Here is a 56,134-nt window from a genome sequence, read left to right on the forward strand (position 1 = left end):
GCTCAAAGGCGCATCAACAGCTTCAGGTGCAGAGCAGCTCGCGCTCGCAAGGATTAGGGCTGGCAGCATGGCGAGGCTGGCGATAGAGGTGCGCGACCGTTTGAATTGCATGCGCGCTTCCTTGCGCAAGGACACAGGATTGGCAATGGCGAAAAGTTCCAAACAGTCGCAACGGGCGTCAAGCAAGCGCGGCTGGTGGACCTTGCTCGCCATCCTCGCAGCCCTTGCCGCAATTGGCTGGTACTATCGCGCGCCTATCGGCGGCTATACTGATGTTGCGACAGCCTATTCCGCGCGGGTTGCTTGCTCATGCCATTATGTTGCCGGGCGCAGCATGGATGACTGCGCGAAGGACAAGCTAGCCGGAATGGAGCTTGTGACGCTGAGAGCAAATGGCGACGCCAAGAGCGTGACTGCGCGCTTCCCGCTTATCGCAGCGAATACCGCTTATTATCGCGAAGGATATGGCTGCGTTCTGGAAAAGTGGGAAGACTGACCCAGCTGGAAAGGCTTTAGGCCGCGCTGGCTGTCTCTTCGATCCAGCCGCCACCGATCACGCGCTCGCCAGCATAGATCACCGCCGCCTGACCGGGAGCAACGCCATATTCAGGCTCGGCAAAATGCACCCGCGTTTCCGCTCCATCACCGAGCGAGCCTTCAAGCGTGACAGGCACAGGCTTCGCCAGACTGCGCACTTTTGCGGTTAGCGGGCTATCGGGCAGCGGGCCGATACGGTTGGTTTCTGTAATGAGCGCCGCTGACGTTGCGAGCATGCGCTTGGGGCCAACACGCACTTCGCGCGCCTCAGCATCGACGCCGACCACATAAAGCGGCTCTGGCTGGCCGCCGATCTGAAGACCTTTGCGCTGACCGACCGTGAAGTGGATGATGCCCTGATGCTCGCCCAGCGTCTCGCCGGTCTGTGCGTGAACAATCGCACCCGGCACGCCGCCTTCTGGACGTAGCTTCTTAACAATGCCTGCATAATTGCCATCAGGCACGAAGCAGATGTCCTGGCTGTCAGGCTTGGCCGCATTGCGCAGCCCAGCCTGCTCAGCAAGCTCGCGCACTTGCGATTTGGGCAGGCCGCCAAGCGGAAAGCGCAGATAATCCAGCTGATCGTCTGTCGTTCCGTAAAGAAAATAGGACTGATCGCGCGCTGGATCGAGTGCACGATGAAGCTCAGGGCCTGCTGCACCCATGACGCGCTGCACATAATGGCCGGTAGCAAGGCAATCCGCACCAAGCTCGCGCGCCATACGGAAGAGGTCGGTAAATTTCGGGCCCATATTGCATCGAATGCATGGGACCGGAGTACGCCCGGCAAGATATTCATCGGCAAACTGTTCAACCACATCTTCGCGAAACGCGCTTTCATGGTCGAACACGTAATGCGCGATGCCGAGCCGGTCAGACACAGCGCGGGCATCGGCAATATCATCGCCTGCACAGCATGCGCCTTTGCGCCCAGTCGCAGCGCCGTAGTCGTAAAGCTGGAGCGTGAACCCGATAACTTCGGCCCCGCTCGCTGCCGCTAAAGCTGCCACAACAGAGGAATCCACGCCGCCGGACATAGCCACGACGATACGGCTTTCGCTTGCCGGCTTGGGCAAGCCGAACAGCGCTTCAGGCGAAAGCCCGGCGTCGGAGAGTGTCATGTCCGTCATGGGAGCGCGCGCATTACATGGTGCGGCGCAATAAATCCAGCAAGGCTTTGACGGTGGTGAAAGTGCGGGCCGAGACGCCGTTGCGCTAGGCAATTCGCGTTAAACAGTCCTAATTCGAGGTAAATGCGCGCTTTACGAAAACTTGACTCGCGCGCGCTAAACCCGAGGCCATGTTGGAAAACTCGCTCTTCAAGAATGCACAGCTGAGCAATAGCGCCGCCTCTGGTTTTCAGGGTCGTGCTTTGCATGCGGTTGGCTGGAATGATCTGACAGCGCGTATCAATGCGGCGCGCGATCTTCGCGAGCTGTTGAAGCAGGATCTCGTTCTGGGCGCTGCCAGCTTCACGGATGCGGCTGCGGGCTATTTCGTCCCCGGCGAAGAAAGCGAACGGAGCATTAACCACAATGCTTTAGGGGCTTCTAAAGGCTTGGAAGATAATGAGTTGAACATTCATAGTGCAGCGGGAGTCGATCTTTCGGATGACTCTCACAATCAAGGTTGTCGAGAACAATAAATGATCGAAAATCAGGACATCCGCCCGTCAAAGGTCATTGGGCCCCTGGGAGAGCCATTGACGCTCGACGACTTGCCTCCGCCCGAGACCAAGCGCTGGGTTGTGCGTCGCAAGGCGGAAGTGGTTGCTGCGGTGAATGGCGGCTTGCTTACTATTGATGAAGTACTTGAGCGTTATGGTTTGACGCTTGAGGAGTTCGCCTCGTGGCAGCGCGCCGTTGACCGCTCAGGCATGCAGGGCCTGCGGGTCACACGCATTCAGCACTATCGCGACCTGTACGAGCGTCAGTTGAAATACTGATCATTTTGGACTGCTTGCCGAGCGCAAGTGGCCATTTCGCTAAGACCAAGCCGTTCGGTTGATTCCGGGCGGCTTTTTCGTTTCTGCGGCGATGCAGTTTCGCTCCGTTTTGGTGTTTTTGCTAAAACTCGTCTAATCCCACCCCGCGTCGTTTGCGGGAAGCGCGGGCTTGTACCTTCTTGGAACGCAGAGCGGCTGGCCTCATTGATAAGATGTAGGTTATTCAAAACACAGGAGGAATGGGAAATGGGTTGGATTATTGCACTGATCGTTGGCGGTGTTGCTGGTTGGCTGGCAAGTCTGGTGATGAATCGGGACGCCTCGATGGGCATCTTCTGGAATATCGTGGTTGGCTGTGTGGGCTCTGTGATTGGTAACATGATCGCCGGTCCTGTGCTGGGCATTACCGGTAGCGTTCAGGAGTTCTCGCTTGTCGGGTTGGGCGTAGCGGTCGTCGGTGCGGTTGTATTGCTCGGCATTGTAAACCTGATCCAGCGCGGCCGGGTTCGCTAGAGCACACAAACATCGCCTCTGCTCGAGGCGTTATTACAGGATTGTAATCCTTTATATGGGGGCGGCGCGGACAGCGTCGCCCTTTTGCTTTGGCGCGAGTTTGGTGTTTTTGCGCAAGATTGGCCTCGCGCGAGCGCGCTTTGAGCGATGCCAAAATGCATCATCTATTAGGCAAATGTCGCTTGTCGGGAGCATTTGGCAGTTCAGCGAATTATCCTGCAGATACCAATGCTTCGTTGCCCCACGCGCGCATCAGGTCTAATAGGTATTGCACTGGGTGAGTTATTTGAATAATACACCTCTGCGTCAAAGCGAAAACTGAGCCTATGAACTACGAAAGCAAATTCAGCGCAGAAGCCGACAGTTCGAGCCTGTCTGACTATGATCTGTCGGGCGATCGTCGCTCTGGCTTGAGCCGCAAATGGCTGATTATCGGCCTGATCGGTCTGCTTTTGGCGGGCGGCGCCGCTTTTGCATTCTGGCAGGGGCAGACCGCGTCGCAAGTCGCAGCTGGCGATCGTCAATCGCAGGCCTCCAGTGTAACGGTTATTGTGCCGGGCCAAGCCAACATTCTGGGCCAGATCACAGCCAATGGCTCGATCGCGGCACGGCGGGAGCTTCCGGTCGGAGTGGTCGGCGAGGGTGGGCGCGTGGTCTCTGTGCCGGTGGAGCAGGGCCAATGGGTCCGTAAGGGTCAGGTGCTTGCCGCGATTGATCGCTCTGTGCAATCACAACAGGCGCGCAGTGCAGCGGCCAATATCGAAGTCGCCCGGGCGGACGCAAAACTGGCGCAAAGCAATCTCGACCGCGCCATGCAGCTGGTCGAACGCGGCTTTGTCTCGCAGGCGAATATCGAACAACTCACAGCCACGCGCGATGCGGCTCAGGCGCGAGTGACTGTGGCTCAAGCGCAGTACCGTGAGCTGCTGGCGCGCAATGCGCGGCTCAATATCGTTGCGCCCGAGTCCGGTTTGCTGCTGCAACGTAATGTCGAGCCCGGTCAGACGGTGAGTGCCGGCTCTGGCACATTGTTCAGCATCGCCAAGGGTGGTGAGATGGAGCTGCTTGCGCGTGTGGGCGAAAGCGAGCTGGCCAGGCTTTCGACCGGTGCAATGGCAGAAGTCCAGCCGGTGGGGTCGAGTGCAACATTTGAAGGGCAGATCTGGCAGATCGAGCCAACGATTGATCCTCAGGATCGTCAGGGAACCGTGCGTGTCGCTCTCGCTTACAATCCCGCATTGCGGCCCGGTGGATTTGCCAGTGTGAATATCTCTACCGGAAAAATCGATGCGCCCATCCTTCCTGAAAGCGCCGTTCTGAACGATGCTGAAGGAAGCTATGTCTATATCGTCGATAACGAGAACAAGGCGCGACGCCGCGCAGTAACAGTTGGGCAAAGCACCCGTGAAGGAATAGCGATAGCTTCAGGCCTCGACGGGAGCGAAAGTATCGTGCTGCGGGCCGGCGGCTTCCTCAATCCGGGCGAAACGGTGAATCCGATCCGCGAGGACGCGCAGTAGCGCGAAGGCTTCGAATGAATTTCCGCAACCTCTCTGCATGGTCGATCCGTAACCCGGTTATTCCGTTGGTTCTGTTTACTGCGCTGTTCTTCGCCGGGATCATGAGCTTCCTGCGGATGGATGTGGTGAACAATCCGGATATCGAGTTCCCGGGCGTTTCCGTCGGCATCTCTCAGCCGGGCGCAGCGCCGACGGAGATCGAGAACCAGATCACGCAGCAGGTCGAATCGGCGGTGCGTGCGCTCAATGGTGTACGCAATATCAGTTCGACCGCTCGGGAAGGCTTCTCCAGTACGTTCGTCGAATTCGAGATCGGGACCGACCCGAACATCGCGGTCGCAGACGTAAAGAATGCGATTGACCGGGTCCGCGGGTCGCTGCCTGACGGCATTCTCGAACCCAATGTGCAGCGCGTCGATATAGCAGGGGGCTTTCTCGGTATCTTCGCTGTTCAAGCGGACGACATGACAATCGAGCAGCTGAGCTGGTTCATCGATGACACGATCGCCAAGCGGCTTCTGGCGGTTGAAGGCATGGCTGAAGTCAACCGCTTTGGCGGGGTCGATCGCGAGATCGAGGTCTTGCTCGATCCTGTGAAGATGCAATCGCTGGGCGTGACCGCAGGTCAGATCAACTCTGTTCTGCGCCAGTCCAATATCGATGCCGGTGGAGGCATGGCTGAGGTAGGCGGCACGCGCCAGTCGGTGCGTGTGCTGGGCAATAATGAGAGCGCGTTCGAGTTGTCGCAGCGCCAGATACAACTTGGTGGCGGTCGGACGATCCGCTTGGCGGATGTCGCTCAAGTACGCGATGGCTATAGCGAACAGACCTCAGTTGCTACATTGCGAGGCCGCGAAGTCGTGAACTTCAGGCTGGCCCGTGCGAAGGGCGCTTCGGACGTAACGGTTTATGCTGAAGCGCAAGAAGTGCTCGACCAGATCCAAGCGGAAAATCCGGGCATTGAGTTCTATCAGCTTTTCAACACGGTTCGTTACACCAAGGACCAATACGAAAGCTCGATCAGAGCGATGGTCGAAGGCGCAATCCTTGCCGTCGTCGTCGTGTTCTTCTTCCTCCGCGATTGGCGCGCGACGATTATCTCGGCGGTCGCAATACCATTATCGGCTATTCCGACCTTCTGGTTCATGGAGCTGCTGGGCTTCAACCTGAACCAGCTTTCGCTATTGGCTCTTGCGCTGGTGGCCGGGGTGCTCGTTGATGATGCGATTGTGGAGATCGAGAATATCGTGCGCCATATGCGCATGGGCAAGACCGCCTATCAGGCGTCGATCGATGCCGCCGACGAGATCGGCCTCGCCGTTGTCTCGACCAGTTTCTGTATCGTCGCGGTGTTCTTGCCGGTCGGCCTGATGCCGGGCGTGAGCGGCCAGTTCTTCAAGAACTTCGGCCTTACCATCGTTATCGCAGTGCTTATGAGCCTCGCCGTCGCACGCATGATCACACCGATGATGGCGGCCTATTTCCTGAAGTCCAAAGGGCATGCGACGCATGGCGAAGGCAAATGGATGGATCGCTATATGCGGGTGCTCGCGTGGTCGCTTGATCGCGGCAAGCTGCACGCTCGCCGCGCTGGACTGCCAGGGCCAAGAAGGCGGTGGGCATATGTGCTGAGCTTCTTGCTCGTTATCATCCTTGCAATCCTTACGCCTGGCGCTGCAGTGCTTGGCTCATGGAGTGTTCTGTCCGGCCTTGATGTCGCAGGCACACTGCTTGGGGGCGTTGGCCTCAGTGCATCGGAAGGCGTGGGTTTTGTCATTGGCCGGCTGTTGCTGATCCTTCAGATTGCTTTGGCAACTGCCTTGGGATTTGTCGCGGTGCTCTTGCTGCTCGCGATCCTGCGAGCAGTGACTCGCATGGTTGGCTCCGGCATCCACAATAGCTGGCAGTACCTTGAAGCGCGTTTCTATGATCACCGTGTCTGGATGCTTGGGGTGGGATATTTTTCGTTCCTGCTTACGATCCTTTTGTTCATGAACCTGCCGTTCCAGTTCGATCCGGAAGTCGACAATGACAATAGCGAAGTCGAAATCGAGATGGTGCCGGGCACTACGCTCGCCTCGACGCAGCGCGTGGCCAGTGAGATCACGGCAATCATGGAAGAGCAGCCTGAAGTGGACAGAGCGCTTCAGGTCGTTCGTCAGGGTTCCGCGACGATCTACATGCAGCTGACAAATGACCGCGAGAAGAAGTCCTTTGAATTCGAGCGCGGCCTGTCTCAGACGCTTGCTCAGCATCCCGACGCGCGTGTGCGTTTCCAGTCATCGGCTGGACCCGGCGGCGGCGGCAGCGGGCGTGACCTCTCTGTCATGCTGGCAGGATCCGATCCTGTCCTATTGAACGAGACAGCGGGACAATTGGTCGAAGAGATGAAGGGTCTCGATACAGTTGTCGCACCGCGCATTTCAGCCGATCTCAGCCGCCCGGAACTCATCGTGCGTCCACGGCCCGATCTTGCTGCAGAGCTTGGCGTTACGACAGCGGCACTGAGCCAGGCCATTCGCATCGCGACTATGGGCGAGATCGAACAGAACGCCGCCAAGTTCTCATTGTCTGATCGCCAGATTCCGATCCGGGTGAAGCTCCCGGTCGAATCGCGGCAGGACCTGTCCACTATCAAGAACCTTCCCGTTCCGATCGCTTCGGGCGGGTCGATCCCGCTTGGCAGTGTGGCTGATATCAGCTTTGGCGCAGGTCCGACGTCGATCCAGCGCTACAATCAAAGTCGCCGGGTGTTCATCGGTGCTGACCTTGCGCCAAACATTCTGCGCGGTGTAGCGATGGAGCAGATCAATAATCTTCCCACCTTGCAGAACCTGCCGCAAGGTGTGAACCAGGATGCAGTGGGTGCAGCGGAGCTCGAGCAAGAGCTTTCGACTAACTTCACCAACGCGCTGATCGCCGGCGTGCTGTTGGTCTTTGCTGTGCTGGTGCTGCTGTACAAGCGCCTCATGAGCCCGCTGGTCAATATGACGTCGCTGGCTTTGGCGCCGCTCGGCGGGATATTCCTCGTCTGGCTGGTGGGCCAACCGCTCTCGATCCCGGTTCTGATCGGCATCTTGTTGTTGCTGGGTATTGTTTCCAAAAACTCGATCCTGCTCATCGATTTTGCGATCGAGGAGATGGAGACCGGCAAGCGCAAGCTCGATGCGATCATGGAAGCAGGGCACAAGCGTGCTCAGCCGATTGTGATGACCACAGTTGCAATGACAGCAGGGATGGTTCCAACAGCGATCTCGCTCGGTGGTGATGGCGCATGGCGCGAGCCGATGGGCACTGTTGTGATTGGCGGCCTTATCCTGTCGACGCTGCTCACCTTGCTGATTGTTCCGGCTGGTTTCAGCCTGGCAGATGGGTTCGAGAAGCGCGCCGGTCCGTGGCTACGTACACGCTTCCTTACCTTCAAGCCGGGCGATGATCGCTACGATGACGAGCCCGCCGGGCAGAAGGGTGCGGGCGGTCCGGGAATGCGCCCCGGCACCGAACCGGCAGAGTAACTCTCGCAGTTCGCAAGCTAAACATGGCTGACGCGCCAACCTCTCCAGACTATCGCTTCGGTGGAGCGCCGCTTCCGCCTGACCGCGCGCGCCGGATGCGTTGGACCGCCACCGGACTTCTGGTCGCGATGGCGGTGATGTTCTTTTCAACGCGGCCATTCCTCGATGACCATGTCGCCTGGGGCTACGTGCATGCGTTCGCTGAAGCGGCTATGGTCGGCGGACTTGCCGACTGGTTTGCAGTGACCGCGCTGTTCCGCCATCCGCTTGGTCTTCCGATCCCGCATACTGCGATCATTCCCGAAAACAAGGACCGCATCGCGGACACCATGGCGCAATTCCTGCGCGACAATTTCCTTACGCCTGCGGTTGTTGCGCGGCGGATGCAAGGGATGAACGTCGCCAAGGCTGCAGGCGAATTCCTGACCGCACGCCCCGATGCCAGTGGCGACAATCGGTCGCGTATCACAGCAGGCGCAGCAGAGCTTCTTGCTGAAGTTCTTGAATCGCTCGATCCGGACAGGCTCGGCAATCAGGTGCGCAGCGGACTTGCCGGACAATTCGCCAAGATCGATGTGTCGCCTTTGCTCGGGCGCATGCTGGAAGGCGCGATTGCCGACGGGCGGCACATGCCGCTGATGGATGGCTTCATTCGGTGGGCGGGCCTGACGCTTGAAGACAATGAAGAGACCGTTCGCGACATCATTCACGAGCGCGCCAATGCAGTCTTGCGTTGGACAGGGCTTGATGAGCGTATTTCCGCCTCTGTGCTCGATGGCCTGTATAAGCTTTTGGCCGAAGTGCTGGTTGATCCCGAGCACCCCTTGCGCGGAAAGATCGAAGAGGGTCTCGCGCAGCTCAGTCAGGATTTGCAGAATGATCCCAAGACCCGTGACCGAGTGGAGGCGATGAAGCGCGATCTCATCGAGAATCCTGCGGTCGCTGAATGGTGGATGGGCGTGTGGGAGCGTATTCGCCGTTCGCTGATCCGCCGTGCTCGCGATCCGGAAGGGACGCTGGGCGAAGAGATGCGCAAAGGTCTCGCGGAAATGGGCGAGGCCCTGCAAAAGGACAGGCGCTTGCAGATGCAGATCAATCGTTTCGCGCGCCGCACCATGGTTGGTGTTGCCACGCGATATGGCGATCAGATCGTTCAGCTGGTCTCAGAAACGGTCAAACGCTGGGATGCTGTGACCATTACAGGGCGCATTGAAAGCGCTGTCGGACGCGATCTGCAGTTCATCCGCATCAACGGGACTCTGGTCGGCGGATTGGTCGGGATGACGCTTCACTTCATTGACGGACTGCTCTTCGGCTAAGCAAGACTGCGTAGGTCTTGCGCTAGCGTCGAGCGTCAACAGCCTAAGATCATTGAGCTTTCTCGATTCTCATCCGCCCACGTAAGACTACCTAGGCGCGTGACAGTCTCTGGCTAACCCTACACTTTTACCCCTGCTTGCTCGTCAAGGGGGATAGCCATGACCATGCCAGCCAACGAAAAGCCTGGTGCCGATCCGGCATCAGGCAAAACGAGGCCGCGAGATGTTCTCGAAGCACAGGTGGAGCGCGTGCAACTCGCGCGTCGCTTGGCTCTTGGTCAGCCGTCGCCACAGGAAGACCGCGAGTTCGCTCGACTTCTTGAAACATTGAACGGCCGCATCGTGCACTTGATCCGCGTCTATCGGCTAACCGATATGCTTGAAGATGCGCGGCAGGCGTCTGCGATTGCAGTGCTGCGCGCGCTTGAAAGCTACAATCCACGCCAGGCACGTTTCACGACCCACGTGACATGGCAGTTGCGAGGTGAGCTGCAATCGCTGCGGCACCGGGTCCGGCTTGATCAGCGGCGCAGCGCGCGCAGCGCCGGGATTACGACCGTCCAGCTTGAAGCGCTGAGCGATGACGGTGCGAAGCCATTCGAGCCGGTGGATGACAGCGCATTGTTGCGAACCGAAGCAGGCGCGAGCCAAGCCATGGTGCTGCAGCTTATGGATGGCTTGCTGGACGAGCTTCACGCGCCTGAACAGGAGCGCTGGATCATTCATGATCAATTGCTGGACCGCGAACCGCGCGGTCTGACGCTTGATTACACGTCAGAACAACGCCGCCAGATCACGCGGCGGACCTACCGCAATTGCATGAAAGTGTTGGCGGAGATGGGCTAATCTGCAGGTGTTTCAGGAGCCAGCTTGCGCGGACCTTTGCGCCCTTCTTTCGGCTTGCGATGTAAAAGGCCGTGCGCATCCACAGGCGGTCGTCCAGAGAGCCGGTAGACCACAGAGGTGATATAAATCCCTTTCATCGGATTGCCGTTGGCGCCCTTGGCCGGCTCGAAGCGGCTGTGCTCGAGCAAGTCGTGGCATGCCGCCTCCTGAAGGGGTTTTGCTGCCAGTTGATGCAGCGTGTCACAGCGTTCTGCGCGGCCTTCTTCATTGACGATAAGCCGCACCGGAACCGGTCCTGACCATCCCGAGCGCAGTGCTCTACTCGGGTAATTGGCATGCAGCTTGCGCGCCCATTCGGCTTGATCGACCGGCTGAGCGCTGCTTCTTATGCCGATAAAAGGACCAAGCGCGTCGAGTTCCTCGCGTGCGCATTTGTCCAGTGTGGCGAGTGCAACCGCGACACTGCCGGTATGCAATGCGATCGGTTTTTGCGATGCACCGATTATCACATAATGCGTAGATTGATTCTCCAGATCCGCACGCTGCATGGCCCGTTCGACTGCGTCCTTCAACTTCCCGGTTTCGGCAAACAGGAGAGTGGCAAAGGCAACGCCGGGCTTCTCTCCCAATGATGCATTGGCAACATACCCGTGCTCCGCAAAGCCGCTGGCAGGCACAAACTGTGTTTCCAGCGTCCCGCGCATGCGGGCAATGCCATCGCCAAACAGGCCGACCTGAACAGTCCAGCCTGGGTGTACGCGTTGCCAGGTGAGCGTTGCCTGACGACCATCCGCATGGGCGAAATCGCGCCTGATCGTGCAGCCGGGGCCTTTGCGCGAAAGCCGCCATTTGCTGGTTGGCTCAAACCGGTCAGCGGCAAAATAATTGACGTCTTCTTCGGAGACTTGCGATGCGGTCTCTGCGTCACTGTCTTGCGCGGCCAGGGGCACATGCGCGGCAATAAGGCTCGCTGAAAGGGCGAGGCCGAACGCCTTGTGTGGTCTAAGCAATCTCTGGCTTTCAATTTGTCGCATACGTCACCGTCGTTGCGTAGAAAGAACGCATAGGATTGCCGTCGCTATCGAGGGCTGGCGCAAATTTGGCGTACTTCATCTTCTCGCACGCTGGAGTTTGAAGCGCCTCGCTGACAGTGGATTCTTCAATGTGGCAATCCGATACCGCGCCGTCCTGTTCGACAATCAAGCGCACTCGAAAAATACCTCCCTGCCCACGATACAGCGCTTGCTTAGGATAGTCGCGTTGAATGCTTTGGGCGATGCTCTCAAGATTAAGGAAGTCGGGCGGCGTGTAATTTGCGTGTTTTTCCGGGTCGAGGCCCCACGCCCTCAGTAGGTCCTTTGCGCAAACGTTTAGTGCTTGAACGGCAGGCGCCATATTACCCGTCTCGAAGCTGAGGATGTTCGTACCCATCCTCAACACAACGCGATCGACTTTTGCTGCTCCTTCAAGGTCGATTTCTAATGACGATTGTTCGTCATCATCAGCAGCCGGATCAGCACCGCCGATATAGACATTCCCGAGGATGAGAGCTGGTCCAAACCCGTCGATGGACCCGCGCTTGACCCCGGTCAGATACTTGAGAGGAACATCATTTCGAAGGCCGAGATAATTCCAGCGCCCCGGAGCGAAAAGCTTCACTTTCGAGCCGGCAAGCGTCATCCCGAAACGTTCCATGGGCGCGGCTTGCTCAAGCATGATCAGATGCTGATCATCGGCTGTTCCGAAAAGCCTCGTTAGGCGACAACGATTTTCGCCAAAGTCGATATTCCAGGGCGAAATCGGTTCCAGAAGAACAGCGCCTTTGCGCTTGACCAAATCCGCCGGCAGCTCTTCTTCGGCACTGGCTGGGTATGACAGCAAGGCTGCTACCGCAGCGAAGATCGCGATGAATGACAGGCGCATAAAAAACCTCCGAGAAGCAAGCATAGCCTCCCGGAGGTTCGTATCAAGTTACGTTATTCTAAAGGGTTAGCGCGCCCTTTACAGCTTTTCCATCAGCTCCGGCACGACCTTGTAGAGGTCGCCGACAAGGCCGATATCCGCGACCTGGAAGATCGGGGCGTCTTCGTCCTTGTTGATCGCGATGATGGTCTTGGAGTCTTTCATGCCTGCCAAGTGCTGGATCGCGCCGGAAATACCGATTGCGATGTACACTTCCGGTGCGACGATCTTGCCAGTCTGGCCGACCTGATAGTCGTTCGGAACATAGCCAGCATCAACTGCCGCGCGCGATGCGCCGATCCCTGCGCCAAGCTTGTCTGCAAGCGGTGTGATGTACTGCTCGAACGTCTCGGAGTCCTTCAGCGCGCGGCCACCTGACACGATGATCTTCGCGCTAGTTAGTTCTGGACGCTCGCTTTCCGCGATTTCCGCGCCGACGAAGCTGGAAAGGCCCGCATCGCCGGAGCCGGAGACTGCAGAAACGCTTGCAGAACCGCCTTCAGGCGCCGCCTTGTCAAAAGCAGTGCCGCGAACCGTGATGACGAGCTTGCTATCTGAACTTTCAACCGTCGCAATCGCGTTGCCGGCATAGATTGGCCGCGTGAAGGTCTTCTCGCCTTCAACCGAGAGAATGTCGGAGATCTGCATGACGTCGAGCAGAGCTGCGACACGCGGCGCGATGTTCTTGCCGGTTGTGGTGGCAGGGAAGAGCACGGCGTCAAAGCCGTCCATCAGGCCAGCGATCAGCGGCGCAACATTCTCAGCCAGCGCATTTGCGTAAGCCGCATCGTCCGCGAGGTGCACAGCGCCAACGCCTGCGACCTTCGCGGCTTGGTCAGCCACGCCTGCGCAGCCGGAGCCGGCCACGAGCAGATCTACATCGCCCAATTTGGAAGCCGCTGTCACAACGGACAGCGTTGCGTCCTTCATCTCGCTATTGTCGTGTTCGACCCAGACGAGAGTTTTCATGTCAAAATTCCTTTCTTGTCCGGGTTAGCTCAAGCGATGCCGAGTGCTTTGATCTTGGCGACCAGCGCATCGACGTCTTCGACCTTCTCACCCGCCTGACGAACCGGTGGCTCGGAGACATTGGTGGTGGTGAGGCGCGGCGCGATATCGACGCCGTAATCACCCGGAGCCTTGGTATCCAAAGGCTTCTTCTTCGCCTTCATGATGTTCGGCAGCGAAGCGTAACGCGGCTCGTTCAAACGAAGGTCGGTGGTGATGATCGCAGGCAGCGAAAGCTTGACGGTTTCCAGACCACCGTCGATCTCACGCTTCACAGTGACGCTGTCGCCTTCGACTTCGACTGTGTTCGCGAAGGTGCCTTGCGGACGGCCCATCAGAGCGGCGAGCATCTGGCCGGTCTGGTTGCTGTCGTCAGAGATCGACTGCTTGCCGAGCATCACTATGCCGGGCCCTTCTTCCTCGGCAATTGCCTTGAGGATCTTCGCAACCGCAAGCGGCTCGACATCAACGCCGTCTTCGACCTCGACGAGGATCGCGCGGTCTGCACCCATAGCGAGGGCGGTGCGCAGTGTTTCCTGCGCCTTTGCCGGACCGATCGAGACCGCGATGATCTCTTCAGCCTTGCCCGCCTCCTTGATGCGGATCGCTTCTTCGACAGCGATCTCGTCAAAAGGGTTCATACTCATTTTGACGTTGGCCAAATCAACGCCCGAGCCGTCTGCTTTGACGCGCGGCTTTACGTTGTAATCGATCACCCGCTTAACGGGGACGAGGATTTTCATAGGTCTTCTTCCTCTAAGTAAGTGTCGGCCTTGCTCTAGCTTGCGTTTACGTAAACGTCAAGCAAGAGTGGTCTTGTTCATTCTGCACCCTGCGTATGTACTTACGCAACAAAGCGGGCGTGTTTCCCGCGTTTGCTATGCGCTTCAGGCCGCCTGCTTGACTTCGGCGACGATCTTCTTGGCCGCATCGCCGAGGTCATCTGCAGGCACGATAGGCAGGCCTGAATTGGCGAGGATTTCCTTGCCCTTTTCGACATTGGTGCCTTCAAGGCGAACCACCAGCGGCACGCCGAGATCGACTTCCTTTGCCGCAACCACGATGCCTTCCGCGATAGTGTCGCAGCGCATGATGCCGCCGAAGATGTTGACTAGGATTCCTTCTACAGCCGGGTCCTTTAGGATGATCTTGAAGGCCGCAGTGACTTTCTCAGTCGTTGCGCCGCCGCCTACGTCGAGGAAGTTGGCAGGGAAGGCTCCGTTCAATTTGATGATGTCCATCGTCGCCATTGCGAGGCCGGCGCCATTGACCATGCAGCCAATGTTTCCGTCGAGCTTGATGTAAGCCAAGTCATATTGGCTTGCTTCGACTTCAGCAGGGTCTTCTTCGGTTTCATCGCGCATCGCTTCTACGTCAGGGTGGCGATAGAGTGCGTTGCCATCGAAGCTCATCTTGGTGTCGAGCACCAGCAGCTGGCCGTCCTTCGTCTCAACCAGTGGGTTGATCTCCAGCATCTCGCAATCGAGATCCATGAAAGCGGTGTAGAGCTGCTTGGCGAGCTTCTGCGCTTGCTTGTTGAGATCGCCCTTGAGCTTGAGGCCGAACGCCACTGCACGGCCATGATGCGGCATGAAGCCTTGCGCCGGATCGATGGTGATGGTCACGATCTTTTCAGGCGTCGAATGCGCGACTTCCTCGATGTCCATGCCGCCCTCGGTCGAGACAATCATCGCGACTTGGCCAGTGGCGCGGTCGACCAGCATGGAAAGATAGTATTCCTTTTCGATATCGACGCCGTCAGTGACATAGAGACGGTTGACTTGCTTGCCTTCAGCTCCGGTCTGGATCGTCACCAGCGTGTTGCCGAGCATCTCGCTCGCATCGCTGCGCACATCGTCGATTGACTTTGCAAGGCGCACGCCGCCTTTCGCGTCTTCACCCAGCTCCTTGAACTTGCCCTTGCCGCGGCCACCTGCGTGGATTTGCGCTTTCACCACGTAAAGCGGCCCAGGCAGCTTCTCTGCGGCCGCGACCGCCTCTTCCACAGTCAGAGCGGCGTGACCTGCAGGAATGCCGATGCCGTATTTCGCTAGCAATTCCTTGGCTTGGTATTCGTGGATGTTCATTTTGTGGGGAAGCTCCCGTCGTCCTGTTAGTCTCGACTCACCCGGAGGCTGATACCAGCGGGCCTTGCTGCAGGCCTAAGCATGATTGAGCCGCCTTGAAAAGTAGACTTTCGTGCCGCAGTGCGCTCCTATCAGTTCTATGATCGATTCTGCACGTCTCAACGCCATTGTCAGTGAAGCGGGGCGCATCGCGCTAAGCCGCTGGCCGGGGGCTGGCCACGAGGTCGAGATGTGGGAGAAAGAGCCAGGGCATCCGGTCTCAGTCGCGGACATCGAAGTCGACAGCTTCTTGAAGCGGGAACTTGGCAAGCTCCTGCCATCTGCCGGCTGGCTCTCGGAGGAAACGGCGGACAATCCGGACCGCCTCAAGAATGATCTTGTGTGGCTAGTTGATCCCATAGACGGCACGCGCGACTTTATTCGCGGCCGCCCGGGCTGGGCGATCTCTGTCGCGCTTGTCAGTAATGGAAGGCCGCTCATCGGGATGCTAAGCGCGCCCGCGCGTGACGAGGAATGGCTTTCTGTTGCAGGCCAAGGCGCAACGCTCAACGGCACAAGAATTAAAGCGTCGGTTTGCCGCGACTTCACTGGCGCGCGTGTCCCAACCGATCAGCTTGCGAAAATCGACAGCGATTTGACGATGGTCGAAAAGCCCAATTCCATTGCCTTGCGCATGGCGATGGTGGCCGCGGACAGAGCAGATCTGGTTGCGACTTTACGCTGGGGCTATGAGTGGGACATTGGCGCTGCGACGCTAATCGCGCGCGAGGCCGGTGCCATGATCTCCGATGCGCATGGAGGACAGCTCGCCTTCAACAAGCGCGATCCGCGCGCCTTCGGTGTGGTCGTGTGTGCGCCGCAAATCCACGATGCAGCGATTGTGCGGCTTAAAGACCGCGCGGAGCTCTTTGCAAAGAAGGGCGCTGAAGCCTTCAAATAGGAGCATAAAGAAAAAAGGGCTGACGTTTCCGCCAGCCCTCTTTCTGTCGTGGATGCCTCGCAGAGCTTAGTTGGCTTGCTGCGCGGCTTCGACCTGCTCCTGGCTGATCGGCGTGATCTTGATTTCCACGCGGCGGTTCAGTGGCTCCGCTACATTGTCGCCGGTCGGAACGCGCAGATATGCGGCTTGCTCGCCAAAGCCCTGAGTCTCGATTCGGGCGCGTGATACGCCGCGCGCGACGAGATAGTTCGCCACCGTTTCCGCACGCTGCTCGGACAGGCGCTGGTTCAGCGCATCAGAGCCCGTTGTGTCAGTAAAGCCATACACATCGATCAGGCTGTCAGGATATTTGATGAGGCTGTCTGCCACGGTATTGAGTGTTTCATAGAAGCCAGGATTGATATCGGCTGAGCCGCTCGCGAAAGTCACACCGTCCGGTAGACGGACAAGGATTGCGTCCTGATCGCCGACTTCCTCAACCTCTACGCCGCTGCCTTCGGTTTGTTCGTCGAGTTCGCGGATCTGGTCATCAAAACGCTTGCCGATAACCGCTCCTGCGGAACCGCCGATACCTGCGCCGATAATGCGGGCCGTGTCGCCACCGACCACGCCGCCCAGCAGATAACCGAGCGTGCCGCCAAGCAAAGCGCCACCTGCGGTACGAGAGACTTTCTTCTCGCCCGTGTTCGGGTCTGTCACACAAGCGGTCGTCCCCAGCAATGACAGGGCTGCAACCCCTGACAAAAGCACTTTCGAATGTTTCATAAACTCTCTCCTCCTTCTCGCGGGCAAGAGCGGGATCGTTCTCGCACGCTGTCGTAAACTCTGTTTCCTATCTGTGCCTTAGCACATTAACCGGCTGTGACAGAGCTTCAATGTGATGCCACGCTGAAACGTGGCTTATCAGCGTTTGATGTTGTCATGGCTGGCGTAGCCACGATTTTGTGCTAGCGAGCAAATCGTGACACCGTTTCCCTGGGACAATCTGTTCATCATCATCGCGTTGATCGTGCTCAACGGCGTGTTCGCCATGTCCGAGCTCGCGATCGTTTCTGCAAAGCCGGCCAAGCTGAAAGCTCGCGCTGAAGCGGGCTCAAGCAGCGCGAAAACAGCTCTCGCACTTGCGGCTGAGCCAGGCAAATTTCTTTCAACCGTTCAGATTGGCATCACGCTCATCGCGATTATCACAGGCGCGTATTCCGGCTCGAGTCTCGAGGCACCTGTTGGCGAGAGGCTTGCTGTCTTGGGTGTTCCGGCAGACATCTCTAATGAAGTCGCATTCATCTCCGTGATCGCGATTACGACCTATTTGAGCGTGGTGGTTGGCGAGCTTGTGCCCAAACAGCTCGCATTGCGCCATGCCATTCCCATCGCGCTGGTGATGGCTCGTCCGATGGCCTTCATCGCCCGGGTCGCGGGGCCGCTGGTTTGGATTCTCGACAAATCGTCGGGGCTGATCATCCGCCTCTTGGGCATTCGTCCTGGAGGTCAAAACAGTGTGACGGCGGAAGAACTTCACATGATCTTCGCTGATGCAACCCGAAGCGGGATAATTGAAAAGGATCAGCACCAGCTGCTCGCAGGGGTTGTACGTCTCTCAGAGCGTCCTGTGCGTGAGCTGATGACGCCTCGACCCGAGATCGATTGGGTCGACATCAATGCGAGCGAAAAAGACCTCAAACGGGTGATCGATGAAAGTCCGCACTCGCTGCTTCCTGTGGCGGACGGCTCGCCCGACGCGATCTTGGGCGTGGTGAAGGTGCGCGAAGTGCTCGCGCGGCTGGTCGATGGCGAGCCTGTCTCTCTCGCTGACTTGATGCGCAAGGCTGAAGTTGTGCCGGATCAGCTGGATGCGATGGATGCCCTCCGAGTACTGCAGCAATCGGAAATAGCCATGGCCATGGTGCATGACGAGTATGGCCATCTTGACGGCATTATCACGCCGGTCGATTTGCTAACCGCGCTTGCGGGCACCTTTGCAAGCGATCAGGACGAAGGCGATGCGCCGCAGATTGTCGAGCGCAAGGATGGCTCGTTGGTAATATCAGGCCAACTTGATGCCGATGCTTTGGCAGACAGGCTTGGACTTGAATATTCAGACGATCGCGAATTCGGCACAGCGGCAGGCTATGTCTTGTCGGTACTCAAACGCTTGCCAACCGAAGGCGACAGCTTTGTGGATCAAGGCTGGCGCTTTGAAGTGATCGACATGGACCGTCGGCGCATCGACAAGCTGTTTGTGGTAAAGGAGCCTGAGGAAGTTTCTTCAGACTAACGCTCTCAGCCCGGGATAACGGCCTGAGCGAATTGCCCGTCGCCTTCCGGTGCCGCGATGATATCGCGCGTTGTGCTGCCTTTGGCGACAGTGTTGGTGTCAGGATCGCCTACTTGGCTGCGAATACCCGGAGCTGCGGCTCCTGCGCGATCAAGCGCAGATGTTTCGACCGAGCTACGCGGAGCCGGACCGCCAAACAGCGCTTCCAGGGCTTGCTCTGACGCGGTGCCATCTGCAGGGCGCGGCGCGCCTGGCGCAGGCGGCACGAGATTGAAGTCAGGCGGCACCACGAGCGGTGCCTGACGCTGCACAGCAAACTCGTCCGGACGGTCACGATTGAGAAAGCCGCCGCCGCCACAGCTCGCGAGCACGGAACTCGCTGCAGCAAGTAGAATGGCAGATTTTGCGGTACGCCCAGAAACAAACATCTCTAATTCTCCGAAGGGACGCTCTCTGCGTCCATTTCATCAGTGTCCTTTTCGCGCACGAACAGGCTGCGCACAAGGATTATCACGACGCCGATGGTGATAGCGGCATCTGCGACGTTGAAAACAAGGAAGGGACGGAAATCCCCAATGTGAAGGTCAGCATAGTCCAGCACATAGCCGAGCCGGTAGCGGTCAACGATATTGCCCAGCGCTCCGCCAAGGATCATGCCGAGCCCCAGAATATCACCCAGAACCCGCTCGCGCATCATCCAGATGGCGACGATCAGCGCGATAAACGCGGTAAGCGCCACGAGAGCATAGCGCATTTCGATGCTGGTCGCTTCCAGCATGCCGAGTGACACGCCAAAATTGTGCACACGAGTTAGGTCGAAAAATGGCAGCAGCTCAAGCTTGTCGCCTTGATACTCGAGGCCGAGCGGGCCATCGACAAGCCACTTCACGACCTGATCGACGACAAAGATCACTGCCGCGAGCGCCAAGCCAATCTTTCGGTTGCGAGTAAACATCAGCCGACTACATCCTCACACCGATCGCACAGGTCGCCGTCTTCCGAAACTTCCGGAAGCAAGCGCCAGCAGCGGCCGCATTTGTGGTTGGTGCTCTTCGTGACGGTCACATCGTCCCCTTGGCCGCGCGTGACTGACGCGGTGATGAACAATTCGGCGAGCTGTTCGTCAGTGAAGCCTTCTGGCACCGCGCTTTCCGGCACGACCACATCGGCTTCGTTGGATGAGCGGATGATCTTCTCGCGCCGCAGCGGCTCGATCGCTTCATTGACCTGTTCGCGAAGATTGCGGAGCTTTTCCCAACGCGCGCCATCGGCGGTCACGCCCGGAACAGGCGGCCATTCGAGCAGGTGGACGCTGCCGCCATCGGGATAGCGCGTGCTCCACACTTCTTCAGCCGTATAGACCAGCACCGGCGCGGCATAGCGCACCAGCGCGTGGAACAGGATGTCGAGCACGGTGCGATAGGCGTTACGCTTGTCCGAATTCTCGCCGTCGCAATAAAGCGAATCCTTGCGGATATCGAAGAAGAACGCGCTCAAATCTTCGTTGCAGAAATCGACCAGCAAGCGCGTGTAAGTGTTGAAGTCGTAATCATCGACTGCCTTGCGCAGCCTGCCGTCAAGCTCCGCCAGCATGGCTAGCACATAGACTTCCAGCTCCGGAATCTCGCCAGTATCGCCCATATCGCCGACGAATCCGTCGAGCGCGCCGAGCAGATAGCGGAACGTGTTGCGCAGGCGGCGATATTGGTCGCCGACACCTTTGAGGATTTCATCGCCGATGCGGTGGTCTTCGGTAAAGTCGACCGAAAGCGCCCACAGCCGGATGATATCCGCGCCGTATTGCTCCATAACTTTCAGGGGATCGGTCGTATTGCCGAGCGACTTCGACTGCTTGAAGCCCTTGGCGTCCATGGTGAAGCCATGGGTCAGCACTTGATCGTAAGGCGCGCGGCCGCGTGTGGCGCAGCTCTGCAGCAAGCTCGACTGGAACCAGCCGCGATGCTGGTCTGATCCTTCGAGATAGAGATCGGCAGGCGCGCGCAGATCTGGCCAACGCCCGCTTTCAAGCACGAAAGCATGCGTGCAACCCGAATCGAACCAGACGTCCAAGATGTCTTTGACCATCTCGTAATCTTCGGCCTGATATTCATTGCCGAGGAATTCCTGCGCGCGGGCTTCATCCCATGCATCGACCCCGTCCTTGTGGACCGCCGCGACGATCCGCGCGTTCACGGCTTCATCGACGAGATATTCGCCGCTCTTGCGGTCAACGAACAGCGTGATCGGCACGCCCCATGCGCGCTGGCGAGAGAGCACCCAGTCGGGCCGTCCTTCGACCATGCTTCCGATGCGGTTGCGGCCTTTTTCCGGCACGAAGCGGACACGGGCGATTTCTTCCATCGCGCGTTCGCGCAGGGTTGGCGCGGCGCAGGGTTTTTCATCTGCTGGATCAATCGCGCCGCCTTCGCCTTCCCAGCCCTTTTCTTCCGGCGTTTTGGGGCTCAGCCAGGGCAGTTCCTTGTCCATCGGCACGAACCATTGCGGTGTGCAGCGGAAGATGACCTTGGCTTTGGAGCGCCATGAATGCGGGTAAGAGTGCGCGTAGTCGGCGCTCGCTGACAGGAGCGCGCCTGCTTCGCGCAGGTCGGAGCAGATCGGTCCGTCGGGCGCGTTGAAGGGTTTGTTGATGACCGAACGGCGGCGTTCCTTGCCGTCCTCGTCCAGATCGTTCGCGCCCAGCCACAGCCAGTCATCGCGATATCGGCCATCATCCATCACCGCGAAGACGGGATCGATGCCGTGTTCCTTGCACAGCCAGAAATCGTCCTCGCCATGGTCAGGCGCCATATGGACGAGGCCAGTGCCGCTTTCCGTGGTGACGAAATCGCCGGCGAGGAACGGACGCGGCGTCGCATAGAAGCCGCCCAGATGGTGCATCGGGTGACGGGCGACTGTTCCGGCTAACTGCTTGCCCTTACCCCGCCATACAATGCTTAGGCGCTCGCCTTCTTCGGTCTTGACACCGATACGTTTGCCAAACTCATCTATAAGATCTTCAGCTAAGAGGTAGCGCTCATAGTGAGGCTCGCCATTGGCTTCGATCAGCGCGACCAAGGCATATTGGATGTCCTCTCCGTAGGCTAAGGCCTGATTAACCGGAATGGTCCATGGCGTGGTTGTCCAAATTACAGCCTGCTCGTGCAGCAAATCTGGAATCGGGCTTTCGGTGATCTCGAACGCCACGTCGATCTGCGGGCTGTCGGTCAGGTCCTCATACTCGACTTCGGCTTCGGCGAGCGCAGTCTTCTCCACCGGCGACCACATCACAGGCTTGGACCCGCGATAGAGATTGCCGCTTTCCGCAAATTTCAGCAGCTCGGCGACAATCGTGCCCTCAGCCTGAAAATCCATGGTGAGATAGGGATTGTCCCAATCGCCCATGATGCCCAGCCGCTTCAGCTGCTCACGCTGCGTATCGACCCAATGCTGTGCATAGGCGCGGCATTCGGCGCGAAATTCCGCTGCGGGAACCTCGTCCTTGTTGAGCTTCTTCTTGCGATACTTTTCCTCGACCTTCCATTCGATCGGAAGTCCGTGGCAATCCCAGCCCGGCACGTAAGGCGCATCCTTGCCGACAAGGTTTTGCGTGCGGCACACCATGTCCTTGAGGATATGATTGAGCGCGTGGCCGATATGCATGTCGCCATTCGCATAAGGCGGGCCATCATGCAGGATGAACTTCTCGCGGCCTTCGCGGGCCTCGCGCAGCTGCTTGTAAAGCCCTTCGGATTCCCAGCGCGCCTGAATGCCCGGCTCCTTTTGCGGCAAGCCGGCCTTCATGGGAAAATCGGTCTTCGGCAGGAAGACGGTGTCTTTATAGTCGGGCTTTTCTGACATTGGCTCGCGCAGTTTGATTTCACAGACCCGCTCGTGCTGAGCCTGTCGAAGTATGAGCGGCCCGTTCGATAAGAGCCTTCGACTTGGCTCAGGGCGAACGGACCGTTTTAACGGTGATCTGCGCGTCTAGGGAAAAGCTCAAAGGGCGGCAAGCAGCCTCTTTGCTTCGGCGCAATCCTTATCCATCTGCGCGATGAGCTCGTCCAGCCCATCGAACTTCGCTTCAGCGCGCAGGAAATGATGGAAAGCGACTTCCACTTCCTGCCCGTAAAGGTCGCCGGAGAAGTCAAAAAAGTACGGCTCGAGCAGCTCTTTGGGCGGTTCGAATTGCGGCCTGATGCCGACATTCGCCGCGCCTTTCAGCACTTCGCCTGTGCTCAGGATCTTACCTGTCACCGCATAGATCCCGTATTTTGGACGTTGGTAGTTTTCTAGGCTCAAGTTCGCCGTTGGATAGCCGATAGTGCGCCCGCGCTTGTCGCCATGTTCGACGATACCGCGCACCGCGAAGGGGCGAGTGAGCAATTGCGCGGCGAGCTGCGGATCACCATCCTTCAGGGCTTGCCGGATACGGCTGGAGGAGACGACTTCGCTGCCATCTTCGACCGCGGTGACGACGCGCGATTGCAGACCGAGCTCGCCGCCAAGTGTCCGCAGCATGTCGACATTGCCTGCCGCGCCTTTGCCGAAAGTGAAGTCGCCGCCCGTTACCACGCCATGCGCGCCGAACCGATCAATCAGGATATCGCGGATGAAGTCCTCAGCCGGAGTGCCCGCGAGCGCGCCGTCGAAATGGAACACCAGCATAGCGGACGCGCCCGCTGCGATATAAAGCTCCTGGCGTTGTTCGAGCGTGGTCAGCCGGAAAGGTGGTACGTCCGGCTTGAAGAAGCGCACCGGATGCGGATCGAACGTCGCGATGATCGAAGGACGACCTTCTTCCTGCGCCCAGCGGATCGCTTCACCTGCGACAGCTTGGTGCCCTTTGTGAAACCCGTCAAAATTGCCGAGCGCTACAATGGCTCCCCGCAAAGGACCCGGCACAGCTTCGCGATGATCGAGCCAGCGCATCAGTCTTCATCCTCGCCACCGGGGCGAACATAAGAAAGAAACGAGAAAGCGGGTTTGTCGCCTTCAGCCTCGTGATCCTCGCGGGCGACCAAACGCCAAGCACTACTGGGCGCCCGCATAAAGGTATCGCCTTTGTATTCAGCGTGCACCTGCGTCATCTCGATCCGATCGGCATGGTTCCAAAAAACGTCATAGATCGCCGCTCCGCCGACAATTGCGATATCCGTTTCAGGATTGTCGCGCCGCGCTAGTGCGAGAGCTTCTTTCACATTATGCGCTTGTTCCACACCCTCATTGTCCCAACTTTCCCGTCGGGTCAGCACAATATGGCGACGACCCGGAAGCAATCCGGGCAAGCTCTCGAACGTCTTGCGGCCCATGATCATTGGCAAGCCTTCGCCATCTGCGCCCATGGTCAGCGCTTTGAAGTGCTTTAGGTCTGCCGGAAGATGCCAGGGTAGCTTGTTTTCACTGCCAATCGCGCCGTTTTCGGCACGTGCATAGATAAGGATGATGTCGCCAGCCATGAAGCGCCTTCAGCCAATCGGACCTGAATTTGAGACACGCGTGACATGGCCCATCTTGCGGCCTTCCTTGGCCTCCGCTTTGCCATAGAGGTGCAAATGCGGCTCGCCTGCCTCGCTGAGCATGGTGTGCGCCGTGAGCGCGTCTTTGCCAACAATGTTGCGCATTTCGATATGCGCAAAACGCGTCTCTGTGCTGCCCAAGGGCAGGCCGCAAATCGCGCGGATGTGGTTTTCAAACTGGCTCGTTGCCGCGCCTTCAATGGTCCAATGGCCGGAATTGTGCACCCGTGGCGCCATCTCGTTGAAGACAGGACCTTCCTTTGTGGCGAAGAACTCAAGCGTCAAAACGCCGACATATCCCAGCGCATCCGCCACTTTAGCTGCAATGGTGCGAGCTTGCTCGACCTGAGCTGCAATCAGTTCGCCAGCAGGTAATGTGGACGTGACAAGCATGCCGTCTGCGTGGACATTAGCAGGCGAATCCCAGAAATGGATTTCGCCGACAGCCGAGCGCACAAGGATCACAGAGAACTCCGCAAGGAAGTCTACAAATCCCTCATAGACGCAAGGCTTGCCGGGAAAGCGTATCGCGTCTGCGTCTTTCACTGACTGCACCCGCCATTGGCCTTTGCCGTCATAGCCTTCGCGGGTGGTTTTCAAGATGCCTGGCGCACCAATCCGTTCGACCGCCTCCTTGAAATCGGCCTCGGTTGTGGCGGCGGCAAACGGGGCGGGGCGGGCGCCGTGTTCTTGGGCAAAGCGTTTTTCGTTCAAACGATCTTGCGCGACTTCAAGCGCATTGGCGCCCGGCAAAAGCCGTTCGCGGGGCATCGCTTCAACCGATTTCAACGGAACATTTTCAAACTCCCAGGTGATCACATCGCACTGCGACGCAAATGCGGCCAAGGCAGCCGTGTCACCCCAGCCATTATGGAAGAAGTCTGCGCAAACCTCTGCTGCGACATTGTCACCTTCGGGCGCATAGCCGATCACGCGGTAGCCGAGCTGAGTCGCTGCAACCGCCATCATTCGGCCGAGCTGGCCGCCGCCAAAAACCCCAATTGTCGAGCCAGGCGGTAGTGGCGTAATGTCGCTCATTCGGGCACTTGACCCACTGCATCGCTGCGCGCTTGGCGCCATGCCTTGAGGCGCCCCGCCAGTACTTCATCCTTGAGCGCGAGGATAGCGGCTGCCATCAATCCCGCATTGGTCGCGCCTGCTTCGCCGATGGCCAGTGTCCCGACCGGAACGCCCGCGGGCATCTGCACGATCGAAAGCAAGCTGTCCTGGCCCGACAGCGCCTTGGATTGCACCGGCACGCCAAGCACGGGCAGATGCGTCATGCTGGCGATCATGCCAGGCAAGTGCGCGGCGCCGCCAGCGCCTGCAATTATCACGTCGAAGCCTTCGCTCTCTGCCCCTTTCGCAAAGGCCGTCATCCTGTCCGGCGTGCGATGCGCGGAAACGATCCGCGCTTCATGCTCAACCTCGAGCTCCGCCAAAACTTCAGTGGCGCGGCGCATGGTGGGCCAGTCCGACTGGCTACCCATGACTATGGCAACTTTGCCTCCCATTTGTGCCCCTTTCAGCCTTTCCTGAGCCTTCAAGCGTCTTTCAGGTAATAGCGCTCACCCGGCACCATATCGTCATCGAAATCATAGATGATCGGTTGCCCGGTTGGAATCTCCAGCCCGGTGATGTCTTCATCAGAAATGTTCGATAGATGTTTGACGAGCGCCCGCAGTGAATTGCCATGGGCGGAGATGATCACGGTTTCGCCGCTTGCTAGAACCGGCAGAATAACGCTTTCCCAATAGGGCAGAACACGTTCGATCGTGAGCTTCAGGCTTTCGGTGTGAGGAACGTCGATACCTTCATAGCGCGGGTCGGCACCCGGATCATATTCGCTGCCCGGCTCCATCGGCGGCGGAGGTGTATCGAAGCTGCGACGCCAGATATGCACTTGCTCATCGCCGTGCTTGTCGCGCGTTTCCTGCTTGTTGAGCCCTGTAAGGCCGCCATAGTGCCGCTCGTTCAAGCGCCAGTCTTTCGTCACAGGCAGCCACAAGCGTCCCGCCTCTTCCAAGGCGAGATTGAGTGTCTTGATCGCGCGGGTCTGAAAGCTCGTGAAACACACTGTCGGCAAGACACCTTTGTCCTTCATCAGCCTTCCGGCAGCTTTTGCTTCTTCGACACCCTTTTCCGTGAGATCGACATCCCACCAACCCGTGAAACGGTTCTCAAGATTCCATTGGCTCTGGCCATGGCGAACAAGGATCAGTTTAGGCATTGGTACTCCGGCGGTCGGGGCCACCCACTCCCTCCACCCTTCCACCCGGATAGTGCCCCGGGATGCTCCGGGCGGAAGGGTGGAGGGAGTGGGTGGCAAGGCACCCTGCAAATAGAAGCATCACGCGTTAGCCGCGCTCACCGTCTTTGGGAACCCCGGATTCGCCGCTTGATTCGGTCATCTGGCGCGCTTGTGCTTTGCGGCGCTTCAAATTCTCGCGCAATTTGGCTGCCATGCGCTCTTCGCGCGACATTTTGTTGTCTGCATCTTCACTCATGCGAAACGCATTGGCGTTATCGCGCTTGCGGCGCAAGCTTGGCTTGACATTGTCGCCGTGCGCGCAGATAGGCGCGCCACTCTGACGAGACGCTGCTGTAGCTCAGTGGTAGAGCGCACCCTTGGTAAGGGTGAGGTCGAGAGTTCAATTCTCTCCAGCAGCACCACTCCTGTCATCGCATGCCATCGATAACCGTTTTGGCGTCTTTGAGGCCTAGCCCGGTGTCTTGTCGGAGCGTGCGGATCGCTTCGATCGTATGGCCATTCTGCAAGGATTGCTCAATCTGAGCGCGTGCAGTCGGCGAGATACTCGCCAGATCGAAATCGAGCGGCTCCTGCAGTTCAGCGCGCTTTCGAGAGCCGATCAGATAGCCGGACATAAAGACTGCAGCGGTCCACATGATCATCCACCAATCGATATTTTCCAGCATGCGTGCACCTCTCGTTCGCCGTATTCGCTCGCGTCTCAAGCTCGCTGATGAACTACAATACATTGACGGACCCCGCCGTACTAGCCATCTAAGACACTATGGACGAGAAGAACGAAGAGTATTCGCCTCTGCGCGATAGTCATGGCGAAGCTCAGACCGACGCATCTTCGCCGCAAAACGTCGAAGACATTGACGACAATGCACTCACGCAGGTCGACCCGGCGTACAAGACGGTGCTGCGGATTGGCGCGACGATTTTCTGTGTTCCGTTTCTTATTGCAGGGCTCGTGATTGAAGGCACTGGCTCACTGCCACCGGCGGTCGTGATTGTGCCGCTTACGCTGATTGCACTGCTATTGATATTTCGTATTCCGACACGCCGCTATATGGCGCGCGGCTATGCGATAAGCGCGGACCGATTGCGGATCGCGCGCGGTATTCTGTTTCGTGCCGATACCGTTGTACCCTTCGGGCGCGTGCAGCATATTGACGTCAATCAGGGTCCGCTGGAGCGGTTCTTCGATCTCGCGACGCTGACGCTCCACACTGCGGGCTCGCATGGCGCGCATGTGACGCTACCGGGCCTCAAGCACCAACTCGCCATGGAGATGCGTGAGGAAATCCGCAGTCATATCAAGCGCGAGACGATATGAGCGAAGCGGTTACTACTAGCGGGGGAGGCGTAGCAGAGTCGCTGCGCACCGACTCCAAGAGCTTCATCATTCAGGGCTTGGCGGGATTTCGCAACGCGATCTTTCCCGCAGTCGCGGCTTTCTTTGCGCTGCGTAGCCAGGGGTCGTTCGCGTTCCTCGCCGCATTTGTCGCCGGCTTTGCGATTGTCGCAATCGCTGCAGGCGGCGCTTATCTGCGTTGGCGTAAGTTCACCTATCAGATCAATGCCGAGGATATCCGCGTGGAGTCTGGCATTATCTCGCGTGCTGCCCGTTCAGTTCCATTCGAGCGCATCCAGGACGTAAGCCTTGAGCAGACACTTATTCCGCGCCTGTTTGGGCTCGTGTCCGTCAAATTCGAAACGGGTTCAGGCGGCGGAGAAGATATCACGCTCGCTTATTTGAAGGAGGCCGAGGGCGAGCGGCTACGCGAACTGGTGCGGTCGAGGCTTGATGGCACCGCTTCTACAACTGTTGCAGATGGCGAGGATGCTGGTCCTGCGCCGGCAACCACTAGCGAGGAGCCAAGCAAGCTCTTGTTTGCAATGGACCCGCGCCGGTTGTTCACATTCGGTATATTCGAGTTCTCTCTCGCCATTTTCGCTGTTCTGGCTGGTCTAGCGCAATATGCAGACTGGTTCGTTGACTTCGAGATCTGGGATCCGGATCTGTGGCGCAATGTCGCCAGCGAGCAGACTGGCTGGATTGCAAGCCTCGGCCAGATCGGACAGATCGTCGGTGCGATTGCCAGCATCCTCGCGCTAATCGTTGTTGGTTCCGCAACCGGCATGATCCGCGTTTTTCTGCGTGATTGGAATTTCCGGTTGGAAGAAACCCTGCGAGGCTTTCGTAGGCGGCGCGGGATGTTCACGAAGACCGATGTCGTGATGCCCGTACACCGCGTTCAAGCAATTCGCGTGAAGACTGGCTGGGTGCGTTATCGGTTCGGCTGGCGCGCGCTTAAATTCGTGAGTCTCGCTCAGGATCTGGGTTCCGCCAATCACGACGTCGCGCCCTTTGCCAAGATGGATGAGATATCCCCCATCATCAGGGCCGCCGGTTTCGAAGCTCCGGCAGACGCTCTCGATTGGCGCAAGACTGATCCGCGCCATTGGATTGACGAGACTCTTATTGCAGGCGGTTTCTTCTTGCTTGTGGGCCTCGGCAACATCGTGTGGGGATCGCTTTGGATCGCGGCTATCCCACTTGCTATTGCGACACTTATCGCTGCCGCGAACTGGTATGGGTACAAAGTCCACGCGCACGCGCTCGATCCTGAGCAAATCATCGTGCGCACCGGCTATTTCTCGCCTGACTTGCAGATTGCCAACCGTGTGAAGCTCCACTCGGTTCAGATCGTGCAAGGTCCGATTGCGCAACGACGCGGCTATGCGACGCTGCATTGCGGTCTTGCTGGCGGAACGCTGTCACTCGCTGGCCTTCCGATCGAGCGTGCTCGCGAATTACGTTCTGCAATTCTGAAAAGCATTGCTGAGAAGGATTTCTCGGAAATCTACCGCGCACCAGAACCTCGCTTGGCGGCGTGAGAAAGTCGCGCTAAGCGCATCGCCATCATGCGCTTCCTCTCTGACAATGCCGCTCCCGTGCATCCGGATGTTCTTGCTGCTTTGGCGAAAGCGGACGAGCATGATTTGCCTTATGACGGCGACCGCTGGAGCGCGGCGCTGGACGAGCGCTTTTCCGACCTGTTTGAGCGCGATTGCGCGGCGCTTTGGATAGCGACAGGTACTGCGGCCAATTGCCTCGCGCTTGGTACCATGGTGCAACCGCATGGCGCGGTGGTTTGTCATGAGGAAGCGCATATCGAGATGGATGAGGGCGGTGCGCCGGGGTTTTTTCTCCACGGTGCCAAGCTGATTCTGGCGCAGGGTGAGGGCGCTCTCCTGACGCCTGCTGATCTGGATGCTGTGACCCAACGCATTCGCGACGATGTCCATCAGGTTCAGCCGCATGCGATATCGATAACGCAAGCGAGTGAATATGGCCGCGTATATACGCCAGCGATGCTCGCGGAATTGGGCGACTATGCAAATGCGCGTGGATTGAGTCTGCACATGGATGGCGCACGTTTTGCCAATGCGGTCGCGTATCTCGCTTGCTCGCCAGCTGATGCAGTGGGACCCTGCGACACGCTCGCTTTCGGATTCATCAAGAATGGCGGGATGAGCGCGGAAGCGGTGATCCTGTTCGATCCGAAGCGTGCGGCCGAGGTCAAATACCGCCGCAAGCGTGCGGGGCATTTGCAGTGTAAAGGCCGCTATCAGGCAGCTCAAATCCTTGCGATGCTGGAAGGTGACCTGTGGCTTACCAACGCGCGCCAGTCCAATGCCGCAGCGGCCGAAATCGCTGCGGCTTGTGGAGAGCGTCTAATGCACGCTGTTGAAGCAAACGAGCTGTTCGTCCGGCTCAACGCAGCCGAGCGCGAGGCCCTGCGGGCCCAAGGCTTCGAGTTCTATGATTGGGGCGATGAGGCGGCACGGTTTGTGACCGCATGGGACACTAAACAAGAAGACGCTTCGAACCTTGCCAAGGCCATTGCGGGCCTATGAGCGTGAGCGCAGGCGGCGATAGCCCCAATATGTTGAGTTGGCGGGTGATCATCCCCTTCGTGCTCGCCGGCACGATCTGGGGATCGACCTGGTTCGTCATTACAGGCCAGATTGATGGCGTACCGCCTGCATGGTCGGTCTTTTATCGCTTCGCGCTCGCAACACCTGCATTGTTTCTTGTGGCCTTCTTGATGAAGCGGCGACTGCAGCTGACGCGCCCTGAGCACACTCTTGCAATGCTGGTTGGCCTTTTCCAGTTCAGCGGCAACTTCCTGTTCGTCTATACGGCAGAGCTTTATGTCACATCGGGAATCGTAGCGATGATGTTCGGCCTGCTCATGGTCCCGAACGCAGCGCTCGCCCGACTGTTTTTACGCGAACGGGTTACACCTCAGTTCCTGATCGGCAGCACAATCGCGATTGTTGGGGTGTCGTTCCTCCTGCTGCATGAGTGGCGCGCCAATCCTGATGCAGGCGTCATTGGAGGCAATGTCGGGCTTGGCATTGTGCTAGCCATGCTCGGCATTCTCGCTGCTTCTATTGCCAATGTCATACAAGCCAATCCGACCGGGCGCGCTGTGCCGATGGTCAGCCTGCTTGCTTGGGCGATGCTTTACGGGACGATCTTCGATCTGGGGTTTGCAATTCTGACAGCGGGCCCTCCGCCGCTTCCGACAAGCACCAGCTATTGGCTGGGTATCATCTATCTCGCTGTGATCGGATCGGTTGTAACCTTCCCTCTGCATTACAATCTCATTCGCGAGATCGGAGCTGGGCGGACGGCGTACAATTCCATCCTGACGATTTCGGTCGCTATGGCGATTTCGACGCTGTTTGAAGACTATCGCTGGACGTGGCTAACCGCGAGCGGGATGGGGCTGGCGGTGGTGGGCATGCTACTCGCTCTCCGCGCCAAGCAGCGGTAAAATCTGCAGCTTCACCACCCGCTAGTGGCCCTCAAACAAGGACTGCAGCCCCTCTTTGTAAGTGGGGAAGGCTGGCTCCCAGCCGAGTACGCGCTTCGCCTTACTGTTCGCAACGCGGCGGTTCTCGGCATAGAAACCGCGCGCCATCTCCGACAGATTGGCCTCCTCTAAAGTCTCTAAGGGCGGCGGCTCAAACCCAAGCAATCGGCAAGCTTCCTCGGTCAAAGCATTTCCGCTCGCCGGCAAATCATCGCCAAGATTGTAAGCGCCCGGTGGCGCATCGCTTTCAATCGCGGCAATAACGCCCGAAACTATGTCATCGACATGCACCCGGCTGAAGACCTGGCCGGGCAGATCGATCCGTCGCGCTTTGCCTTCGCGCACTCGGTCAAGAGCGCTGCGGCCCGGACCGTAAATGCCCGGCAAGCGAAACACACGTGCTCCGAGCTTTATCCAAAGCGCGTCTGCTTCAGCACGCGCATTGCGACGGCCCGCTCCGGTCTCGGCAACTGTCGGTGTCGCCTCATCGACCCAGGCCCCTTGCTGGTCGCCATAAACACCGGTTGAAGACAGATAGCCGTACCATGCGGCTCCGAAATCGCGCCCATAGGTATCGAGCACTGGGTCAAGCCCGCTTTTGCGGTCAGGCGGTACGCTTGAAAGCACATGGCTCGCAGTATGCAGGGCCCCGCGAACTGCTTCAGCATCAGCAAAATCGAGATCGCCAGCGCTCCCAGTTGCTGTCACGTCCCAACCACGCTTTTTCATAGCCGTAGCGATGCGACCCGCCGTATATCCAAGCCCGAAGATCAATAAATGCGACATTGTTCTTCTCATGCGGTTGGACTGCGGCGCAAATCAACCTAAATCAGCGCGTATGGATATCGCAACAACGCCCGCCACGCCTGAAGGCAACCCTGAACTCGCTGATGCCGCTCGCTCACCCGCAGAGCCTCCTGTGATCCAGCGCGAGGATTACAAGCCGTTCCCGTGGCTGATACCGGAAATCCAACTCGACTTTGATCTTGCAACCGACTCGACCCGGGTCGTTTCGAAACTCACAGTAATGCGCAATTCGCGTGCCGATCCTGCAGAGACGATCCGTTTGAACGGAGATGGATTGGAGCTTGTATCGATCAAGCTCGATGGCCAGCCGATCAACAATTGGTCGATGGACGGCGATGACTTGATCCTGCCTTTGTCCGCAGACGCGCATGAAATCGAGATTGCAACGCAGATCGATCCCTCGGCCAATACCAAGCTCGAAGGGCTGTACGCGTCGAGCGGGATGCTTTGCACGCAATGCGAAGCCGAAGGCTTTCGCCGGATCACTTTCTTCCCGGATCGTCCTGATGTGCTCTCCATCTATTCGGTTCGGATGAGCGGTTCCAAGGACCAATTCCCCATCTTGTTGTGCAACGGAAATGAAGTCGCGAAGGGCGAAGGCGAAAACGGCACGCATTGGGCAGAGTGGCATGATCCATGGCCAAAGCCGTCTTACCTCTTCGCTCTGGTTGCAGGTGATCTTGTTGCTAACAGCTCGACCTTCACGACGATGAACGGACGAGATGTCACGCTCAATGTCTGGGTGCGCAAGGAAGATCTGTCGCGCACCGACCATGCGCTCAAATCACTCGAGCTCTCCATGAAATGGGACGAGGAAGTGTTCGGCCGCGAATACGATCTTGACCTCTACAACATTGTTGCCGTCAGCGATTTCAACATGGGAGCGATGGAGAACAAGGGCCTCAATATCTTCAACACGAAATATGTTCTGGCCGATCCGGAGACCGCAACAGACGATGATTTTGATGCGATCGAAGGCGTGATCGCGCATGAGTATTTTCACAATTGGTCGGGCAACCGGATCACCTGTCGTGACTGGTTCCAGCTTTCATTGAAAGAGGGCTTTACAGTGCTGCGCGACCAGCTGTTCAGTCAGGATATGCGCGGTGAAGCGGTCAAACGCATCGAAGATGTGCGCATCCTCCGGCTGGCACAATTCCCCGAAGACGCAGGTCCCTTGGCGCACCCGATCCGGCCCGATTCCTATCGAGAAATCAGCAACTTCTATACTGCGACTGTCTACAATAAAGGCGCTGAAGTCATCCGCATGATGCGCACAATGTGTGGTGCAGAGGCTTTCCGCAGAGGCACGGATCTCTATTTCGAACGCCATGATGGCGAAGCCGCGACGTGCGAGGATTTCATCAAATCCATCGAAGACGGGGCAGGGCTTGATCTGACGCAATTCCGCCTGTGGTACCGTCAGGCAGGCACTCCCAAAGTCACGGCATCGCTCTCGCATAATGGCGACACCGCGACCCTAAAACTGTCGCAGCAAGTGCCAGCTACACCCGGCCAGACCGACAAAAAGCCGATGCCGATACCGCTCAAAATGGCGCTGTTAAATCCGGAGACGGGGCAGCATTCAGGCGAGACGTTCATCATTTTGAGCGAGACGGAGCAGAGTTTCTCCTTTGATGGTTTCGCTGCGAAACCTGTGCTTTCCATCAATCGCGGCTTCACCGCTCCTGTTGTGATTGAGCGCGATGCGAGCCGCGACGATCTCATGCTGCTCGCCCGGCATGACGATGATCCTTTCGCGCGCTATGAAGCCATGCAAGAGCTTAGCGTATCGCATCTGGTGGCGGCAGCTTCTGGCAGGCTCGGCGACGAAGAACGCGCCGCCGGTGAAGCCGGGATCACTCAGGCTTTCACAGCTATCCTGAATGACGGCGCGCTCGATGATGCGATGCGCGGTGAACTGCTGCTGCTCCCAACCAGCACGTATCTGTTTGAGCAGATGGCCCATGCGCATGGCCGCGCAGATCCCGGCGCTATTCATGCAGAGCGCGAAGGGCTTAAGGCGTTGCTGGCGAGAAGCCTCGCAGACCAATTGCTCGTGCATTACCGGCGTTGTGCGAATGTCCCTTATGAAGCGGAGGGCGGGCGCGGCGCTCGCAAGATGAAGACGATCTGTTTGACGCTGCTGGCCGCTGGCGATCCGGCCAAGGCAGCAGAACTGGCAGCACAACAATACAAATCGGCCGGCAGTATGACGGACCGGCAGGGCGCACTCAGTGTTCTTGCTGGCCTTGAGACGCCGGAGCGCACGCATGCGCTGCTCGATTTCTACAACCGGTTCAAAGACAATGCTCTGGTGATCGACAAGTGGTTCAGCATTCAAGCGCTTTCGCTTCATCCACACGTGACAGAGCACGTCAAAGCGCTGGCACAGCATCCGGACTTTACCTTAAAGAATCCGAACAGGGCTCGCTCGCTTTACATGGCGTTTGCGGGCAACCCGTCGGCGTTCCATTCACCCGATGGTCAAGGCTACAAGATTATCGCCGACTTCATCCTCGCCTTGGACCCTATCAATCCGCAGACGGCGGCTCGGTTCGTGACGCCTTTGGGCAAATGGAAGCGGATCGAAGAAGGTCGCAGCGCAGCGATGAAAGCCGAGCTTCAGCGTATCGCCCAGGCTGAGCTTTCGCGCGACACGTTCGAGCAAGTCACGCGCAGCCTGGAGGGCTGATTGGAGCCATGACGCAGCGGCCTGAGCCATTTCAGTCTGACGTGATCAAGACGCCGCATGGCTTTCTCACCGGGCCGCAAAGCGAGCGCAAGCAACAGGACTTGGTTGGTGGGGATATGCCCACCGTTTGGCTCAAGCAGGTCCATTCGTCCGATGTGCTGCATGTCACGCGGCCTTTCCCTGATGGCGAGCGGCCAGAAGTCGATGCGATGGTGACGACCACTCAAGACCTGAAGCTCGCAATTGTTACCGCTGATTGCGCGCCTGTGCTGATGGAAGACAAGACCGCCGGCGTCATCGGAGCGGCGCATGCGGGCTGGCGCGGCGCACATGGTGGTGTGCTGGAGAAGACTGTCCACGCCATGATCGCGCTTGGCGCGACTCCAAGCAACATCGCCGCGGCCATCGGCCCGTGCATTGCCCAAAAAAGCTATGAAGTGGACGAGGGCTTTCGCGCTCAGTTCAGACTTGAGGACGCACAATTCTTCGCAAACGGCAAGCCCGGCCACTTCCAGTTCGATCTAGAGGGGTATTGCGCCATGCGGTTGGCCAATGCGGGTGTCACACGCATCGATTGCCTGGGTGTCGATACCTATGCGAGGGCGGAAGACTTCTTTTCCTATCGCAGAGCAACGCATCAAAGCGCGCCGACAGACGGCCGACAAGTGAGTGTGATCGCACTCTCAGGCGGTTGAAGCCAGCGCTTGCAACAAAGCGAACGGTGCTTGACCAAAACACGGTTGGCATGTTCCGACTTTGCGTCTATCAGCGCGCGCAAACCGGGGGTGCTGCATCCACAGCAGTATACACTCGCGTATCGTGAATAATGCGGGCGCTGGATCGAATCCCTCATCCGCAAGTTACCATTGTGATGTCCGGACAAATCTGGATGATTGTTGAGCAAGGTTTGAAGAATGGCTGATAGTTTGAGCACAGCAAATGGCGCACCGGCATCGCCGGAAGGCGACGACGGCGTACGTCGCCGCGACTTCATCCACGTGGCAGCGGTCAGCACGGCTGGCGTTGGCGCGGTGGCTGTTGTGTATCCCTTGGTCTCGCAAATGGCGCCATCGGCTGATGTGCTTGCTGCCAGCAGCACCGAGATCGACGTTTCAGCGATTGAGCCGGGCCAGGCGATCAAAGGCGAGTTTCGCAAGCAGCCGCTGTTTGTGCGCCGCTTGACGCAAGCTGAGATCGATGAAGCAAATGCGGTGGATGTCTCTTCGCTGCGTGATGCGGAATCGCTCGCTGACCGGACCAAGCCAGGCCGTGAAGACATGCTCGTCACTATGGGTCTGTGCACGCATTTGGGCTGCGTTCCGCTGGGCGCTGCTGAGGGGGAAAACAAAGGCGAATACAATGGCTATTTCTGTCCGTGCCATGGTTCGCACTACGATACGGCGGGCCGTATCCGTAAAGGTCCGGCTCCGACCAACCTTGCCGTCCCTGAGTATGAATTTACTTCCGACACTGTGATCCGCGTCGGATAAGAATTGAGAGATTTGCGATGAGTTTTGCCTGGGCACGCCAGTACGAACCACAAAATGGTTTCACGCAATGGCTGGACGAGCGTCTTCCGCTCCCACGTCTTGTCTACAACGCTGTAGGCGCCGGTTATCCGGTCCCGCGTAATCTGAACTACATGTGGAACTTCGGCGTTCTCGCCGGCTTCTTCCTCGTGTTTCAGATTATCACCGGCGTGGTGCTCGCGATGCACTATGCGGCCAACCAATTGGTTGCGTTTGAATCGGTCGAGCACATCATGCGCAACGTCAATTTCGGTTGGCTGATGCGCTACGCTCATGCGAACGGCGCGAGCTTCTTCTTCATCGTCATTTACATGCACATCTTCCGCGGCTTCTTCTACTCATCGTACAAGGCCCCGCGTGAGATGATCTGGCTGCTCGGCGTTGTTATCTTTCTTCTGATGATGGCGACCGCGTTCATGGGCTATGTGCTGCCTTGGGGTCAGATGAGCTATTGGGGCGCGCAGGTTATTACTGGCCTGTTCGGCGCTATCCCGCTCGTTGGTGAGCAACTGCAGATATGGATTCTGGGCGGTTATGCTCCGGACAACGCAGCCCTCAACCGCTTTTTCAGCCTGCACTTCCTGCTGCCGTTCGTAATCGCTGGTGTTGTTATCCTGCACATTTGGGCGCTGCACATTCCCGGCTCTTCGAATCCGACCGGTATCGAAGTGAAGAGTGAGAGCGACACGGTTCCGTTCCACCCGTATTACACGTCGAAGGACGGTTTCGGGCTGGGTGTCATCCTGATTCTGTTCTCGATCGTCGTGTTCTACTTCCCGACGACGCTGGGTCACGCGGAAAACTATATCGAAGCGAACCCGCTTTCGACGCCTGCGCTGATTGTTCCGGAATGGTATTTCTACCCGTTCTACGCGATCCTGCGTGCATTCACTTTTGACCTCACCATCCCCTTCACCAGCATTGTGCTGATCCCGGCCAAACTGCTCGGTGTCGTGGCGATGTTCGGTTCGATCCTGATCTGGTTCTTCCTGCCATGGCTCGACAAGGGTCCGGTTCGTTCAGGCCATTATCGCCCGACCTTCCGCAAGTTCTTCTGGTTCGGCCTGATCCCGTGCATGGCGGTGCTTTTCTACTGCGGCGGCGCGCCGGCGGAAGAGCCGTTCATCATGTTGAGCCAGGTCGCAACGGCCTATTACTTCCTGCACTTCCTCGTGATCCTTCCGATCCTCAGCTCGATCGAGAAGACAGAGCCGCTGCCCTATTCGATTACGGAAGCTGTTCTGGGCGACAAACAAACCGCTGCACCTGTTGCAGCGCAGCCGGCCGAATAAGCCGCGACGACTGGATAGAAAGAGAAACCTATCATGATCCGTTTAGGCGCAATCGCAATCGGCCTGTTCTTTGCTGCAGTGGCTCTCTGGTCATTCGGTAAAGGCGCATACATGGCGGCTACCGAGCCCGCTGAGAAACCCGCTTACTACGCTTTCAAGAAGAAGGCTGAAGGCCCGGCGGAAGCGTTCAGCTTTGAAGGTCCGTTCGGCACGTGGGACAACCAGCAGCTTCAGCGTGGCTATCAGGTCTACAAGGAAGTGTGCGCAGCTTGCCACTCGATCCAGTATGTTGCGTTCCGCAATCTGGCAGAGCTTGGTTACAATGAAGCTGAGATCAAGCAGGAAGCATCGACCTTCAGCATTCCAGTCTATGACGAATCGCTGGCTGAAGTGGAAAGTCGTCCTGGTCTTGCTACAGATAGCTTCCCAGCCGTTCCTTACTTCGGCGCAGGCGAACCGCCTGATCTTTCGCTGATCACGAAGGCCCGCAACAACGGCGTAGACTATCTCTATTCGCTGCTGACTGGTTATGGCGAGCCAGACCCAGAGCTTCTAGCAGCAAACCCTGATTTCGAAGTGCCTGCTGGCCTCTACTTCAACCCGTATTTTGCCAATGTGAATCTTTCGATGGCGCCGCCGCTCGTTACGGATGGCCAGGTCACCTACAATGATGGGACAGAAGCAACTGTCAGCCAGATGGCGAAGGATGTGACAGCATTCCTGACCTGGACGGCAGAGCCGCGCCTGATCAAGCGCAAGCAGACAGGCTGGCCTGTGATCGGCTTCCTGCTGTTCGCGACGATCCTCGCCTTCCTGTCCTACAAGCAGATCTGGTCGAGCGTGAAACCACGCAAGGACTAAGCGATCTCGCTTAACTCTGATATCAAACGCCCTGCTTTCCAAACCGGATGGCGGGGCGTTTTGCTTTAAGGGCCGGCATTCATGACACCTGAAGAACTGAAGTCGCTTATCCGCACGGTCCCGGACTTTCCGGAGCCGGGTATACAATTTCGCGACATCACGACACTGATTGGTCACGGCGTGGGGCTCAAGGCTAGCATTGCCCATTTGGCAAAACGCGTCGATGCGAGCGGCGCTCAGGCGATTGCCGGAATGGAAGCGCGCGGCTTCATCTTTGGTGCGGCTGTGGCGGTGGAACTGGGTCTCGGTTTCATCCCGGTGCGCAAGCCCGGCAAGCTTCCCATTGAAACCATCGGGATCGACTATGCACTTGAATACGGGACTGACCGGCTGGAGATCGATCCGAGCGCTATTTATGCCGATCAGTATGTGGTCATTGTCGACGATCTGATCGCAACAGGCGGCACTGCACTCGCGGCGGCACAATTGCTTCGTCAAGCTGGCGCGCGGGTTTCGCATGCGCATTTCGTCATCGATTTGCCGGAGCTTGGCGGCGCGGAGAAGCTGCGCGCAGCGGACATCATGGTTGATGCGTTGATGGACTTTGAAGGCGCCTAGGGCTTGCGCTAGAGTGACTTTGTGACGGTTGGCTTCGGAAAGATTCCGCAAGCCGTGCGTTGTTGGGGGTACATGATGACGAAAAGCGCAAGCTAACTTTCATGGAATCGCAAGCTCTTGTGATCGCGACCGTAGGCGTGCTCGGCATAGGCGCGCAGTGGGTCGCATGGCGGACCGGCTGGCCTGCTATTGTCCTTATGCTCGTCGCCGGATTTCTGGCAGGTCCTGTATTGGGCAGTTTCGCGCCTGAGTATGCGCTCGACCCTGAGGCGGCATTTGGCGATTTGCTGGAGCCGATGATCGGGATCGGCGTTGCGCTAATCCTCTTCGAAGGTGGGCTTAGCCTCGACTACCGCGAACTTAAACATTCCGGCAGCGGGGTTTGGCGCTTGGCAACGGTTGGCGTGGTTGTCGGCTGGGCTTTGGGTGCGCTCGCTGCGTACTACATTGGCGGCCTTTCGCTTCCCGTAGCAATCCTTTTTGGCGGCATCCTGATCGTGACGGGACCGACCGTTGTTATTCCCTTGCTCCGGCAATCGAACATCCAGACGCGGCCAGCATCGATCCTTAAATGGGAGGGCATCGTCAACGATCCGACCGGAGCGCTGTGCGCGGTCATTGCTTATGAGTACTTCCGCAAAGTATCGGAAAGCCCAGGTGCATCGCTTGTCGAAGTCGTGCCGCCACTCATCATCGCGGCGCTATTGGCCGGTCTGATCGGCTATGCCGCAGCGCGCGTAATCGCTTTCCTTTTCCCGCGCGGCGCTATCCCGGAATACCTTAAAGTGCCGGTTCTGCTAACGACAGTGATCGGCGTATTCGTCCTCGCCAACTCGATCGAGCATGAAGCAGGTCTTGTTGCGGTCACCGTAATGGGCATTGCGCTAGCGAACATGAATGTATCGTCGATGCGCTCGATCCATCCGTTCAAGGAAAATGTCGCGGTCCTGCTGGTGTCCGGCATTTTCATCCTCCTGTCGGCATCGCTCAGCTGGGAAGAGCTGACACATCTCGATCCACGAGGACCAGAAGGTCTTGGCTACCTGCTGTTCTTGCTCGCGCTGCTGTTTGTCGTGCGTCCGCTGACTGTCTTCATCAGCCTGCTTGGCACATCGATCCCCTGGAACGAGCGCGCCTTAATCGCCTGGATCGCGCCGCGCGGGATCGTGCTGGTCGCCATCTCCGGCTTGTTCGCGCTCCGCCTGACAGAGATCGGCTATCCTGACGGCGAAGTTCTGATCGGGCTCAGCTTCGCTGTCGTCGTCGCAACCATTGTTGCGCACGGTTTCACGATTGATCTGGTGGCGCGCTGGCTCGGGGTGAAAGGTGAGAGCCGTCCCGGCTTGTTGATCGTTGGCTCGACCCCATGGAGTATCGCACTCGCGAAAGAGATGCGGACCTTCGATACGCCTGTGATGATAGTGGATGCGAGCTGGCAGAAGCTCGCCGCCGCGCGGCGCGAAGGCCTGCCATTCTATCATGGCGAGATTCTAAACGAAGCGACCGAACACAATCTTGATCTGGCGCCGTTTCAAGTGCTCGTCGCAGCGACGGAGAACGAGGCGTATAACGCACTTGTTTGCAATGAGTTCGCGCATGAGATTGGACGCGATTCAGTCTATCAGCTCGGCGAGATGGTCGATGACGATGACCGTCATGCGTTGCCTGAATCGATCCGCGGCAGGGCGCTTTTCGAAGCCGGTTTCGGCGTGTCAGAGGTCGATGCGCGCCAAACCCAAGGTTGGGTTTTCCGCAAGACTCGGCTTTCCGATGAGTTTGGCTTCGAAGATGCTTTGGCGAAGTTACCTGAAGGCGCGAGCCTCTTGCTGGTACTACGTGAAAGTGGACGTCTGCGCTTTTTCACCCATGCAGCAAGGCCTGAGCCGCGCCCCGGCGATACAGTTATCTCATTTGCGCCGCCGCAAGACAAGGCAGCAGAGCGCGCGGCCAAGCGAGCAAGCGAAGCAGAGCAAAGCGGCCGGGCAGCACCCGAAGCCGGCTGACTTTAGCTCAGCGCTGCGACTTCCTTGAGTACTCGCTCGGCCCACTCGGGGCGGCAGATCAGCAAGTCAGGCAGGTAAGTATCTGCCTGATTGTAGACCAGGGGTGAGCCGTCAATGCGGCTGCAATGGAGCCCATGTGCTCTGGCAACCGCAACCGGCGCGCAGCTGTCCCATTCATATTGCCCGCCTGAATGCAGATAGATTTCCGCTTCGCCGCGTACGACAGCCATTGCTTTGGCGCCTGCGCTACCCATGCCGACAAGCTCGCCGCCCAATGCTTCTGCAACCGCAACAGCCTCTTTCGCCGGCCGCGTGCGGCTGACGAGAAAGCGCGGCTTGTGCGCTGCTGGCGGCAGCTCGGAAACTTGATCTGTCCGCATGACAACGCCGCCACCAAGGCCAGGCAAAGCTACCGCGCCGACAGTTGCGACCCCGTCAATCGCGAGGCCGACATGCACCGCCCAATCGCTGCGATTCTCGCCATATTCTCGGGTGCCGTCGACCGGATCGATGATCCAAACCCGCGACATCGAAAGCCTTGCCGTGTCGTCTTTCTCCTCTTCCGAGAGGAGGCCATCATTTGGCCGCGCCGCGCGGAGCGCTCTGCAAAGAAATGTGTTCGCGGTGGCGTCCCCGGCTTTGCCTAGGGCCTTGCCTTCGAACTTACCGCTCTCACGTGTCTTGATCAGCACCTGACCTGCCATAAAGGCATAATAGGCTGCCAATTCAGCGTCGGTCATAGTCATTTCCGTCATTTGAGCGGCAGGATCTGGCTGATGACATAGTCGGCGGCTTCTTCGACGCTCATTTCAACTGTATTGACGCGGATCTCCGCATTCTCCGGCTCTTCATAGGGGCTGTCGATGCCGGTGAAGTTCTTGAGCTCGCCAGAGCGGGCCTTTTTGTAGAGGCCCTTCACATCGCGCTCTTCCGCGACTTGCAGAGGCGTGTCGACAAAGATCTCGATGAATTCGCCTTCGCCCATCATTTCGCGCACCATCCGGCGTTCCGCGCGGAACGGAGAGATGAACGCTGTTAGGACGATGAGACCTGCATCTGTCATCAGCTTGGCCACTTCGCCGACCCGGCGGATGTTTTCAATCCGGTCCGCCTCGGTAAAACCCAGATCCTTATTGAGCCCGTGGCGGACGTTGTCACCATCAAGCAGGAAGGTGTGCCGGTTCATCAAGTTGAGACGCTGCTCTACCGCATTTGCGATAGTTGACTTGCCTGAGCCGGACAAACCCGTGAACCACAGCACGCGAGGCTGCTGGTTTTTCATCACCGCATGGTCTTCACGCGTGATCGTGGTCGGTTGCCAGTGCACGTTTTGCGCACGGCGAAGGCTGAAATGGATGAGTCCCGCGGCGACCGTCGCATTATTGAACTTGTCGATCAGGATAAAGCCACCCATCGCGCGGCTCGCTTCATAGGCTTCAAATGTGATCGGTCGATCCGTTGTCAGTTCCGCCACACCGATGGAATTGAGCTCAAGCGTCTTCGCCGCCAGATGCTCAAAGCTCGCCATGTCAATTTCGTATTTCGGTGCCGCTAGCCGCGCGCTGACGGTTTGCGTACCGAGCTTGAGCCAGTAGTCGCGCCCCGGCTTGAGCGCCTCTTCACCCATCCAGATGACAGTCGTTTCAAACTGGTCAGACGCTTCTGGAGGATTGTCTGCCGCTGCGATCACATCACCGCGGCTGCAATCGACTTCATCTGCCAGCGTTATCGTGACCGATTGTCCCGCGACCGCTTCCTCGATCTCGCCTTCGAAAGTCACAATGCTTTTGACTGCGCTGGTCTTGCCTGCGGGTACCACGCGAACCGGATCGCCCGGTTTGATGGTGCCGCCTGAGATGAGACCGGTGAAGCCGCGGAAGTCCAGGTTCGGACGATTGACCCATTGCACGGGCATCCGAAAGGATCGCGCTTGCGCTGCTGTATTAGCGAGCTGCACTGTCTCCAAATGCTCGATCAGCGGAGGGCCTTTATACCATGGCGTGTTGGCCGAAGGCGACGCAGTGATGTTGTCGCCTCTGAAGCCGCTAATCGGGATTGCTGTGAAATCCTCAATACCGACTTCCGCCGCGAACGCGCGATAGTCTTCGACAATCTTGTCGAACGTCGCCTGATCGTAGTCGATCAGATCCATCTTGTTTACGGCCAGCACCAGATGCCTGATGCCGAGCAAGTGACAAATGTAGCTGTGTCGCCGCGTCTGGACGAGCATGCCCTTGCGCGCATCGACTAGGATCACGGCTAGGTCCGCTGTTGAAGCGCCGGTCGCCATATTGCGGGTGTATTGCTCGTGGCCGGGGCAGTCTGCGACGATGAACTTGCGTTTCTCCGTCGCGAAGAAGCGGTAAGCGACATCGATCGTGATGCCTTGTTCGCGTTCTGCCGCCAATCCGTCGACGAGCAGCGCAAAGTCGATCTCTTCGCCTTGCGTTCCGACCTTTTTGCTGTCGCTTTCGAGCGCCGCGAGCTGGTCCTCGAAGATCATCTTGGAATCGTAAAGCAGCCGTCCGATCAGCGTGGACTTGCCATCATCGACGCTGCCGCACGTGATAAAGCGCAGCAGGCTCTTGTTTTGATGCGTTTCAAGATACGTATCGATATCTTCCGCGATCAGCGCTTCGGCCTGATAGGCTTTCTCGTTTGCAGGGGGGCTCATCAGAAATACCCCTCCTGCTTCTTCGCTTCCATGGAAGCGCTTTCGCCTTTGTCGATCGCGCGGCCTTGTCGCTCTGAGCCGGTGGCGAGCAGCATTTCCTGAATGATGTCCGACAAGTCCGTCGCATCGCTATGTGTCGCACCTGTCAGCGGATAGCACCCGAGCGTGCGGAACCGCACTGAGCGCTCGACTGCTTTTTCACCGTCTTCAAAGCGGAAGCGTTCGTCATCGACCACAAGGATTAGTCCGTCGCGCTCCACTGTGGGCCGCTTGGCGGAATAATAGAGCGGAACGATGTCGATTTTCTCGACCTGGATGTACTGCCAGATATCGAGCTCGGTCCAGTTGGAGAGCGGAAAGACGCGGATGCTTTCGCCGTCCTTTTTCTTGGTGTTGTAGATATTCCAGAGCTCGGGCCGCTGGTTCTTCGGGTCCCAGCGATGTTCAGCGTTGCGGAAACTGAAGATACGCTCTTTCGCTCGCGCTTTCTCTTCATCACGTCGCCCGCCGCCAAACGCGGCATCGAAGCCATGTTCAGTCAATGCGCGCTTTAGTGGATCGGTCAGCTGAGCCTTGGAGTATAGCGCGCTGCCTGTGTCGAACGGATTGATGCCTTGCGCTTCGGCCTTTTCGTTCTCTGCTACGATCAGTTTGAGGCCGTATTCCTGCACTGTCTTGTCACGGTGCGCGAGCAGGTCCTGGAAATCCCAGCCGCTCGCAACGTGCAACATCGGAAAGGGTGGCGGTGCTGGATAGAAAGCCTTTCGCGCCAGATGCAGCATGACCGAGCTGTCCTTTCCGACGGAATAGAGCATTACCGGATTGCTGGCTTCTGCGACAACCTCGCGGAAGATATGGATGGCTTCGGCTTCGAGCCGTTCAAGATGGGTTAGCGTGCGCATGAGGTGCCGAACTGACGGATTCCAATAAGCAAATGAATTTCCAGCGGGGGATTACGAGAAGTTGCATCAATCGCAACCACAGTTTTGCTTGTCCATCCCAAAGCGGGATAAGGAAGGGCCACAAGGTTATTGCGTCGTGTCAACTTGCGGCGGTAGCGCAATGGATTCAATTGACGCGGATGTGGCTGCATGGCAAAGGCGCTGCCCATCGCTTCGACGCTGTATTTCGGCGCCAAGTATTGAGCGGGTATAGCATAGTGGTAATGCTCCAGCCTTCCAAGCTGGCTAGAGGGGTTCGATTCCCCTTACCCGCTCCATTCCCTCTACATCGCTTTGCTTGAATCATAATGCGGTGATTTTGTCGCCTTTGTACTTTTGTATGCGACACTGCCACTATACCAGTAACTTACGCGCAGATTGGAAAAGGGGCGCGCGGGGGCAATGGCAATCTCAAGAGAGCGCGATTTGATTTCCAATCTCTCCCAACTTTTGCCCAAACACTGGAGCGCGACCGCGCGCGTGATTGAGATCGTACTTTTGCTTGCGCCCTTTGTGCTCGTCGCTGGGCTGCTCGCCGCCAAGTCGATCAACCATTGGCAGTATTGGCACATCTTCGTTGAAGAGGATGGCCCGATCGAATGGCTGACGGTGTTGATTTACCTCACGGCGTTTCCGCTCGCGATGGTCCTGGCGGCGAAACTTGTTCGGCAGAAACTGAAGGCACACGGAGTTTTGGTTGGGATTCTCGCATTCGGATTTTTCTTCATCGGCATGGAGGAAATCAGTTGGGGCCAACGCGTTCTCGGCATCGCAACGCCCGATGGGCTTGCAGAAATCAACCGTCAGCAAGAACTGAACCTGCACAATCTTGGCAGCACGTCTTTCTTTCTGGACGCTGCATTCCTGTTCGTTTCAGGCTATGGAATGACGGCATTCCTTTGGATGCCGGCCGTTGCTCGGCGCCTCTTCCAAGGAAAATTCCGCACACTCGGCGCATTGCTCACGCCCCCAGGCTTTCTCGCGACTTTCTTCGCGCCGGTTTTCTTTCTCTTTGCCTACTACGTCGCGAACCCGTTTCTGGTCGAAACCTTCGGCGACTCATGGCGCTTTGCCCCAAGACCCGATGAAGGGTATTTCATGCTTTCGCGCGATCAAGAGCCTGTAGAGTGCATTATGGCCATCGGCTTCTTGCTGTTCACAATCTGGCTGCTTCTGCTGGAACGTGCGGGCGTATGGAGAGCCTATTCGAGTGCAGCTGAGGCTGAAACGATCTAGCTGCCCGGTGCGACCGCCATATTGTCGATCAGGCGAGTTGTGCCAATACGCGCCGCCACCAACAAGCGCGCGTCCTTCGCACCCAATGCCGATAGTTTTTCGAGCGATGTCGCGTCGGCAAGCTCGGCATAATCAACCGAGGAAAATCCCGCGCCAAGCAGCGCACCTTCAAGCGCGGCCAGTGTCTCGCGCACATCTGCGCCATCTTCGATCCTCGCAATGGCTTCGCGCATGGCATTGGGAAGTGTGGCGGCCGCAGCGCGATGCTCCTCGGACAAATATCTGTTCCGGCTGGACATCGCCAAGCCATCGGGCTCGCGCACAGTCGGCACGCCAATGATCGATTCCACGCGCGGCTGAGTGAGATCCAGATCACGCGCCATCGTCCGGATGACGGCAAGCTGTTGGAAGTCTTTCTCACCGAAGAAAGCCATGTCCGGCATGACCTGATTGAAGAGTTTGCACACCACCGTCGCAACGCCATCAAAATGGCCAGGTCGTGAAGCGCCGCAGAAATTGTCACTCACGCCCGTCACGGAAATGCTGCTCGCAAAACCGCCGGGATACATTTCCTCCACTATTGGCGCCCACAGCAGCGAGCATCCTTCGCTTTCCAGCATGGCGGAGTCTTCGGCCAGCTGCCGAGGATAGGCGTCCAAGTCCTCATTCGGTCCAAATTGCGTCGGATTGACGAAGATCGAGGCAACCACGTGATCGCACGCATCGCGCGCCGCGCGCACGAGCGTTAAATGCCCCTGATGCAGCGCGCCCATTGTCGGGACCAGCCCGATCGTCGCACCGCCTTCGCGCCAAGCAGCGATTGAGGTTCTCAACATGTCGAGTGTGTTTGCAGTTTGCACGGGCAAACCCCCTTGGATATGATTTTGTCTCTCCTAGCCGCCAATTTGTGCGCGGCACAAGTCAATGGAAAGCCGCCCCTACGTGCCTGAAACCACTCCTCACCGCATTGTATTCGCCAATGAAAAAGGCGGCACAGGCAAATCGACGACAGCCGTGCATGTCGCGGTCGCGCTCGCATACAAGGGTGCTCGTGTAGCGGGCATCGATCTTGATCCACGCCAGCGCACTTTCGCGCGCTATCTGGAGAACCGCGCTGAGACGGCTGCAAAGCGCGGCATCGAGCTACCGACGGCGCAATTCGATGTGTTCGAAGGCGATGTTGCCGGGCTGGAAGCAAAGGTCGCTGAGATCGGGCAGGATTGCGACTTTGTCGTGTTCGATACGCCGGGACGTGATGATGAGCTTGCGCGCCATGCTGCGACGGAAGCCGACACGCTGGTAACGCCGATGAATGACAGCTTTGTCGACTTCGATCTTATCGGCCAGGTGGAGGGCGAAACGTTCAAGGTCAAACGCCTGTCATTTTACGCGGAACTCATCTGGGAAGCGCGACTGAAGCGCAGCCGTGCGACTATCGAACAACAAAGGCGCGAAATGGACTGGGTCGTTGTGCGCAACCGCACCGGCCACACCGAAGCGCGCAACATGGCTCGGATCGAGCAAGCTCTGACTGAGCTCTCCAAACGTGTTGGCTTTCGCGTCGCAAAGGGCCTGTCTGAACGCGTGATCTACCGCGAACTCTTTCCTTCGGGGCTGACCCTGCTCGATAAAGGGCATCTGGGCGAGCTTGGCACTAGTCATCTGGTGGCACGGCAGGAACTGCGTGAACTCCTCGGTCAATTGCGCTTGCCGGAATTCTCAGGCTCTGCGCCGCAGCTGGCGCTTGTCTGAGCCATGCGTTTTGTCATCATCATTGCCGTGGTGTGCGTGCTGTGCCGATGGATCAGCGGCAAATGGCCTTGGCAATTCTTGACAGCACAATCCACGCGCCAGCAAGCGATATTCAAAGCCCGCAAGCTGCTCGCGGTGCGCGCTGATGCCAGTTACGAGGAGATCATGGCGGCGCATAAGCGCCTGATTGCCATGGTGCATCCGGACAAGGGCGGGACCAATGATCAGGTCCATGAAGCCAACGCCGCACGCGATTTACTGCTCGACGAGATCCCTGACCGAAACTGACACAATTCAAGTTTAGCGCAAGGACCGCAATTGCTAAGCGATCCCATGCGTTCTACGCAGGGCTAAACGCGCCACAAGCACAGGAAATCATGAGAAAATGAGCCATCAATTCGATTCAACCGTCCTTCGCGAATACGACATTCGCGGGATTATTGGCGAAACGCTCGGCCCTGATGATGCACGCGCGATCGGACGCGGCTTTGCAACGCTCCTTAATCAGGCGGGCGGCTCAAAAGTCGCGGTTGGCTATGATGGTCGGGTCAGTTCCCCCATGCTGGAGCATGCGCTGATTGAAGGGCTGACTTCGAGCGGCTGCGATGTTGTGCGGATCGGTATGGGCGCAACGCCGATGCTTTATTACGAAGAGGCCTCAGCCGAAGATGTAGATGGCGGCATTCAGATAACTGGCAGCCACAATCCCGCCAATTACAATGGCTTCAAAATGGTATTTCAGGGGCGTCCGTTCTTCGGGGCTGACATCCTCAAGATCGGCGAACTCGCGGCCGCGGGAGAATGGCTCGACGGGACCGGAGAGGTCGAGACCCGCGATATCATGGGCGAGTATATCGACCGGCTCGTCAGCGGGCTCGACGGGATCGACACCGCTGCACTTTCGAACCTCAAGGTCGGTTGGGACGCTGGCAATGGTGCAGCCGGCCCCGCGCTCGAGATGCTCGCTAAGCGTTTGCCTGGGGAGCATCATCTGCTTTTCACTGAAGTCGACGGAAACTTTCCCAATCATCATCCTGATCCCACTGTCGAAGCCAATCTGGAAGATCTCCGCGCGCTTGTCGCAGCAAAGAACCTCGATTTTGGAGTGGCTTTTGACGGCGATGGTGACCGGATCGGCGCGATTGATGGTGAAGGACGGGTCATATGGGGTGACCAACTTCTCATGATTTACGCCGAAGACCTATTAAGGGATCGCCCTGATGCGACGATCATCGCCGATGTGAAGGCAAGCCGTGCGCTGTTCGACCATGTCGCCAAGTGCGGCGGTCAGCCGCTGATGTGGAAAACCGGCCACTCGCTGATTAAGTCCAAAATGAAGGAAACAGGTTCGCCGCTTGCAGGTGAGATGAGCGGGCACGTCTTCTTCGCGGACACCTATTACGGTTTTGACGATGCGCTGTATGCTGGCGTTAGGCTGCTCGCGGCCTCGGCGCGCCTCGGCAAATCGGTCACGCAATTGCGCAGCGACATGCCGGATATGCTCAACACGCCGGAAATGCGCTTCCAGGTCGACGAAAGCCGCAAGTTCGCAGCGATCGATGAAGTAAGCGAGCGCCTCACCACTAATCCGGGGCCCGAGGTCGAGGAAGTGAACGCGACCGATGGCGTGCGTGTAAATACCAAGGACGGCTGGTGGCTCCTGCGCGCGTCCAACACGCAGGATGTTCTGGTGGCGCGCGCGGAAAGCGATACGCAGGAAGGTCTCGACCGGCTGCTCGCACAAATTGATGCGCAGCTCGCACTGTCAGGGCTTGAGCGCGGAGAAACCGTAGGGCACTGATACCTGCAAACACATTGCAGGAGTTCAGACATGTCCATCACGCTCGCGGTCGAAGACGATATCGCGCAAATCACTCTCGATGATGGCCGCGCCAACGCCATAGATCCTGCTTGGCTCGACACATTCCGCGAGACTTTTGCAGAGGCGGAGAAGAACGCCAAGGCCATCGTCATTGCCGGACGCGATGGCATCTTCAGCGGCGGGTTCAATTTGAAATGGATGCCCACCGCCAAGGCGGAAGAACTCGGCTATCTGCTGGATATGGCGGGCAAGCTTGTGTGCGATGTCTATGGCAGCGAGCGGCCGGTTGTGGGGGCATGCACCGGCCATGCCATCGCCATGGGTCAATTCCTGTTGCTGTCCTGCGACACACGGATCGGCGCTGCTGGCGACTACAAATTCGGCGCAAACGAGACGATGAATGGCATGAACCTGCCTGTATTCGCGCAGGAAATATGCGCAGCGCGGCTCGATCCGACACAATTAACCAAGCTCGTCATCCAGTCATACATGTATGGCCCGGAAGAAGCGGTGAAGCTTGGCGCGCTCGACCTCGTGGTCGAGCCTGATCAGGTCATCGCAACTGCGACTGCACTCGCCCAACAGCTCGCGCAGCTACCTGGCGGTGCTTATGGCTGGAACAAGAAAGCCATGCGTCAGCCGGTGCTTGACCGCATTGCCGCAACCAAGAACGGTTACTGATCACCTTTTTTACGAGGACAAACCCCATGAAAATCTTCCGCAAACTTGTTGCTTCAGCATCACTGGCAGGGGCGCTTGCTCTCTCTGCCCCCGCATTTGCCCAGGACGAGGCTCCGTCTCAAGATGAGCAGGTTTTGGCTGAAATGATGGCCATGTTCCAAACCGAACCGCTCACACCAGAACAAGAAGCGCGGCTTCCGCTGGCTGGCGAAGTCATTGACCGGATGATGCCTCCAGGCACGCTTGGCGAAGTCATGGGCCAGATGTTCGATGGAATGCTCGGCCCCCTCATGCAGCGAGCGACTGAGCCAAAGGCGGCTGATTTTGCCGGTCAGCTTGGGCTCGAAACGTGGGAAATCGACATGGATGAGGCGGCTATCACGGAAGCGGCTACGATTGTCGATCCGCTCCGTGATGAGCGCAATGAGCGGACCGCTGCAGTATTCCCAGAGATAATGACCGAGATGATGAACGCGATGGAGCCCACCATGCGCAAAGTCATGACTGAGGTTTACGCGGTCTATTTCAATGAGGCCCAATTGAACGATATCAATGCGTTCTTTGCAACGGATAGCGGTTCGGCTTTCGCGAAGTCTTACATGACCATGTCGAGCGATCCGCGCGTGATTGGCGGCATGATGGAAGCGATGCCACAGATGATGGGCGCGTTTGAAAACATGGAAACGCGCTTAGCTGATGCGACCGCCGACATGCCTGAGCCTCGCGGATTTGCTGACCTTTCTGCAGCTGAACAAGCGCGTATCGCTGAACTTACCGGGTACAGCGTCGAAGAGCTGGCTGAACGCGCGGCGGAGACAGCAGAAGCAACAGAATAAGCAAGACATTCAGCCTGCGCTCACTTCGCGCGGGCACAATGTCGGTTCCTTACAATGATTACGCGGTCCCTTGCGCCACGCACCAGCGAGAGGGATCGCGGCAATCGCAGTGCGCCAGCTTAGGCGCGTGGCTTGGATTGCCAATGGGGGACTGATAATTATGGCCACATCACCGGCTGGCACAGCTGTAACGGGCGCTTCTGCCTCACCGCTTATTCTCACCAACAGCAAGTGGCTACGCATGGCGACCTTGCTGCTGTTTTACTTCACGCAAGGCTTCCCAATTGGCTTCTTCTTCTACGCTGTTCCGGCGTGGATGGCGGCCAATGGCGCAACGACAGTCGAGACTGCTGCGGTGGTCGGCGCAGCTTCGACGCCGTGGTCGCTGAAGTTCATCAACGGCTTTATCATTGATCGCTACACCTATCTGCCGATGGGGCGTCGGCGCAGCTGGATCATTGGCGCGCAATCGCTCATCGTTATCGCATTTCTCGTCGCAGCTGTCGCCGCACCTCAGCACACGGAAGTGGCTTTCATTTCCGCGGTTGCTTTCTCTGCCAATATCGCCGTCGCGTTTCAGGATGTCGGGATCGATAGTCTCGCGATTGATATCATGCCTGAAGACGAGCGCGCGAAAGCAGCAGGGATAATGTTCGGTGCGCAATATCTGGGTATCGCCGCTGCGACAGGGATGGGCGGCTATCTCTTCCAGAACTTTGGCGTGATCGCAGGCATGCTGGGCGGGGCGGCCATTCCGCTCGCGATCATGCTCTATGGCGTTGCCATCCGCGAGCGTGATGGCGAGAAGCGCATGCCATGGAGCGCTGGCGCAACGCATCCGCGTAACAAGGCCATTCAGGTCGAAGCGTGGTGGCCGCTCCTTCGCGATGCATTCAAGGCAATTCTTGCACCACTCTCGCTGATCCTCGCTCCGCTGATGTTGCTACGCGCGATTCCAGGCGGCGCCTTCGAAGCATTCCATCCGCAGCTCTTCACGCAGACTGCGGGTTGGGCGCAGACCGAATATACGAGCCTGATATCGTCTTCGACACTACTGAGTGGCGTAATCGGTCTGGTTATTGGTGGGTGGTTTATCGACAAGATTGGCAGCCGTGCCGGGATGGTGCTGTCGGCCATTGCGATCACGGGTTTGTTGGCAGCGATGGGCGCAATTCCCCAACTCTGGACGGAAAGCTGGGTTCTGATCGGTTTACAATTGAGCGTCGATTTCTTCTCGTTGCTCTACATGATTGCGATCATCCCTGTGTTCATGAAGCTGTGTTCTCCAGCGGTCGCCGCGACACAGTTCACAGTCTACATGGCGCTCGGCAATATGGGGCGGCCTCTGGGCGCAGCCTTGGCCGGTGTCACTGCTGGTGCCGGTAACCCCCAATGGCTTTACTGGGGCTGCGCTGTCGGTTTTCTCGTAATCCTTGTCCTTTCGGCCTTAGCTCCATTCCCCAAAGGTGAAGCTGCTGAAGAGGCTGAGCACGAGGTCGAAGATCATGTGGCGCAAGCCGATGGCCTGACTCCTAAAATGGATTAACGCCGCAGATGGATTGACGCGCCTTAGGTGACTTGACGGAACGAGTGCGCGCGTCGAACGCTCACTTCTTGTGAGCAGTGCGCATGTCCCTCCCGAGATCGAGAGCTGGTTTTCCGGCCGGGGCTGGCGTGTGCGGCGTCACCAGTCAGAGATGCTGGCGGCAAGCGATGCGGGTAAACATGCGCTGCTGGTGGCGGACACAGGCGCGGGTAAAACACTTGCGGGGTTCTTGCCGACGCTGAGCGATTTCGCGGCTTCAAGGCTTGACGATGCAAAGCCGCATGACGGCTTGCACACGCTTTATGTCTCGCCTTTGAAAGCACTTGCGCATGATGTGCAGCGCAATTTGCTGACCCCAATTGAAGAGATCGGCCTGCCGATCCGTGTCGAAACACGCAGCGGGGATACCCCGTCAGACCGCAAGAAGCGCCAGCGCTCGCGCCCTCCGCATGTTCTGTTGACTACGCCGGAGAGCCTTTCGCTGCTGCTATCTTACCCTGACAGTTTCGAGATGTTCCGCGGATTGAAGCGGGTAGTGGTGGACGAGGTTCACGCCTTCGCAACCGGCAAGCGCGGAGACTTATTGGCGCTCGCGCTTTCGCGGCTTCAGGCCATTGCGCCGGATATGCAGCGTGCGGCACTGTCTGCAACTTTGGCTGATCCGGAAGGCTTTCGCGCCTGGCTCGCACCTTGGGGGGACTTGGATGCGGTTGAGCTTGTTGAAGGCGAGCAAGGCGCGGAGCCTGAAGTCGAAATCCTGCTCCCGCGCGAAGAGCGTGTGCCGTGGGGCGGGCACGCGGGGCGCTGGGCTATCCCGCAGCTTATCGAACAGATCAAAGCCAATCGTACGACGCTAATCTTCACCAATACGCGTTTTCTGGCGGAGTTCATTTTCCAGCTTTTGTGGGATGTGAACGAGGATAATCTGCCGATCGGTATCCACCATGGCAGTCTCTCCAAGGAGGCGCGCCGCAAGGTGGAAAGCGCGATGGCACGTGGGGAATTGCACGCTCTCGTTTGCACCGCCAGCCTGGATCTCGGGATCGATTGGGGCGACATTGATTGCGTTGTGCAAATGGGCGCGCCCAAGGGCTCCTCGCGTTTGCTGCAGCGGATCGGCCGCGCCAACCACCGGCTCGACCAGCCCAGCCGAGCCATGCTTGTGCCGGGCAACCGGTTCGAGTTTCTCGAAGCAACCGCGGCCAAGGACGCGGTCGACGAAGGCATGCGCGATGGCGAAGACTTCCGTCAGGGTGGCCTCGATGTCCTCGCGCAGCATGTCATGGCTTGCGCTTGCGCAGGGCCGTTCCACGAGGACGCACTGCTCAGCGAAGTGCGCTCCAGCCTGCCTTATGCATGGGTCACGCCCGAAGACTGGAAGCGTGTGCTCGGCTTTGTTGAGAATGGCGGCTACGCCTTGCGCGCCTACGACAAGTTCAAACGCATTCGCCGCGACAAAGATGGCGTGTGGCAGCTCACTCATCCCGAACATGCACAGCGCCACCGGATGAATGCCGGGATCATTGTCGATGCGGAAATGCTGACCGTGCGTTTCAAGAACGGGCGACAATTGGGCAAGGTCGAGGAGCGGTTCGCAGCGACACTTTCGCCCGGCGACACATTCTTCTTCGCAGGCATGAGTCTGGAAGTGGAGGGCCTCAAAGACATGGACCTGATCGTCCGTGCAGCCAAGAAAAGCGCGACAATCCCGAGCTATGGCGGGCTGCGCTTGCCGCTCACCACGCATCTGGCGAGCCGGGTGCAGGCCATGCTCAGCGAACGCGAGAAGTGGGGGCGTTTCCCTGACGATGTGCGCGAATGGCTCGAAGTGCAGGACTGGCGCAGCGAAATGCCGGGGCCGGGAAAACTGCTGGTTGAAAGCTTCCCGCACGCAAAGAAACATTACAGCGTCTATTATACGTTCGAGGGCTGGAACGCGAACCAGAGCCTCGGCATGCTGATTACGCGGCGGATGGAGGATCGCGGGCTGATGCCGGCGGGCTTTGTCGCGAATGATTATTCGCTGGCGGTGTGGGGGTTGAAGCCGGTGGAAGATCCTGCGCCGCTTCTGTCGCCTGATATCCTCACCGACGAGTTTGTCGACTGGGTACAGGAATCGCATTTGCTGAGGCGTGCTTTTCGTGAGGTCGCGGTGATCAGCGGGCTGGTCGAGCGCCAGCATCCGGGCAAGCGCAAGACCGGAAAACAGGTCACATTCTCGACTGACCTCATCTACGATGTGCTGAAGAAGTATGAGCCCGACCATGTGCTGCTGGAAGCCGCCTGGGCCGATGCACGCGCGCGGATGACCGATGTCGGAAGGCTCGCCGACCTGCTCGAGCGGTCACAGCATGAACTGGTGCATGTCGAACTTGACCGGGTCAGCCCGCTCGCTGTGCCGGTGATGACCATGATTGGCCGCGAGGCCGTACCTCAGGGTGCGGTGGACGAAGAACTGCTGCTCGAAGCGGAGAGTTTGGCTGGCGAAGCGATGCGGGTCGATGAGGCGATGGAGGGGGTTTGAGCATATCCGCGAATGACCGATTTGCTGACGTTTCTGGGTTCAGTTCGCGACGAGCAGTTCAGAGTCCTTTGCAAGACCGTAGGTTTCAGCCTGTGATCGATCAATCCGATAGCCTTGGTCAGTCATTATTAGGTCACGTGCCAAGGGAAGGCCTCCCGTTGGCAGAATCGGAAGTTTATTTGTTTGAGGCCAGCGCGCCAGTATCCGATTGAGCGCAGCCTCTCGGAATGGTGTCTCCAATTTTGGGTCCGGACCCTTCAAGAACGTTGCCCATACCCGTCCGCGATGCATGACGTCGCTCACACTGCCGACCTGTTGATCGTCATCTTCTCCTCGCCAAATCGTAATGCTGACGGTTGGACGTTGATCCGGCTCGAGCACTCTGCTGTCCTTGTAGAAATCGGCAGATTGATCACTCACGTCGTCGACATGAAGGCCGTCATGATTACCCGCTTCAGATGTGAGCAGATTTGTTAGCTCAATCCTTTCCTGTGTGTCTTCAATTGGTATCTCGACAGCAGCAACGTACCTCATCGCTTCCTGATCCGCAGGTGTCGGAATACAACCCATGAGAGCGAGTATGGCGAGCATTAATGGCAGAAAGTTTCTCATTGGGTGCTTCTACACAATCAGCCCAATTCTGGAACGTCAGCTTTCCACCACATAATCGGACATTCCGTTACCGCTCAAACTCTCGGTGCTTTTCATTGCCGATAAACGCGAACCTGGTCGCGCCAGCATCCTTGATGAGCGCAATGGTGCGGGCAGAGCGGTCATAGCTGGCATAGGCATCGGGCTCGAACCGCAGCAGCGGCTCCTCCGGCAAGCTTGCGGCATAAGCGACATTGGCAGACAGCTGCTCGCCGCTGACCTTGTTGCCGTTCCAGAACAGCTGGTCCGCAGGGTCGATATAAACGGTGTTGAGAGCGGGATCAGCCATGCCTTTGGGCCCGCCCGGCAAATCGACTTCGGTTTTGTGCGTCGGAATCGGGACCGACATCATGATCATGATCAGTAACACCAACAGCACATCGATGAAGGGCGTTACGTTCATTTCACCCATGGGAGGTTTGCGGAAGAAAGCATTCGGACGAATGATTGTTCTGGGCATTGCGACGTCTCCTTTATCGTTGCTGGTCTTGGTATGGTGTCGTTTATCGGTCCTTCGGTTTTTGGCGGGCATACTCACCC

General features: G+C 58.0%; 55 protein-coding genes and 2 tRNA genes (1 of these 57 running past the window's edge). 31 read left to right on the forward strand and 26 right to left on the reverse strand.

Annotation, left to right across the window (positions count from 1 at the left end):
- Positions 1 to 111, reverse strand: partial view of a serine hydrolase domain-containing protein gene (locus HUO12_RS11165; protein WP_176273669.1) — the 5' portion only. It extends 1,044 nt beyond the left edge of the window; the window shows 111 of its 1,155 coding nt (coding positions 1-111); its start codon is at positions 109 to 111; its stop codon lies beyond the left edge, outside the window.
- Positions 112 to 145: 34 nt separating this feature from the next.
- Here HUO12_RS11165 and HUO12_RS11170 point away from each other — a divergent pair, with 34 nt between their 5' ends.
- On the forward strand, positions 146 to 496 hold the full coding sequence (locus HUO12_RS11170) for a hypothetical protein (protein ID WP_176273670.1): 351 nt from the start codon (positions 146 to 148) through the stop codon (positions 494 to 496).
- 16 nt (positions 497 to 512) lie between these two features.
- On the opposite strand, the gene mnmA is transcribed toward HUO12_RS11170, so the two are convergent.
- Positions 513 to 1,667 (reverse strand): tRNA 2-thiouridine(34) synthase MnmA, encoded by a 1,155-nt coding sequence (mnmA, locus tag HUO12_RS11175; protein ID WP_176273671.1) that lies wholly within the window; start codon positions 1,665 to 1,667, stop codon positions 513 to 515.
- A gap of 170 nt (positions 1,668 to 1,837) precedes the next feature.
- Between mnmA and HUO12_RS11180 the strand changes: the two genes are divergently transcribed.
- The 7 genes from HUO12_RS11180 to HUO12_RS11210 all read left to right on the forward strand — a co-directional run bounded on the left by HUO12_RS11180 (position 1,838) and on the right by HUO12_RS11210 (position 10,195).
- Positions 1,838 to 2,182: a hypothetical protein gene (locus HUO12_RS11180; protein WP_176273672.1), complete on the forward strand. Its 345-nt coding sequence runs from the start codon at positions 1,838 to 1,840 to the stop codon at positions 2,180 to 2,182.
- Positions 2,183 to 2,482 (forward strand): CtrA inhibitor SciP, encoded by a 300-nt coding sequence (sciP, locus tag HUO12_RS11185; RefSeq protein ID WP_176273673.1) that lies wholly within the window; start codon positions 2,183 to 2,185, stop codon positions 2,480 to 2,482.
- Between the two features lie 246 nt (positions 2,483 to 2,728).
- Entirely contained in the window at positions 2,729 to 2,995 is a 267-nt protein-coding gene (locus HUO12_RS11190; protein ID WP_176273674.1) for a GlsB/YeaQ/YmgE family stress response membrane protein, read from the forward strand.
- Between the two features lie 326 nt (positions 2,996 to 3,321).
- On the forward strand, positions 3,322 to 4,515 hold the full coding sequence (locus HUO12_RS11195) for an efflux RND transporter periplasmic adaptor subunit (protein WP_176273675.1): 1,194 nt from the start codon (positions 3,322 to 3,324) through the stop codon (positions 4,513 to 4,515).
- A 14-nt stretch (positions 4,516 to 4,529) separates the two neighbouring features.
- Positions 4,530 to 8,030 (forward strand): efflux RND transporter permease subunit, encoded by a 3,501-nt coding sequence (locus HUO12_RS11200; RefSeq protein WP_176273676.1) that lies wholly within the window; start codon positions 4,530 to 4,532, stop codon positions 8,028 to 8,030.
- Between the two features lie 95 nt (positions 8,031 to 8,125).
- Positions 8,126 to 9,349 carry a DUF445 domain-containing protein gene (locus tag HUO12_RS11205; RefSeq protein WP_176274434.1) on the forward strand — a complete coding sequence of 408 codons (1,224 nt, stop codon included), beginning with the start codon at positions 8,126 to 8,128 and terminating at the stop codon, positions 9,347 to 9,349.
- A 159-nt stretch (positions 9,350 to 9,508) separates the two neighbouring features.
- Positions 9,509 to 10,195, forward strand: coding sequence for a hypothetical protein (locus HUO12_RS11210; protein WP_176273677.1), 687 nt, complete (start codon positions 9,509 to 9,511; stop codon positions 10,193 to 10,195).
- Here HUO12_RS11210 and HUO12_RS11215 read toward each other — a convergent pair.
- From HUO12_RS11215 to sucC, 5 genes are all read right to left on the reverse strand, one after another.
- A complete protein-coding gene (locus HUO12_RS11215; RefSeq protein WP_176273678.1) occupies positions 10,192 to 11,205 on the reverse strand; it encodes an energy transducer TonB in 1,014 nt (337 codons plus the stop codon). The two genes, HUO12_RS11210 and HUO12_RS11215, sit on opposite strands and share 4 nt — an antisense overlap.
- Positions 11,206 to 11,215: 10 nt before the next feature.
- Positions 11,216 to 12,142 (reverse strand): TonB family protein, encoded by a 927-nt coding sequence (locus tag HUO12_RS11220; protein ID WP_176273679.1) that lies wholly within the window; start codon positions 12,140 to 12,142, stop codon positions 11,216 to 11,218.
- Between the two features lie 54 nt (positions 12,143 to 12,196).
- Entirely contained in the window at positions 12,197 to 13,126 is a 930-nt protein-coding gene (locus tag HUO12_RS11225) for an electron transfer flavoprotein subunit alpha/FixB family protein (protein WP_176273680.1), read from the reverse strand.
- Between the two features lie 29 nt (positions 13,127 to 13,155).
- Positions 13,156 to 13,908, reverse strand: a complete 753-nt coding sequence (locus HUO12_RS11230) for an electron transfer flavoprotein subunit beta/FixA family protein (protein WP_176273681.1) — start codon at positions 13,906 to 13,908, stop codon at positions 13,156 to 13,158.
- 144 nt (positions 13,909 to 14,052) lie between these two features.
- Positions 14,053 to 15,252 carry an ADP-forming succinate--CoA ligase subunit beta gene (gene sucC, locus HUO12_RS11235; RefSeq protein ID WP_176273682.1) on the reverse strand — a complete coding sequence of 400 codons (1,200 nt, stop codon included), beginning with the start codon at positions 15,250 to 15,252 and terminating at the stop codon, positions 14,053 to 14,055.
- Positions 15,253 to 15,391: 139 nt separating this feature from the next.
- Here sucC and HUO12_RS11240 point away from each other — a divergent pair, with 139 nt between their 5' ends.
- Positions 15,392 to 16,192 (forward strand): 3'(2'),5'-bisphosphate nucleotidase CysQ, encoded by an 801-nt coding sequence (locus HUO12_RS11240; protein WP_176273683.1) that lies wholly within the window; start codon positions 15,392 to 15,394, stop codon positions 16,190 to 16,192.
- 66 nt (positions 16,193 to 16,258) lie between these two features.
- On the opposite strand, the gene HUO12_RS11245 is transcribed toward HUO12_RS11240, so the two are convergent.
- Positions 16,259 to 16,957, reverse strand: a complete 699-nt coding sequence (locus HUO12_RS11245) for an OmpA family protein (RefSeq protein ID WP_176273684.1) — start codon at positions 16,955 to 16,957, stop codon at positions 16,259 to 16,261.
- Between the two features lie 196 nt (positions 16,958 to 17,153).
- On the opposite strand from HUO12_RS11245, the gene HUO12_RS11250 reads away from it, so the two are divergent.
- Positions 17,154 to 18,467 (forward strand): hemolysin family protein, encoded by a 1,314-nt coding sequence (locus tag HUO12_RS11250; RefSeq protein WP_176273685.1) that lies wholly within the window; start codon positions 17,154 to 17,156, stop codon positions 18,465 to 18,467.
- 5 nt (positions 18,468 to 18,472) lie between these two features.
- Here HUO12_RS11250 and HUO12_RS11255 read toward each other — a convergent pair whose 3' ends face one another.
- From HUO12_RS11255 to HUO12_RS11295, 9 genes are all read right to left on the reverse strand, one after another.
- Complete coding sequence (locus HUO12_RS11255) at positions 18,473 to 18,895, reverse strand: DUF3035 domain-containing protein (RefSeq protein WP_176273686.1); 423 nt, start codon at positions 18,893 to 18,895, stop codon at positions 18,473 to 18,475.
- A 2-nt stretch (positions 18,896 to 18,897) separates the two neighbouring features.
- On the reverse strand, positions 18,898 to 19,422 hold the full coding sequence (lspA, locus tag HUO12_RS11260; RefSeq protein WP_176273687.1) for a signal peptidase II: 525 nt from the start codon (positions 19,420 to 19,422) through the stop codon (positions 18,898 to 18,900).
- Complete coding sequence (gene ileS, locus HUO12_RS11265) at positions 19,422 to 22,325, reverse strand: isoleucine--tRNA ligase (RefSeq protein WP_176273688.1); 2,904 nt, start codon at positions 22,323 to 22,325, stop codon at positions 19,422 to 19,424. Before ileS ends, lspA begins: the two co-directional genes overlap by 1 nt.
- A 138-nt stretch (positions 22,326 to 22,463) precedes the next feature.
- On the reverse strand, positions 22,464 to 23,396 hold the full coding sequence (locus HUO12_RS11270) for a bifunctional riboflavin kinase/FAD synthetase (RefSeq protein WP_176273689.1): 933 nt from the start codon (positions 23,394 to 23,396) through the stop codon (positions 22,464 to 22,466).
- Positions 23,396 to 23,923 (reverse strand): dihydrofolate reductase, encoded by a 528-nt coding sequence (locus HUO12_RS11275; protein WP_176273690.1) that lies wholly within the window; start codon positions 23,921 to 23,923, stop codon positions 23,396 to 23,398. Before HUO12_RS11275 ends, HUO12_RS11270 begins: the two co-directional genes overlap by 1 nt.
- A 9-nt stretch (positions 23,924 to 23,932) precedes the next feature.
- Positions 23,933 to 25,021 (reverse strand): 5-(carboxyamino)imidazole ribonucleotide synthase, encoded by a 1,089-nt coding sequence (locus HUO12_RS11280; RefSeq protein ID WP_176273691.1) that lies wholly within the window; start codon positions 25,019 to 25,021, stop codon positions 23,933 to 23,935.
- Positions 25,018 to 25,497 carry a 5-(carboxyamino)imidazole ribonucleotide mutase gene (purE, locus tag HUO12_RS11285; RefSeq protein WP_176273692.1) on the reverse strand — a complete coding sequence of 160 codons (480 nt, stop codon included), beginning with the start codon at positions 25,495 to 25,497 and terminating at the stop codon, positions 25,018 to 25,020. The genes HUO12_RS11280 and purE overlap by 4 nt, the downstream gene beginning before the upstream one ends.
- 29 nt (positions 25,498 to 25,526) lie before the next feature.
- A complete protein-coding gene (gene gpmA, locus HUO12_RS11290) occupies positions 25,527 to 26,213 on the reverse strand; it encodes a 2,3-diphosphoglycerate-dependent phosphoglycerate mutase (RefSeq protein ID WP_176273693.1) in 687 nt (228 codons plus the stop codon).
- A 127-nt stretch (positions 26,214 to 26,340) separates the two neighbouring features.
- Positions 26,341 to 26,490 carry a hypothetical protein gene (locus HUO12_RS11295; RefSeq protein WP_176273694.1) on the reverse strand — a complete coding sequence of 50 codons (150 nt, stop codon included), beginning with the start codon at positions 26,488 to 26,490 and terminating at the stop codon, positions 26,341 to 26,343.
- A gap of 91 nt (positions 26,491 to 26,581) precedes the next feature.
- Between HUO12_RS11295 and HUO12_RS11300 the strand changes: the two genes are divergently transcribed.
- Positions 26,582 to 26,656, forward strand: a tRNA-Thr gene (locus tag HUO12_RS11300).
- A gap of 6 nt (positions 26,657 to 26,662) precedes the next feature.
- On the opposite strand, the gene HUO12_RS11305 is transcribed toward HUO12_RS11300, so the two are convergent.
- Positions 26,663 to 26,920: a hypothetical protein gene (locus HUO12_RS11305; RefSeq protein ID WP_176273695.1), complete on the reverse strand. Its 258-nt coding sequence runs from the start codon at positions 26,918 to 26,920 to the stop codon at positions 26,663 to 26,665.
- Positions 26,921 to 27,018: 98 nt separating this feature from the next.
- Here HUO12_RS11305 and HUO12_RS11310 point away from each other — a divergent pair, with 98 nt between their 5' ends.
- From HUO12_RS11310 to HUO12_RS11325, 4 genes are read left to right on the forward strand one after another with little or no spacing between them, the layout of a single operon-like run.
- Entirely contained in the window at positions 27,019 to 27,573 is a 555-nt protein-coding gene (locus tag HUO12_RS11310; RefSeq protein ID WP_176273696.1) for a PH domain-containing protein, read from the forward strand.
- A complete protein-coding gene (locus HUO12_RS11315) occupies positions 27,570 to 29,138 on the forward strand; it encodes a PH domain-containing protein (protein ID WP_176273697.1) in 1,569 nt (522 codons plus the stop codon). Before HUO12_RS11310 ends, HUO12_RS11315 begins: the two co-directional genes overlap by 4 nt.
- Positions 29,139 to 29,165: 27 nt before the next feature.
- Positions 29,166 to 30,161, forward strand: coding sequence for a threonine aldolase family protein (locus HUO12_RS11320; RefSeq protein WP_176273698.1), 996 nt, complete (start codon positions 29,166 to 29,168; stop codon positions 30,159 to 30,161).
- Entirely contained in the window at positions 30,158 to 31,087 is a 930-nt protein-coding gene (locus tag HUO12_RS11325; protein WP_176273699.1) for a DMT family transporter, read from the forward strand. Before HUO12_RS11320 ends, HUO12_RS11325 begins: the two co-directional genes overlap by 4 nt.
- Before the next feature lie 21 nt (positions 31,088 to 31,108).
- Here HUO12_RS11325 and HUO12_RS11330 read toward each other — a convergent pair whose 3' ends face one another.
- A complete protein-coding gene (locus HUO12_RS11330; RefSeq protein ID WP_176273700.1) occupies positions 31,109 to 31,912 on the reverse strand; it encodes a Rossmann-fold NAD(P)-binding domain-containing protein in 804 nt (267 codons plus the stop codon).
- Positions 31,913 to 31,964: 52 nt separating this feature from the next.
- On the opposite strand from HUO12_RS11330, the gene pepN reads away from it, so the two are divergent.
- The 7 genes from pepN to HUO12_RS11365 all read left to right on the forward strand — a co-directional run bounded on the left by pepN (position 31,965) and on the right by HUO12_RS11365 (position 40,931).
- On the forward strand, positions 31,965 to 34,628 hold the full coding sequence (gene pepN / locus HUO12_RS11335) for an aminopeptidase N (RefSeq protein ID WP_176273701.1): 2,664 nt from the start codon (positions 31,965 to 31,967) through the stop codon (positions 34,626 to 34,628).
- 8 nt (positions 34,629 to 34,636) lie between these two features.
- Positions 34,637 to 35,323, forward strand: a complete 687-nt coding sequence (pgeF, locus tag HUO12_RS11340) for a peptidoglycan editing factor PgeF (protein WP_176273702.1) — start codon at positions 34,637 to 34,639, stop codon at positions 35,321 to 35,323.
- A gap of 219 nt (positions 35,324 to 35,542) precedes the next feature.
- Positions 35,543 to 36,118 (forward strand): ubiquinol-cytochrome c reductase iron-sulfur subunit, encoded by a 576-nt coding sequence (gene petA / locus HUO12_RS11345; protein WP_176273703.1) that lies wholly within the window; start codon positions 35,543 to 35,545, stop codon positions 36,116 to 36,118.
- A gap of 17 nt (positions 36,119 to 36,135) precedes the next feature.
- Entirely contained in the window at positions 36,136 to 37,449 is a 1,314-nt protein-coding gene (locus HUO12_RS11350) for a cytochrome b (RefSeq protein ID WP_176273704.1), read from the forward strand.
- A 33-nt stretch (positions 37,450 to 37,482) separates the two neighbouring features.
- Complete coding sequence (locus HUO12_RS11355; protein WP_176273705.1) at positions 37,483 to 38,310, forward strand: cytochrome c1; 828 nt, start codon at positions 37,483 to 37,485, stop codon at positions 38,308 to 38,310.
- A gap of 81 nt (positions 38,311 to 38,391) precedes the next feature.
- On the forward strand, positions 38,392 to 38,928 hold the full coding sequence (locus HUO12_RS11360) for an adenine phosphoribosyltransferase (RefSeq protein WP_176273706.1): 537 nt from the start codon (positions 38,392 to 38,394) through the stop codon (positions 38,926 to 38,928).
- A gap of 101 nt (positions 38,929 to 39,029) precedes the next feature.
- Positions 39,030 to 40,931 (forward strand): cation:proton antiporter, encoded by a 1,902-nt coding sequence (locus tag HUO12_RS11365; RefSeq protein WP_176273707.1) that lies wholly within the window; start codon positions 39,030 to 39,032, stop codon positions 40,929 to 40,931.
- A 2-nt stretch (positions 40,932 to 40,933) separates the two neighbouring features.
- Here the strand turns inward: HUO12_RS11365 and HUO12_RS11370 are convergent, their stop codons facing one another.
- The 4 genes from HUO12_RS11370 to HUO12_RS11385 are packed head-to-tail and all read right to left on the reverse strand — an operon-like array spanning position 40,934 to position 44,743.
- Entirely contained in the window at positions 40,934 to 41,671 is a 738-nt protein-coding gene (locus tag HUO12_RS11370; RefSeq protein WP_176273708.1) for a 3'(2'),5'-bisphosphate nucleotidase CysQ, read from the reverse strand.
- Between the two features lie 11 nt (positions 41,672 to 41,682).
- Positions 41,683 to 43,605, reverse strand: coding sequence for a sulfate adenylyltransferase subunit CysN (gene cysN / locus HUO12_RS11375; RefSeq protein ID WP_176273709.1), 1,923 nt, complete (start codon positions 43,603 to 43,605; stop codon positions 41,683 to 41,685).
- Entirely contained in the window at positions 43,605 to 44,507 is a 903-nt protein-coding gene (cysD, locus tag HUO12_RS11380) for a sulfate adenylyltransferase subunit CysD (protein WP_176273710.1), read from the reverse strand. Before cysD ends, cysN begins: the two co-directional genes overlap by 1 nt.
- Complete coding sequence (locus HUO12_RS11385; RefSeq protein WP_176273711.1) at positions 44,495 to 44,743, reverse strand: hypothetical protein; 249 nt, start codon at positions 44,741 to 44,743, stop codon at positions 44,495 to 44,497. The genes cysD and HUO12_RS11385 overlap by 13 nt, the downstream gene beginning before the upstream one ends.
- A 7-nt stretch (positions 44,744 to 44,750) precedes the next feature.
- On the opposite strand from HUO12_RS11385, the gene HUO12_RS11390 reads away from it, so the two are divergent.
- Both HUO12_RS11390 and HUO12_RS11395 read left to right on the forward strand, forming a co-directional pair.
- A tRNA-Gly gene (locus HUO12_RS11390) sits at positions 44,751 to 44,824 on the forward strand.
- A 124-nt stretch (positions 44,825 to 44,948) separates the two neighbouring features.
- Entirely contained in the window at positions 44,949 to 45,782 is an 834-nt protein-coding gene (locus HUO12_RS11395; protein ID WP_176273712.1) for a hypothetical protein, read from the forward strand.
- Here HUO12_RS11395 and panC read toward each other — a convergent pair.
- A complete protein-coding gene (gene panC / locus HUO12_RS11400) occupies positions 45,779 to 46,642 on the reverse strand; it encodes a pantoate--beta-alanine ligase (RefSeq protein ID WP_176273713.1) in 864 nt (287 codons plus the stop codon). The two genes, HUO12_RS11395 and panC, sit on opposite strands and share 4 nt — an antisense overlap.
- Positions 46,643 to 46,706: 64 nt before the next feature.
- On the opposite strand from panC, the gene HUO12_RS11405 reads away from it, so the two are divergent.
- From HUO12_RS11405 to HUO12_RS11435, 7 genes are all read left to right on the forward strand, one after another.
- Positions 46,707 to 47,534: a division plane positioning ATPase MipZ gene (locus HUO12_RS11405; protein ID WP_176273714.1), complete on the forward strand. Its 828-nt coding sequence runs from the start codon at positions 46,707 to 46,709 to the stop codon at positions 47,532 to 47,534.
- Between the two features lie 3 nt (positions 47,535 to 47,537).
- A complete protein-coding gene (locus tag HUO12_RS11410) occupies positions 47,538 to 47,822 on the forward strand; it encodes a J domain-containing protein (RefSeq protein WP_176273715.1) in 285 nt (94 codons plus the stop codon).
- A 97-nt stretch (positions 47,823 to 47,919) separates the two neighbouring features.
- Complete coding sequence (gene pgmG / locus HUO12_RS11415) at positions 47,920 to 49,335, forward strand: phosphoglucomutase/phosphomannomutase PgmG (protein ID WP_176273716.1); 1,416 nt, start codon at positions 47,920 to 47,922, stop codon at positions 49,333 to 49,335.
- 30 nt (positions 49,336 to 49,365) lie between these two features.
- Positions 49,366 to 50,037: a crotonase/enoyl-CoA hydratase family protein gene (locus tag HUO12_RS11420; protein WP_176273717.1), complete on the forward strand. Its 672-nt coding sequence runs from the start codon at positions 49,366 to 49,368 to the stop codon at positions 50,035 to 50,037.
- A gap of 26 nt (positions 50,038 to 50,063) precedes the next feature.
- On the forward strand, positions 50,064 to 50,873 hold the full coding sequence (locus HUO12_RS11425; protein WP_176273718.1) for a DUF2059 domain-containing protein: 810 nt from the start codon (positions 50,064 to 50,066) through the stop codon (positions 50,871 to 50,873).
- 160 nt (positions 50,874 to 51,033) lie between these two features.
- Entirely contained in the window at positions 51,034 to 52,419 is a 1,386-nt protein-coding gene (locus HUO12_RS11430) for an MFS transporter (protein ID WP_176273719.1), read from the forward strand.
- A 70-nt stretch (positions 52,420 to 52,489) separates the two neighbouring features.
- A complete protein-coding gene (locus HUO12_RS11435) occupies positions 52,490 to 54,943 on the forward strand; it encodes a ligase-associated DNA damage response DEXH box helicase (protein WP_176273720.1) in 2,454 nt (817 codons plus the stop codon).
- 39 nt (positions 54,944 to 54,982) lie between these two features.
- On the opposite strand, the gene HUO12_RS11440 is transcribed toward HUO12_RS11435, so the two are convergent.
- Together HUO12_RS11440 and HUO12_RS11445 are read right to left on the reverse strand one after the other, a co-directional pair.
- Positions 54,983 to 55,534: a hypothetical protein gene (locus HUO12_RS11440; RefSeq protein ID WP_176273721.1), complete on the reverse strand. Its 552-nt coding sequence runs from the start codon at positions 55,532 to 55,534 to the stop codon at positions 54,983 to 54,985.
- Positions 55,535 to 55,622: 88 nt separating this feature from the next.
- Positions 55,623 to 56,054 carry an ExbD/TolR family protein gene (locus HUO12_RS11445; protein ID WP_232367383.1) on the reverse strand — a complete coding sequence of 144 codons (432 nt, stop codon included), beginning with the start codon at positions 56,052 to 56,054 and terminating at the stop codon, positions 55,623 to 55,625.
- Positions 56,055 to 56,134 lie beyond the last annotated feature (80 nt).

It is taken from the genome of Altererythrobacter lutimaris, assembly GCF_013371495.1.
Classification (GTDB): Bacteria; Pseudomonadota; Alphaproteobacteria; order Sphingomonadales; family Sphingomonadaceae; genus Erythrobacter; species Erythrobacter lutimaris_A.

Excerpts from the sequence above, each read along its gene's own strand:
- HUO12_RS11170 (WP_176273670.1), top strand. The coding sequence starts at position 146 with ATGGCGAAAAGTTCCAAACAGTCGCAACGGGCGTCAAGCAAGCGCGGC.
- mnmA (WP_176273671.1), bottom strand. The coding sequence starts at position 1,667 with ATGACGGACATGACACTCTCCGACGCCGGGCTTTCGCCTGAAGCGCTG.
- HUO12_RS11180 (WP_176273672.1), top strand. The coding sequence starts at position 1,838 with ATGTTGGAAAACTCGCTCTTCAAGAATGCACAGCTGAGCAATAGCGCC.
- sciP (WP_176273673.1), top strand. The coding sequence starts at position 2,183 with ATGATCGAAAATCAGGACATCCGCCCGTCAAAGGTCATTGGGCCCCTG.
- HUO12_RS11190 (WP_176273674.1), top strand. The coding sequence starts at position 2,729 with ATGGGTTGGATTATTGCACTGATCGTTGGCGGTGTTGCTGGTTGGCTG.
- HUO12_RS11195 (WP_176273675.1), top strand. The coding sequence starts at position 3,322 with ATGAACTACGAAAGCAAATTCAGCGCAGAAGCCGACAGTTCGAGCCTG.
- HUO12_RS11200 (WP_176273676.1), top strand. The coding sequence starts at position 4,530 with ATGAATTTCCGCAACCTCTCTGCATGGTCGATCCGTAACCCGGTTATT.
- HUO12_RS11205 (WP_176274434.1), top strand. The coding sequence starts at position 8,126 with ATGCGTTGGACCGCCACCGGACTTCTGGTCGCGATGGCGGTGATGTTC.
- HUO12_RS11210 (WP_176273677.1), top strand. The coding sequence starts at position 9,509 with ATGACCATGCCAGCCAACGAAAAGCCTGGTGCCGATCCGGCATCAGGC.
- HUO12_RS11220 (WP_176273679.1), bottom strand. The coding sequence starts at position 12,142 with ATGCTTGCTTCTCGGAGGTTTTTTATGCGCCTGTCATTCATCGCGATC.
- HUO12_RS11225 (WP_176273680.1), bottom strand. The coding sequence starts at position 13,126 with ATGAAAACTCTCGTCTGGGTCGAACACGACAATAGCGAGATGAAGGAC.
- HUO12_RS11230 (WP_176273681.1), bottom strand. The coding sequence starts at position 13,908 with ATGAAAATCCTCGTCCCCGTTAAGCGGGTGATCGATTACAACGTAAAG.
- sucC (WP_176273682.1), bottom strand. The coding sequence starts at position 15,252 with ATGAACATCCACGAATACCAAGCCAAGGAATTGCTAGCGAAATACGGC.
- HUO12_RS11240 (WP_176273683.1), top strand. The coding sequence starts at position 15,392 with ATGATCGATTCTGCACGTCTCAACGCCATTGTCAGTGAAGCGGGGCGC.
- HUO12_RS11245 (WP_176273684.1), bottom strand. The coding sequence starts at position 16,957 with ATGAAACATTCGAAAGTGCTTTTGTCAGGGGTTGCAGCCCTGTCATTG.
- HUO12_RS11255 (WP_176273686.1), bottom strand. The coding sequence starts at position 18,895 with ATGTTTGTTTCTGGGCGTACCGCAAAATCTGCCATTCTACTTGCTGCA.
- lspA (WP_176273687.1), bottom strand. The coding sequence starts at position 19,422 with ATGTTTACTCGCAACCGAAAGATTGGCTTGGCGCTCGCGGCAGTGATC.
- ileS (WP_176273688.1), bottom strand. The coding sequence starts at position 22,325 with ATGTCAGAAAAGCCCGACTATAAAGACACCGTCTTCCTGCCGAAGACC.
- HUO12_RS11270 (WP_176273689.1), bottom strand. The coding sequence starts at position 23,396 with ATGCGCTGGCTCGATCATCGCGAAGCTGTGCCGGGTCCTTTGCGGGGA.
- HUO12_RS11275 (WP_176273690.1), bottom strand. The coding sequence starts at position 23,923 with ATGGCTGGCGACATCATCCTTATCTATGCACGTGCCGAAAACGGCGCG.
- HUO12_RS11280 (WP_176273691.1), bottom strand. The coding sequence starts at position 25,021 with ATGAGCGACATTACGCCACTACCGCCTGGCTCGACAATTGGGGTTTTT.
- purE (WP_176273692.1), bottom strand. The coding sequence starts at position 25,497 with ATGGGAGGCAAAGTTGCCATAGTCATGGGTAGCCAGTCGGACTGGCCC.
- gpmA (WP_176273693.1), bottom strand. The coding sequence starts at position 26,213 with ATGCCTAAACTGATCCTTGTTCGCCATGGCCAGAGCCAATGGAATCTT.
- HUO12_RS11295 (WP_176273694.1), bottom strand. The coding sequence starts at position 26,490 with ATGAGTGAAGATGCAGACAACAAAATGTCGCGCGAAGAGCGCATGGCA.
- HUO12_RS11305 (WP_176273695.1), bottom strand. The coding sequence starts at position 26,920 with ATGCTGGAAAATATCGATTGGTGGATGATCATGTGGACCGCTGCAGTC.
- HUO12_RS11310 (WP_176273696.1), top strand. The coding sequence starts at position 27,019 with ATGGACGAGAAGAACGAAGAGTATTCGCCTCTGCGCGATAGTCATGGC.
- HUO12_RS11315 (WP_176273697.1), top strand. The coding sequence starts at position 27,570 with ATGAGCGAAGCGGTTACTACTAGCGGGGGAGGCGTAGCAGAGTCGCTG.
- HUO12_RS11320 (WP_176273698.1), top strand. The coding sequence starts at position 29,166 with ATGCGCTTCCTCTCTGACAATGCCGCTCCCGTGCATCCGGATGTTCTT.
- HUO12_RS11325 (WP_176273699.1), top strand. The coding sequence starts at position 30,158 with ATGAGCGTGAGCGCAGGCGGCGATAGCCCCAATATGTTGAGTTGGCGG.
- HUO12_RS11330 (WP_176273700.1), bottom strand. The coding sequence starts at position 31,912 with ATGTCGCATTTATTGATCTTCGGGCTTGGATATACGGCGGGTCGCATC.
- pepN (WP_176273701.1), top strand. The coding sequence starts at position 31,965 with ATGGATATCGCAACAACGCCCGCCACGCCTGAAGGCAACCCTGAACTC.
- pgeF (WP_176273702.1), top strand. The coding sequence starts at position 34,637 with ATGACGCAGCGGCCTGAGCCATTTCAGTCTGACGTGATCAAGACGCCG.
- petA (WP_176273703.1), top strand. The coding sequence starts at position 35,543 with ATGGCTGATAGTTTGAGCACAGCAAATGGCGCACCGGCATCGCCGGAA.
- HUO12_RS11350 (WP_176273704.1), top strand. The coding sequence starts at position 36,136 with ATGAGTTTTGCCTGGGCACGCCAGTACGAACCACAAAATGGTTTCACG.
- HUO12_RS11355 (WP_176273705.1), top strand. The coding sequence starts at position 37,483 with ATGATCCGTTTAGGCGCAATCGCAATCGGCCTGTTCTTTGCTGCAGTG.
- HUO12_RS11360 (WP_176273706.1), top strand. The coding sequence starts at position 38,392 with ATGACACCTGAAGAACTGAAGTCGCTTATCCGCACGGTCCCGGACTTT.
- HUO12_RS11365 (WP_176273707.1), top strand. The coding sequence starts at position 39,030 with ATGGAATCGCAAGCTCTTGTGATCGCGACCGTAGGCGTGCTCGGCATA.
- HUO12_RS11370 (WP_176273708.1), bottom strand. The coding sequence starts at position 41,671 with ATGACCGACGCTGAATTGGCAGCCTATTATGCCTTTATGGCAGGTCAG.
- cysN (WP_176273709.1), bottom strand. The coding sequence starts at position 43,605 with ATGAGCCCCCCTGCAAACGAGAAAGCCTATCAGGCCGAAGCGCTGATC.
- cysD (WP_176273710.1), bottom strand. The coding sequence starts at position 44,507 with ATGCGCACGCTAACCCATCTTGAACGGCTCGAAGCCGAAGCCATCCAT.
- HUO12_RS11395 (WP_176273712.1), top strand. The coding sequence starts at position 44,949 with ATGGCAATCTCAAGAGAGCGCGATTTGATTTCCAATCTCTCCCAACTT.
- HUO12_RS11405 (WP_176273714.1), top strand. The coding sequence starts at position 46,707 with ATGGAAAGCCGCCCCTACGTGCCTGAAACCACTCCTCACCGCATTGTA.
- HUO12_RS11410 (WP_176273715.1), top strand. The coding sequence starts at position 47,538 with ATGCGTTTTGTCATCATCATTGCCGTGGTGTGCGTGCTGTGCCGATGG.
- pgmG (WP_176273716.1), top strand. The coding sequence starts at position 47,920 with ATGAGCCATCAATTCGATTCAACCGTCCTTCGCGAATACGACATTCGC.
- HUO12_RS11420 (WP_176273717.1), top strand. The coding sequence starts at position 49,366 with ATGTCCATCACGCTCGCGGTCGAAGACGATATCGCGCAAATCACTCTC.
- HUO12_RS11425 (WP_176273718.1), top strand. The coding sequence starts at position 50,064 with ATGAAAATCTTCCGCAAACTTGTTGCTTCAGCATCACTGGCAGGGGCG.
- HUO12_RS11430 (WP_176273719.1), top strand. The coding sequence starts at position 51,034 with ATGGCCACATCACCGGCTGGCACAGCTGTAACGGGCGCTTCTGCCTCA.
- HUO12_RS11440 (WP_176273721.1), bottom strand. The coding sequence starts at position 55,534 with ATGCTCGCCATACTCGCTCTCATGGGTTGTATTCCGACACCTGCGGAT.
- HUO12_RS11445 (WP_232367383.1), bottom strand. The coding sequence starts at position 56,054 with ATGCCCAGAACAATCATTCGTCCGAATGCTTTCTTCCGCAAACCTCCC.